At 66.0% G+C, this 56,862-nt stretch carries 51 protein-coding genes (1 of these 51 only partly in view); 11 read left to right on the forward strand and 40 right to left on the reverse strand.

The features are described from left to right. From E4L96_RS22315 to E4L96_RS22330, 4 genes are all read right to left on the reverse strand, one after another. The coding region (locus E4L96_RS22315; RefSeq protein ID WP_220433465.1) for a hypothetical protein at nt 1-646 on the reverse strand (646 nt) is incomplete at its 3' end. A gap of 122 nt (nt 647-768) precedes the next feature. Further along, nucleotides 769-975: a SlyX family protein gene (locus E4L96_RS22320; protein ID WP_181017636.1), complete on the reverse strand. Its 207-nt coding sequence runs from the start codon at nt 973-975 to the stop codon at nt 769-771. A 16-nt stretch (nt 976-991) separates the two neighbouring features. Continuing rightward, the gene (locus E4L96_RS22325; RefSeq protein ID WP_135209428.1) at nt 992-2,611 is read right to left on the reverse strand and encodes a DUF4214 domain-containing protein; all 1,620 of its coding nucleotides are present in this window, start codon (nt 2,609-2,611) and stop codon (nt 992-994) included. Between the two features lie 130 nt (nt 2,612-2,741). Next, complete coding sequence (locus tag E4L96_RS22330) at nt 2,742-4,805, reverse strand: UvrD-helicase domain-containing protein (protein ID WP_135209429.1); 2,064 nt, start codon at nt 4,803-4,805, stop codon at nt 2,742-2,744. Nucleotides 4,806-4,924: 119 nt separating this feature from the next. Here E4L96_RS22330 and modA point away from each other — a divergent pair, with 119 nt between their 5' ends. Genes modA through E4L96_RS22350 form a run of 4 tightly spaced genes read left to right on the forward strand, consistent with a single transcriptional unit; the run spans nt 4,925 to nt 7,813 of the window. Continuing rightward, nucleotides 4,925-5,665 (forward strand): molybdate ABC transporter substrate-binding protein, encoded by a 741-nt coding sequence (gene modA / locus E4L96_RS22335; protein ID WP_135209430.1) that lies wholly within the window; start codon nt 4,925-4,927, stop codon nt 5,663-5,665. A gap of 3 nt (nt 5,666-5,668) precedes the next feature. After that, a complete protein-coding gene (gene modB, locus E4L96_RS22340; protein WP_135209431.1) occupies nt 5,669-6,337 on the forward strand; it encodes a molybdate ABC transporter permease subunit in 669 nt (222 codons plus the stop codon). A gap of 1 nt (nt 6,338) precedes the next feature. Beyond that, nucleotides 6,339-7,010, forward strand: coding sequence for an ABC transporter ATP-binding protein (locus tag E4L96_RS22345; protein ID WP_135209432.1), 672 nt, complete (start codon nt 6,339-6,341; stop codon nt 7,008-7,010). Continuing rightward, nucleotides 7,007-7,813 (forward strand): TOBE domain-containing protein, encoded by an 807-nt coding sequence (locus E4L96_RS22350; protein ID WP_135209433.1) that lies wholly within the window; start codon nt 7,007-7,009, stop codon nt 7,811-7,813. Before E4L96_RS22345 ends, E4L96_RS22350 begins: the two co-directional genes overlap by 4 nt. Before the next feature lie 9 nt (nt 7,814-7,822). Here E4L96_RS22350 and E4L96_RS22355 read toward each other — a convergent pair whose 3' ends face one another. Next, a complete protein-coding gene (locus E4L96_RS22355) occupies nt 7,823-8,860 on the reverse strand; it encodes a zinc-binding alcohol dehydrogenase family protein (RefSeq protein ID WP_135209434.1) in 1,038 nt (345 codons plus the stop codon). Between the two features lie 107 nt (nt 8,861-8,967). Here E4L96_RS22355 and E4L96_RS22360 point away from each other — a divergent pair, with 107 nt between their 5' ends. After that, complete coding sequence (locus E4L96_RS22360; RefSeq protein WP_135209435.1) at nt 8,968-9,894, forward strand: LysR family transcriptional regulator; 927 nt, start codon at nt 8,968-8,970, stop codon at nt 9,892-9,894. On the opposite strand, the gene E4L96_RS22365 is transcribed toward E4L96_RS22360, so the two are convergent. From E4L96_RS22365 to E4L96_RS22375, 3 genes are all read right to left on the reverse strand, one after another. After that, a complete protein-coding gene (locus E4L96_RS22365) occupies nt 9,852-10,685 on the reverse strand; it encodes an alpha/beta hydrolase family protein (RefSeq protein WP_135209436.1) in 834 nt (277 codons plus the stop codon). The two genes, E4L96_RS22360 and E4L96_RS22365, sit on opposite strands and share 43 nt — an antisense overlap. A 63-nt stretch (nt 10,686-10,748) precedes the next feature. Continuing rightward, on the reverse strand, nt 10,749-11,639 hold the full coding sequence (locus E4L96_RS22370) for a hypothetical protein (RefSeq protein WP_135209437.1): 891 nt from the start codon (nt 11,637-11,639) through the stop codon (nt 10,749-10,751). 83 nt (nt 11,640-11,722) lie between these two features. Further along, nucleotides 11,723-12,307 (reverse strand): DUF1003 domain-containing protein, encoded by a 585-nt coding sequence (locus E4L96_RS22375; RefSeq protein ID WP_135209438.1) that lies wholly within the window; start codon nt 12,305-12,307, stop codon nt 11,723-11,725. A gap of 128 nt (nt 12,308-12,435) precedes the next feature. Between E4L96_RS22375 and E4L96_RS22380 the strand changes: the two genes are divergently transcribed. Next, nucleotides 12,436-12,921: an SRPBCC family protein gene (locus E4L96_RS22380; RefSeq protein WP_135209439.1), complete on the forward strand. Its 486-nt coding sequence runs from the start codon at nt 12,436-12,438 to the stop codon at nt 12,919-12,921. 7 nt (nt 12,922-12,928) lie between these two features. Here the strand turns inward: E4L96_RS22380 and E4L96_RS22385 are convergent, their stop codons facing one another. From E4L96_RS22385 to hemE, 3 genes are all read right to left on the reverse strand, one after another. Next, nucleotides 12,929-14,371 carry a dihydrolipoyl dehydrogenase gene (locus E4L96_RS22385; protein ID WP_135209440.1) on the reverse strand — a complete coding sequence of 481 codons (1,443 nt, stop codon included), beginning with the start codon at nt 14,369-14,371 and terminating at the stop codon, nt 12,929-12,931. Nucleotides 14,372-14,445: 74 nt separating this feature from the next. Then, a complete protein-coding gene (locus E4L96_RS22390) occupies nt 14,446-16,455 on the reverse strand; it encodes a primosomal protein N' (RefSeq protein ID WP_135209441.1) in 2,010 nt (669 codons plus the stop codon). Between the two features lie 646 nt (nt 16,456-17,101). Beyond that, nucleotides 17,102-18,184, reverse strand: a complete 1,083-nt coding sequence (gene hemE, locus E4L96_RS22395) for a uroporphyrinogen decarboxylase (RefSeq protein WP_135209442.1) — start codon at nt 18,182-18,184, stop codon at nt 17,102-17,104. A gap of 98 nt (nt 18,185-18,282) precedes the next feature. Here hemE and E4L96_RS22400 point away from each other — a divergent pair, with 98 nt between their 5' ends. The 3 genes from E4L96_RS22400 to E4L96_RS22410 all read left to right on the forward strand — a co-directional run bounded on the left by E4L96_RS22400 (nt 18,283) and on the right by E4L96_RS22410 (nt 26,366). After that, nucleotides 18,283-20,202, forward strand: coding sequence for a dipeptidyl-peptidase 5 (locus tag E4L96_RS22400; RefSeq protein ID WP_135209443.1), 1,920 nt, complete (start codon nt 18,283-18,285; stop codon nt 20,200-20,202). A gap of 7 nt (nt 20,203-20,209) precedes the next feature. Further along, nucleotides 20,210-24,376: a DEAD/DEAH box helicase gene (locus E4L96_RS22405; protein ID WP_135209444.1), complete on the forward strand. Its 4,167-nt coding sequence runs from the start codon at nt 20,210-20,212 to the stop codon at nt 24,374-24,376. Nucleotides 24,377-24,464: 88 nt separating this feature from the next. Further along, entirely contained in the window at nt 24,465-26,366 is a 1,902-nt protein-coding gene (locus tag E4L96_RS22410; protein ID WP_135209445.1) for a DUF885 domain-containing protein, read from the forward strand. A gap of 9 nt (nt 26,367-26,375) precedes the next feature. On the opposite strand, the gene E4L96_RS22415 is transcribed toward E4L96_RS22410, so the two are convergent. The 26 genes from E4L96_RS22415 to E4L96_RS22540 form a co-directional block, all read right to left on the reverse strand. Next, a complete protein-coding gene (locus E4L96_RS22415) occupies nt 26,376-28,265 on the reverse strand; it encodes an AI-2E family transporter (RefSeq protein WP_135209446.1) in 1,890 nt (629 codons plus the stop codon). Nucleotides 28,266-28,357: 92 nt separating this feature from the next. Beyond that, nucleotides 28,358-29,122 (reverse strand): twin-arginine translocase subunit TatC, encoded by a 765-nt coding sequence (gene tatC / locus E4L96_RS22420; RefSeq protein WP_135209447.1) that lies wholly within the window; start codon nt 29,120-29,122, stop codon nt 28,358-28,360. Beyond that, complete coding sequence (gene tatB, locus E4L96_RS22425; protein ID WP_135209448.1) at nt 29,122-29,607, reverse strand: Sec-independent protein translocase protein TatB; 486 nt, start codon at nt 29,605-29,607, stop codon at nt 29,122-29,124. The genes tatC and tatB overlap by 1 nt, the downstream gene beginning before the upstream one ends. A gap of 44 nt (nt 29,608-29,651) precedes the next feature. Then, nucleotides 29,652-29,891: a Sec-independent protein translocase subunit TatA gene (gene tatA / locus E4L96_RS22430; RefSeq protein WP_135209449.1), complete on the reverse strand. Its 240-nt coding sequence runs from the start codon at nt 29,889-29,891 to the stop codon at nt 29,652-29,654. A 76-nt stretch (nt 29,892-29,967) separates the two neighbouring features. Continuing rightward, on the reverse strand, nt 29,968-30,339 hold the full coding sequence (locus tag E4L96_RS22435) for a histidine triad nucleotide-binding protein (protein WP_135209450.1): 372 nt from the start codon (nt 30,337-30,339) through the stop codon (nt 29,968-29,970). 12 nt (nt 30,340-30,351) lie between these two features. Continuing rightward, nucleotides 30,352-30,723: a phosphoribosyl-ATP diphosphatase gene (locus tag E4L96_RS22440; RefSeq protein ID WP_135209451.1), complete on the reverse strand. Its 372-nt coding sequence runs from the start codon at nt 30,721-30,723 to the stop codon at nt 30,352-30,354. Then, a complete protein-coding gene (hisI, locus tag E4L96_RS22445) occupies nt 30,720-31,124 on the reverse strand; it encodes a phosphoribosyl-AMP cyclohydrolase (RefSeq protein ID WP_135209452.1) in 405 nt (134 codons plus the stop codon). Before hisI ends, E4L96_RS22440 begins: the two co-directional genes overlap by 4 nt. Then, the gene (hisF, locus tag E4L96_RS22450; protein WP_135209453.1) at nt 31,121-31,888 is read right to left on the reverse strand and encodes an imidazole glycerol phosphate synthase subunit HisF; all 768 of its coding nucleotides are present in this window, start codon (nt 31,886-31,888) and stop codon (nt 31,121-31,123) included. Before hisF ends, hisI begins: the two co-directional genes overlap by 4 nt. 8 nt (nt 31,889-31,896) lie before the next feature. Beyond that, nucleotides 31,897-32,667 (reverse strand): 1-(5-phosphoribosyl)-5-[(5-phosphoribosylamino)methylideneamino]imidazole-4-carboxamide isomerase, encoded by a 771-nt coding sequence (gene hisA, locus E4L96_RS22455; protein ID WP_135209454.1) that lies wholly within the window; start codon nt 32,665-32,667, stop codon nt 31,897-31,899. Between the two features lie 5 nt (nt 32,668-32,672). Next, a complete protein-coding gene (hisH, locus tag E4L96_RS22460; protein WP_135209455.1) occupies nt 32,673-33,317 on the reverse strand; it encodes an imidazole glycerol phosphate synthase subunit HisH in 645 nt (214 codons plus the stop codon). 22 nt (nt 33,318-33,339) lie between these two features. Further along, nucleotides 33,340-33,930, reverse strand: coding sequence for an imidazoleglycerol-phosphate dehydratase HisB (gene hisB / locus E4L96_RS22465; protein WP_135209456.1), 591 nt, complete (start codon nt 33,928-33,930; stop codon nt 33,340-33,342). Next, nucleotides 33,927-35,021: a histidinol-phosphate transaminase gene (gene hisC / locus E4L96_RS22470; protein ID WP_135209457.1), complete on the reverse strand. Its 1,095-nt coding sequence runs from the start codon at nt 35,019-35,021 to the stop codon at nt 33,927-33,929. Before hisC ends, hisB begins: the two co-directional genes overlap by 4 nt. A gap of 2 nt (nt 35,022-35,023) precedes the next feature. Next, entirely contained in the window at nt 35,024-35,836 is an 813-nt protein-coding gene (locus E4L96_RS22475; protein WP_135209458.1) for a DNA-methyltransferase, read from the reverse strand. 13 nt (nt 35,837-35,849) lie between these two features. After that, nucleotides 35,850-37,157 carry a histidinol dehydrogenase gene (hisD, locus tag E4L96_RS22480; RefSeq protein WP_135209459.1) on the reverse strand — a complete coding sequence of 436 codons (1,308 nt, stop codon included), beginning with the start codon at nt 37,155-37,157 and terminating at the stop codon, nt 35,850-35,852. 36 nt (nt 37,158-37,193) lie between these two features. After that, nucleotides 37,194-37,847 carry an ATP phosphoribosyltransferase gene (gene hisG / locus E4L96_RS22485; RefSeq protein WP_135209460.1) on the reverse strand — a complete coding sequence of 218 codons (654 nt, stop codon included), beginning with the start codon at nt 37,845-37,847 and terminating at the stop codon, nt 37,194-37,196. 10 nt (nt 37,848-37,857) lie between these two features. Next, on the reverse strand, nt 37,858-39,108 hold the full coding sequence (gene murA / locus E4L96_RS22490) for a UDP-N-acetylglucosamine 1-carboxyvinyltransferase (protein ID WP_135209461.1): 1,251 nt from the start codon (nt 39,106-39,108) through the stop codon (nt 37,858-37,860). 3 nt (nt 39,109-39,111) lie between these two features. Next, on the reverse strand, nt 39,112-39,351 hold the full coding sequence (locus tag E4L96_RS22495) for a BolA family protein (RefSeq protein WP_135209462.1): 240 nt from the start codon (nt 39,349-39,351) through the stop codon (nt 39,112-39,114). A 17-nt stretch (nt 39,352-39,368) separates the two neighbouring features. After that, nucleotides 39,369-40,136, reverse strand: coding sequence for an ABC transporter permease (locus E4L96_RS22500; RefSeq protein WP_135209463.1), 768 nt, complete (start codon nt 40,134-40,136; stop codon nt 39,369-39,371). Next, a complete protein-coding gene (locus E4L96_RS22505; protein WP_135209464.1) occupies nt 40,133-41,050 on the reverse strand; it encodes an ABC transporter ATP-binding protein in 918 nt (305 codons plus the stop codon). Before E4L96_RS22505 ends, E4L96_RS22500 begins: the two co-directional genes overlap by 4 nt. 325 nt (nt 41,051-41,375) lie before the next feature. Continuing rightward, nucleotides 41,376-41,708 (reverse strand): low molecular weight protein tyrosine phosphatase family protein, encoded by a 333-nt coding sequence (locus E4L96_RS22510; protein ID WP_135209465.1) that lies wholly within the window; start codon nt 41,706-41,708, stop codon nt 41,376-41,378. A gap of 85 nt (nt 41,709-41,793) precedes the next feature. After that, nucleotides 41,794-42,048, reverse strand: a complete 255-nt coding sequence (locus tag E4L96_RS22515) for an STAS domain-containing protein (RefSeq protein ID WP_135209466.1) — start codon at nt 42,046-42,048, stop codon at nt 41,794-41,796. Then, a complete protein-coding gene (locus tag E4L96_RS22520; RefSeq protein ID WP_135209467.1) occupies nt 42,048-42,689 on the reverse strand; it encodes an MlaC/ttg2D family ABC transporter substrate-binding protein in 642 nt (213 codons plus the stop codon). The genes E4L96_RS22515 and E4L96_RS22520 overlap by 1 nt, the downstream gene beginning before the upstream one ends. A gap of 43 nt (nt 42,690-42,732) precedes the next feature. Further along, nucleotides 42,733-43,743, reverse strand: coding sequence for an MlaA family lipoprotein (locus E4L96_RS22525; protein WP_135209468.1), 1,011 nt, complete (start codon nt 43,741-43,743; stop codon nt 42,733-42,735). Further along, nucleotides 43,740-44,216, reverse strand: a complete 477-nt coding sequence (mlaD, locus tag E4L96_RS22530; RefSeq protein ID WP_135209469.1) for an outer membrane lipid asymmetry maintenance protein MlaD — start codon at nt 44,214-44,216, stop codon at nt 43,740-43,742. The genes E4L96_RS22525 and mlaD overlap by 4 nt, the downstream gene beginning before the upstream one ends. A 22-nt stretch (nt 44,217-44,238) precedes the next feature. Further along, the gene (gene mlaE, locus E4L96_RS22535) at nt 44,239-45,033 is read right to left on the reverse strand and encodes a lipid asymmetry maintenance ABC transporter permease subunit MlaE (RefSeq protein ID WP_135209470.1); all 795 of its coding nucleotides are present in this window, start codon (nt 45,031-45,033) and stop codon (nt 44,239-44,241) included. Next, the gene (locus E4L96_RS22540; protein WP_135209471.1) at nt 45,030-45,833 is read right to left on the reverse strand and encodes an ABC transporter ATP-binding protein; all 804 of its coding nucleotides are present in this window, start codon (nt 45,831-45,833) and stop codon (nt 45,030-45,032) included. Before E4L96_RS22540 ends, mlaE begins: the two co-directional genes overlap by 4 nt. A 320-nt stretch (nt 45,834-46,153) precedes the next feature. Between E4L96_RS22540 and E4L96_RS22545 the strand changes: the two genes are divergently transcribed. Together E4L96_RS22545 and E4L96_RS22550 are read left to right on the forward strand one after the other, a co-directional pair. Then, entirely contained in the window at nt 46,154-46,621 is a 468-nt protein-coding gene (locus tag E4L96_RS22545) for a hypothetical protein (protein ID WP_135209472.1), read from the forward strand. Nucleotides 46,622-46,629: 8 nt separating this feature from the next. After that, nucleotides 46,630-49,116, forward strand: a complete 2,487-nt coding sequence (locus E4L96_RS22550; RefSeq protein WP_135209473.1) for a sensor domain-containing protein — start codon at nt 46,630-46,632, stop codon at nt 49,114-49,116. A 1,258-nt stretch (nt 49,117-50,374) separates the two neighbouring features. Here the strand turns inward: E4L96_RS22550 and E4L96_RS22555 are convergent. The 3 genes from E4L96_RS22555 to E4L96_RS22565 form a co-directional block, all read right to left on the reverse strand. After that, the gene (locus E4L96_RS22555; protein ID WP_135209474.1) at nt 50,375-51,838 is read right to left on the reverse strand and encodes a glutamate synthase subunit beta; all 1,464 of its coding nucleotides are present in this window, start codon (nt 51,836-51,838) and stop codon (nt 50,375-50,377) included. A 30-nt stretch (nt 51,839-51,868) separates the two neighbouring features. Beyond that, nucleotides 51,869-56,578 carry a glutamate synthase-related protein gene (locus tag E4L96_RS22560; protein ID WP_135209475.1) on the reverse strand — a complete coding sequence of 1,570 codons (4,710 nt, stop codon included), beginning with the start codon at nt 56,576-56,578 and terminating at the stop codon, nt 51,869-51,871. 183 nt (nt 56,579-56,761) lie between these two features. Further along, nucleotides 56,762-56,862: the 3' portion of a transposase gene (locus tag E4L96_RS22565; RefSeq protein WP_135209476.1), read on the reverse strand. The gene runs 610 nt beyond the window's last position; only the last 101 of its 711 coding nucleotides appear in the window; its start codon lies beyond the right edge, outside the window; the stop codon is at nt 56,762-56,764.

Genomic DNA, 56,862 nt, shown 5'->3' on the forward strand with positions numbered 1-56,862 from the left:
CCCCGGCACCAGCGGACGGCCCGTTCCGCCCCGCCGGGCGCGGATCGGCCCGCTCGGCGATCACCCGCTTCTCGGCCTCCGACAGCGGCACCGCCGCTGTCGCCGCCGCAGCTGCCTGCGCAATTGCCCGCGCCGACGCAGCATTGGCCGCAGCCGACCCGGCTACCTGCACGATCTGCCCATCCTTCCAGACGTAATCGGCGGTCGCGTTCTGCGATGCCGCCGCGCCCGCCGCGTACGGCTCCTGCAAACGCAGGAACGGCTGCCCCGCGCCATTGAACTCGACCGCCCGCAGCTCGCGGCACTCGCCAAAGTCCTTGGACACCTGCGCCGTCCCGTTGGCAAACACCTCCAGGAACACAAACGCATGCCCGCAGCTGCCCGCGCGCTTGAGCATTTCGACCACGACGTACTCATGTTCCCCGTGCGAGCTGCCCTTGTACAGGGACGCGCCCAGCGCGGAGATGCGGCGCACCACCTGGCCCTTGAACAGGACCTCGGCGCCAGCCGGGTTCTCGCGCACCTCCACGGTGCCATAGCGGGTGTCGACGCGCTGGCGGTCGGCCACCGCGTGGGCGGGAAGAGTCAGGGAGAGAGCGGCGGCGCCCAGCAGCGCGGCCGTGGTGAGAGGACGTAGCGTGGCCATGGAATAACGGGATGTACCAGGAATGAGCAGACAGTCTAGCGCTGCGAATGCGCGCTCAGTCGCTGGAAAAACCGGGTTAACCGCCCGCTACTCCGGGGAAAACTCCCGAAGAGATGGCCGCGTCAGTAGTGCGGCGGCCGCTCGTTGAGGATGGTGCCGGGCCCGCTGTGCGCGTTGTTCTGCACGTGCTCGGCCAGCTTGGCCAGCATGGCCTCCAGCTGGTCGATGCGGCGCGACTGCTCGTACACAGTGCGGTTGAGCGTGTCCAGCAGGTCTTCCTGCATGGCCAGCTTGATTTCGAGGTCGATGAAGCGGTCGTCGGTGTTCACGGGGATGGCCAAAAATTCAACCGAACGGAGTATAGACGATCCCGTCCTGCACCTGCCCCACCACCTGGGCCACCATCTCGTCGCTGGTGGCAAAGTGGGCCAGCACATAGCCGCGCGACATGTGGACGTCGTCGATCACGTGCTTCCAGAACGCCAGCCCTTCCGCGTCCGGCGCCGCGTGGCGCAGGTTGGTGTACATCGCCTTCAGGAAGTCCTCGGTGCCGATGTTGGCACCCCAAGTCCGGGTGAATTCGCTGCCGTCGATGAAGCCCTGGGCCACCGCATCCGCACTCGCGCCACGGTCCAGCACGTCGATCCAGTAGCCGAGGCCGACGGCATCGGGCGCGCGGTCGAATGCGGCCTTGTACATGCGGTAGGCCAGGCCGCTCACGCCCAGCACGTCGAGTGCCACGGCGCTGTGGTCGCTGAAGTAGGCGCGCTCGACGTTGTTCAGCGTGTCGACCCCGCCGTTGCCCACGTTGTCCGTGACGGTGTAGCCGCCGGTGGCCGTGTGCACCACCTTGAAATTGGTGTGCGGCGCCGTGTAGGTGATACGGTCCAGCCCCGCGGACCCGTTGTAGACCGTGTTCCCGGCCTGCGGCGCGAAGTTGTCCGCGGCGGCGGTGCCGTCCACGATCCTGGTGCCGAACTGGCTGGCGGCCACGGTGGTGTCGCTGAACTTCAGGTATTCGATATTGGACAGCAGGTCGGTGCCGTCGAAGGTGCCGGACGTGGTGCGCGTGTCTGCGACGCTGACCGTGCCGTTGTCGTTGGTGGTGATGGTATAGGCCGCCAGCGTCCCCCGGAACACGGCCGTGTCGATGCCGGCGCCGCCATTCAGCACATCCGCCCCGCCGTCGCCTTCCAGCAGGTCGTTGCCGCCATCGGCGGTGATGCTGTCGCCCAGGCTGGTGCCCATGAGGTAGCGGCCGGTGGTGCCGTCGCCCAGGCCGAGCGTGCCGCCGAGGCCGTCGCCGCCATACAGCCAGGCCAGCGCTTCGAGGTCGTACTGCGAGTACGTTGGGTACGGCCCGCCCAGGTGGGTGTAGGACATCAGCGTGTTCGCGGTCGTGTCCTGGCCGTAGGGCAGCGTGTTGCCGTTCTCGGCGCTCACATCGAACGGGTGCTTGAGGCCGAGTGCATGGCCCAGCTCGTGCAGCAGCGTCTCGTAGCCGGATGTGCCGGCCGAGAGGTTCGCGTTTTGCCCGCGCCATTCGCGGTTGTCCAGGTAGACCCAGGCGTTGGCCGAATAATCGACCAGGGCATTGCCGTCCTGTCCGCCTGGCGTGTAGCTGGCGCGCCAGCTGCATTCGCCGGTGGTCTGGGCATCGCTGAGGTCGACGTTACACAGATGGATATCGGCCACCGCGCCATTGGTCGTCAGCACGAAATTGATGCCGGTGACCTTCTGCAGGTAGGCGAAGGCTGCCTGCGCGCCCGCCTGCTGGGCACTGCTGAATGCTTCCTGCCCGCTGCGCCCTGTCTCATTGCCGGTGCTGATGGAGAAGGTGTAATACAGCGTGTTGTTGACCAGGGCCGCGGTGTCGTAATTCCAGTCTGGACCCTTGCTCATGAGGGCGTTGACGGAAGCGAGCGGAGACAGCGGCGCGGAGGTGACGTCGGTAACGAGAGCCATGATATCAATGAGGCAAAACAAGCAGAACAGAGGCCGGGTGCCACGGCATGGCCCCCCAGCCCATCAGTATTTCTTGCCTCCGCGTAGGTGTCAAACGCCCGGTTCTTGAACTGTGCGTTGTCACGCTCTGTTACGCTTTCGGCGTTGACAGCAAATCCTTGAGGCGCGCCAGCCGCTCCTTGGGCGTCAGCACCTCGGATTCCTTGGGCGGCGCGTCGCCCACGTCGAGCTGCATCTCCTTGATGAAGCGCGACGGATCGCAGTGCACCTGCTCGCCGGCGCGCTTGCGCTTCTTGCACCAGGTGATGCGCAGGGTGCGCTGGGCCCGCGTAATGCCGACGTACATCAGGCGCCGTTCCTCTTCCACCCGCGCGGCCACCTGCTCGGCCGGCATGTCCGGGTCGCCCTTGTGCGGGAGGATACCCTCTTCGCAGCCGACCAGGAACACGTGCGGATACTCCAGCCCCTTGGACGCATGCAGGGTCGACATGCGGATCGCATCCGGCTCCTCGTCCTTCCCCTCCAGCATGGACATCAGGGCCACCATCTGGGTCAGTTCGAGCAGGTTCTTCTCTTCGCCCGTGCCGTCGCGCCCGCCGCGGCCGCGTTCCTTCAGCCAGTTGGTGAACTCCAGCACGTTCTGCCACTTGGCCTGCGCCGCGCGCTCTTCGAAGGAGTCGTACAGGTAGTTCTCGTAATTGATCTCCTTCATCATGTCGTCCAGCACGGCGGCGGCATTGTCGCCGCTGCCGGACGGACCGGGCCGCGAGGCGCGCGATTCCAGGTCATTGATGAAGTTGCAGAACTCGCGCAGCGGCCGCAGCTGGCGGTCCGGCAGCAGCGCTTCGATGCCGCCCTTGAACACGGCCGCAAACAGCGAGCACTGCCACTGGCCGGAGAACGCGCCCAGCACCTCCAGCGTGGACTGGCCGACCCCGCGCCGCGGCGTGGTCACGGCGCGGATGAAGGCCGGATCATCGTCCTCGTTCGCGATCAAACGCAGGTAGGCGATGATGTCCTTGATCTCGGCCTTGTCAAAAAAGCTCTGGCCGCCCGAGATCGTGTACGGAATCCGCTCCTGCCGCAGCGCCTGCTCGATCACGCGGGCCTGGTGGTTGGAGCGGTACAGGATGGCGTAGTCGGTCCACTTGTTCTTGCGCTGGAAGTGGTCGGCCGAGATCATGATCGCCACCTGCTGGGCCTCCGCCTCGTCGGTCGGCATCCCGAACACTTCGATCGGTTCGCCCAGCCCGTGTTCGGACCACAGCTTCTTGTCGAACAGCTTCGGGTTATTGCCGATGACCGCGTTGGCCGCCTGCAGGATGCGGGTGGTGGAGCGGTAGTTCTGCTCCAGCTTGATCACGCGGAGATCGGGGAAGTCGGTCTGCAGGGTGCGCAGGTTCTCCACCGACGCGCCGCGCCAGGCGTAGATGGCCTGGTCGTCGTCCCCCACGGCGGTGAACATCGGCTTCTTGCCCAGGCCGGTCACCAGCAGCTTGACCAGCTCGTACTGGCAGGTGTTGGTGTCCTGGTACTCGTCCATGAGCAGGTAGCGCAGGCGGCGCTGCCACTTGTCGCGGATCGGCTCGTTGTTGCGGAACAGCTCCACCGGCAGTCGGATCAGGTCGTCGAAGTCGACCGCCTGGTAGGCCTGCAGGGTGGCCACGTAGCTGCGGTAGATGCGCGCGGCCTGGGCTTCGTCTTCGTCCTTGGCCTGCTTGATGGCGAGTTCGGGATCGACCAGGCCGTTCTTCCACAGTGAGATGGCGGTCTGGATGCCGCGGATGACCTGCTTGTCGGTCGTCAGGGCCAGGTCCTGCACCAGCGAATAGCAGTCGTCGCTGTCCATGATGGAGAAGCGGTCCTTGAGGCCGACGCCGTTGGCTTCCTGGCGCAGGATCTTCACGCCCAGCGAGTGGAAGGTCGAGACGGTCAGCATCTTGGCCTGCTTGGGCTGCTTGAGCAGCTTGCCGATGCGCTCCTGCATCTCGACCGCGGCCTTGTTGGTGAAGGTCAGCGCCGCGATGGTGCGCGGGTCGTAGCCCTTCTCCTCGATCATGTAGGCGATCTTCTGCGTGATCACGCGGGTCTTGCCCGAGCCGGCGCCCGCCAGCACCAGGCAGGGGCCATCGAGATAGCAACAGCCTTCGCTTTGCGGGCCATTGAGGCCGAAACGGGGAGCGGATTGGGACATGAGAGGCGGGCACGGCGGAAGAACAGCCGCCCATTGTACCGTTCTTTCCGGCATTTTCCGCCCCCGGTATGCCCCGCGACGGCGTGATATAGTCCGGTATATAGCGACTTCTGAGCATCATGACAAAACTTCTCACTGGATTGCTGTTGGCCTTGGCTGCGCTGGGGGCGCGGGCGGGGGAGATCACGGTGTCGGCGGCGGCGAGCTTGACGAATGCGTTCAAGGAGCTGGCGCGCGTGTATGAAACGGGCCATCCGGGCACCCACGTGCAGCTGAACTTTGGCGCCTCCGGTGCACTGCTGCAGCAGATCGTCAAGGGCGCCCCGGTGGACGTGTTTGCGTCCGCCGACCAGGAGACCATGAACAACGCCGTGCAGCAGAAGCTCGTGCGCGCCGCCGAGCGCCGCGACTTTGCGCGCAACCGGCTGGTGGTCGTGGTCCCCGCTGATGCCAAAGCCCCGCCCCCATCGTTGGCCGCCCTCGCCCAGCCGCAGGTGAAACGCATCGCCATGGGCCTTCCGGCCAGCGTCCCCGCCGGCCGCTACGCCCGTCGCGCCCTGAACGACGCGGGCCTGTGGCAGGCCGTCGCGCCAAAGATCATCGGCACCCAGAACGTGCGCCAGGCGCTGGACTACGTGGCCCGGGGCGAAGTCGATGCCGGCTTCGTCTACGCCACCGACGCCGCGCTCATGCCGCAGGACGTGCGCACCGCCTTCGAAGTCCCGCTGCATGAGCCGGTGACCTATCCCATCGCCCCGCTGGCCGCCAGCGCCAGCACCGAAGCGCGCGCCTTCGTCGCCTATGTGCTGTCCGCGCCCGCCCAGGCCATCCTCGCCAGATACGGCTTCGCGCAACCCTGACCGATGCAGGACGTCTGGCCCGCCCTCGCCCTGTCGCTCAAGGTGGCACTGTGTGCGACCTTGCTCGATCTCGTGCTCGGCGTGGCGGTCGGCTACGCGCTGGCACGCCTGCGCTTCCGTGGCCGCGACATGCTCGACGCCCTGCTCACGCTCCCCATGGTGATGCCGCCCACGGTGCTCGGCTACTACCTGCTGGTGCTGCTCGGCCGCCGCGGCACCTTCGGCGGGTGGCTGGACCGCGAGTTCGGCATTAATCTGATCTTCACCTGGCAGGGCGCCGTGATCGCCGCCGCGGTGGTGGCCTTCCCCCTGGTGTTCAAGACTGCGCGCGCCGCCTTCGAAGCGGTGGACGCGCAGCTGGAGGACGCGGCCCGCGTGCTGTCCGTGCCCGAAGCCGCGGTGTTCTTCCGCGTGACCTTGCCGCTGGCCTGGCGCGGCATCCTGGCCGGTCTGCTGCTGGCCTTCGCCCGCGCCCTCGGCGAATTCGGCGCCACGCTGATGGTCGCCGGCTCCATTCCCGGCAAGACGCAGACCTTGTCCATCGCAGTGTATGAAGCCGTGCAGGCCGGCCAGGACGACACCGCCCTGCAGCTGGTCCTCATCACCTCCGCCGTGTGTGTCATCGTGCTGCTGGCCGCAGGCCGGATCGCCCCCGTGCGGATTGGGCGCTGACATGCACATCGACCTCGCCATCGACAAGACCCTGCGCGCCGGTCCGCGCCGCTTTCATTTGCAGGCCGCCTTCACCGCGCACAGCGACCGTCTGGTGATCCTCGGTCCCTCGGGCGCGGGCAAAAGCCTGCTGCTCAAGACGATCGCAGGCCTGGAGCGCCCGGACCATGGCCACATCCGCCTGGCCGGGACCACGCTGTTCGACAGCGCCCAGCGCATCTGCGTGCAACCGCAGCTGCGCCAAGTCGCCTACGTGTTCCAGGACTACGCCCTGTTCCCGCACCTGGACGTGCGCCAGAACGTGGGCTTCGGTCTCACGCGCGGCTGGCGCAACCCGCGCCGCGGCGTGCGCGATGAGCGCATCGGCTACTGGCTACAGGCGCTGGGCCTCGAACATGTGGCGCACCAGTACCCGCACGAGCTCTCGGGCGGCCAGCGCCAGCGCACCGCCCTCGCCCGCGCACTCGCCAGCGAACCGCGTGCCCTGCTGCTCGATGAACCTTTCTCCGCGCTGGACGCGGGCCTGCGCGCCGACATGCGCGCGGAGCTGGATGCCTTGCAGCGCCGCCTGCAGGTACCGATGATCCTCATCACCCACGACCCGGAAGACGCGCGCCTGTTCGGCGGCCAGGTGCTCACCTTGCGCGACGGCCTGGTGGAGTCCATCACATGAACGAGAACATCGGGGTCCAAGGCGTCGAGGTGCACGGGGAACTCTGGATGAGCGTCGGCGGCACCGCGCTCGGTGGCGACAAGCGCATCGCACTGCTGGAAGCGATCGCGCGCGAAGGCTCGATCACGAGCGCCGCCCGCGCCGTGGGCATGAGCTACAAGGGCGCGTGGGACGCGGTGGATGCGATGAACAACCTCAGTGGCGAGCCACTGGTGGAGCGCGCCACCGGCGGGAAGGGCGGCGGCGGCACGCGCCTGACCGCGCGCGGCGCCGAACTGGTGCAGAACTTCCGCGCCATCGAACGCGCGCACGCGGAGTTTGTCCAACAGCTGGGCCGCCAGGCCGGCGACCTGCCCCTGTTGAGGAGACTGGCCATGAAGACCACCGCACGGAATCATTTCCTGGGCACCGTGACCGAAGTGCGGCGCGGCAGCGTCAATGACGAGGTGCTGCTCGCGCTGCCCTCGGGCGAACAGCTGGCCGCCATCGTCACGCACGACAGCATCGTGGAACTGGGGCTGGCGGAAGGTGTGCAGGCGGTGGCGCTGGTGAAGGACTCGTCGATCATCGTGCTGGCCGACGAAGACCGCGCGCGCTACTCGGCCCGCAACCGGTTGGCCGGGACCATCGTGCGCCTGCAGCCGGGCGCGGTGAACACGGAGCTGGTGCTGGACCTCGGCCACGGCGCCACCCTGGCCGCCACCATCACCAACGAAAGCGCCGCCACGCTGGGCCTCGCGGAAGGCGGCCGTGCGGCCGGCATCTTCAAGGCTTCCAGCGTGATCCTGTGCGTGCCGGAGTAGCCTGCGGCGTCAGGTGTTGTCCCGCGCGTCCCAGAACGCCGGGTTGTGGTCCCACCCGGACAGCACGATCTTGCCGATCGTGCGTCGGCTCTCCAGCGCCGCATGCGCGCGCGCCAGGTTGTTCGCGTTGATGTGCCCGAAGTTGTCGTTGACCGTCGTACGCAGCACACCCTCGTCGACCAGCCGCGCCACCTCGGCCAGCAGCTTGTGCTGCTCGATCATGTCCGCCGTCTGAAACGACGAGCGCGTGAACATCAGCTCGAACACCAGCGTCCCGCTTTTGCCGAACAGTTTTTCCACAGCCAGCGGCTGCTGGTTGTTCACGATGCTGCATACCTTCCCCTGCGGCGCCAGCGCGGTGGCGATGGCGTCGAAGTGCCGGTCCAGGTCATTGGTACACAGGACGTAGTCGACCGTCTCGAAACCCAGCGCCTTGAGCTGCGCCGGAATGTCCCCGCTGTGGTCCACCACATGGGCCGCTCCCAGCGCCCGGCACCACTCCGCCGACTCCTTGCGCGAGGCCGTCGCAATCACCGTCAGCCCGGCCAGTTTGGCCGCCAGCTGGATCGCAATCGACCCCACGCCGCCCGCGCCGCCGATCACCAGCAGCGTGCGGCCGCGCTGCGCGCCGTGCCGGTCGATGACCAGCCGCTCGAACAGCGCTTCCCACGCGGTGATGGAGGTCAGCGGCAGCGCCGCCGCCGCAGGCGGGTCCAGCGTCTTGGGCGCCTGCGCCACGATGCGCTCATCCACCAGATGCATCTCGCTGTTGGCCCCATCGCGCACGATGGCGCCCGCGTAGAAGACACGCTGGCCCGGCTGGAACAGCGTCACCTGCTCGCCCACCGCTTCCACCACGCCGACCGCGTCCCAGCCGAGGATGCGCGTCTGCCCCTCCGGCGCGCCGCCCTTGCGGTCCTTGGTGTCCACCGGGTTGACCGAGACCGCGCCCACCCGCACCAGCAGGTCATGCCCGCGCGCGACCGGCTGCGCCACCTCGATGTCGCGCAGCGTGCCGTCGCTGCCCACGAATCCGATTGCTTTCATGTTGCGTTTTCCTTTCATTGAGAGAACGGAACCAGTCTAGCCCGCCGCGATTTGTTTGATAATTGGGATAATGCCGAAATCACTCTTCAGCAAAACAAGAGAACGCCATGCTCGACCTGACTGACGTCGCCCTGTTCGTGCGCGCCTGCGCCACCCGCAACCTGTCCGCCGCCGGGCGCGAATTCGGGCTCTCTCCCGCCGCGTCGTCGGCCCGCCTGGCGCAGCTGGAGCAGCAACTGGGCGCGCGCCTGCTGCACCGGACCACCCGCCAGCTCGCGCTCACCCAGGAGGGCGATGCCTTCCTGCCCAAAGCTGTCGCGCTGCTGGACGCCGCCGAACAGGCGTCCGATTCCGTCGGCGATGCGAGCAAGGCGCCGCACGGGCTGCTGCGCGCGGCGGCCTCGGTGTCGTTCGGGCGCCAGCACATCGTGCCCGCGCTGGCCGCGTTCCTCGGCGCCTACCCCGGCATCCGGCTCGACCTGCGGCTGTCCGACAAGATCATCGACATGGCCGCCAACGGCATTGACGTGGCGGTGCGCATCGGCCCCCTGCGCGACTCGTCGGTGGTGGCGCGCAAGCTGGCGCCGAGCCGCATGGTGGTCTGCGCCGCTCCATCGTACCTCGCCACGCACGGCGCACCGCGCACGCCCGCCGACCTCGCGCAGCATGAGTGCCTGGTGCTGGGGTCATGGAATCCGTGGACCTTCCACAATCCCGACGGCAGCACCGCGACCGTGCGCGTGAGCGGCCGCCTGCAGAGCGACAATGGAGAAGCCTGCCGCGACGCGGCGGTGGACGGGCTGGGGATTTCGCTGCAGTCGACGTGGTCGGTCTACCAGCACCTGCGCGCGGGGACGCTGGTGCGGGTGCTGGCGGACTATCCGGTAGAGCTCGATGCGCAGATCAGCGCGGTGTACCTGAACCGCCAGTACCTGCCGCCCAAGACGCAGGCCTTCATCGACTTCTTCGCGGCCCGCTTTGGCCCCGAGCCTTACTGGGACTGGCCGGAGGAACCGCGCAAACCGGCGAAGTAGCGCAGCACCTCGCCCGCCAGCGCTTCATGTCCGCGCCCCGGCACCACGGTCTCGCCGATGGCCTGGAAACCGTGCGCCTGCGCGAGCTGCCGCGCTTCGGCGAACTGCGCGTGCAGCGCGCCGCCGCGCCATGGCGTGTCTTCGGCACCGATGAAGGCTTGCACCGGCAGCGTGGCACGGGCGGGATGAGTGGAGAGGTCCGCATCGTCCACGCAGCGGTGGCGGAAATTGCCCGCGACCGGCGCGGCGGCGGCCAGCGTCTCCGGCTGGCGCAGCGTCAGCGCCCACACGAGGTGGGCGCCTGCTTCCAGCCCGGTGACGTAGACCTTGGGCTCACCGTGATATGTGCCGCGCACCATGTCCAGCATGCGGTTCACGCCCTCCAGTTCGAAAGCGCACGCGCCCTGCTTGCCGATACTGTCCCACGTGGCGGCACTGTACGGGTAGACCGCTGGATCACGCTGCCCCTGCGCGCCGAGGATCACGCTATAGGGCATCACGAGAATGAAGGGCAGCGCACCGCGCGCGTCCACGTAGCGCTGCATGGCGGAGCGGAAGTTCTTCTCGGCGGATTCCTCCACCAGCACCACGGGCCACGTCCGCTGCGGCGTCCAGCCCTGCGGCAGCGCGATCAGATACTGCATCGCATGGCCGGGCACAGCGAGCCGTGCGACAGCGCCGGGCGTGGCCAGAGGCTCGGCGGGGGCCCGATCATCGGCTGGTGCGCTGCGCCAGGCCAGCAGCCCGCCCAGCAGGACAGCCAACGGAAACACAAACGGCGATGCGCGCATGGCAGCTCCTCAACAGATCTGCTGCGGATTATCGATCCGGTTTGCTTAAGGAGAGGTAAAGCCCTACTGCGGCGCCGGGAAGGCCGCGAGGTAGAACGGCATCAGATCGTCCGCATGGGCCTCGCACAGCTTGATCTCGTTCTCGCAGCCGGGCGGCTGCGGTGTCACGGTCCAGATGACGCTGGTACCATCGCCCAGTTTCGCCCCGCCGATCGGCGCATCCTGGCCGAGGCTCGGCACGGCGGCCGCCCACGCAAAGTCGCGCCGGTGCAGCTTGCGAATGGTGCCCAGGCCGAAGTCGAGTACGAAACGCTCGTCGATGACGCAGAACGCATGCCCGTCCACCTGGCCCGGCCGGGCCCCGCCCGCTCCGACCCGGAAGACGGTCTCGCCCGCGCTGTTGAGCAAGGTGACGGTGCCGTAAGCAATGCGTGCCTGGCGGCCGAGCAGGCGCGCCACGCGCTCGACCATGGTCGCCATCATGAAACAGGTGGACCCGTAGTTGTGCAGGTAGAACCAGCCGAGGTCGAAGAAGCGGTCATACAGCATCTCGACGAACGCCCGGTCGCCCGCATCGGCCAGCACGCACAGCAGTTGCTGGGCATGCAGCCGGTCGCGCGGAATGAAGCGGCGGTCGAATTCCGTCTGGTATTCCCGCAGCAGGAAGTCGAAGCGCGCGGTGGGCACCAGCGCGCGCGCCGCGCCCTCGCCAGCCACCTCGATCAGCCCCGCCGCCGCCAGTTCGGCCACATGCGCATCGACCACGGCGGCGTCATAGGCGAGCTGGGCATGCGCCTCCGCCAGCGCCAGCGTCTTGCCTGCCGCGTGCGCGGCGCCGATCAGCAGGAACAGGTCATACCCGACCAGCGAGCCGGTGAGCGGAATGTGGGTGACGACCCAGTTGCGGATCTGTGCGACCGCCTGCAGGACCGTGCTTGCGCTGTTTGTTGCCATCTATCAAGTTTGCCAAACGCTCTAGATTGTTTCAAGGTGCTGAAACGTTCCGTTACAAAGTTCAAGATGGGCAGGGCGATGCGTCAAGACGCGGCGTGGGCCTTGCCGTTGGCAGGTTCGCACTCAGGCACATGCTCGCCGGTCAGCTTGGACAGCAACCGCAGCTGGATGCGCTGCAGCTTCAGCAGCTCCTCCCACTCCTGCAGCTTCAGAGCATCCAGTTTGGCATGAAGTTCCATGATTTCCAGTTCCGCTTTGAGATTCACCTCGTAATCGTGCTGCGCGTTCTGGCGATCCTTGGTGGCCTGGCGGTTCTGCGACATCAGGATCACCGGCGCCTGGAACGAGGCCAGCATCGACAGCATCAGGTTCAGCAGGATGTAGGGATAGGGATCGAAGGGCTTGTCGCCCGCGCGCGCCAGCAGCACCGAATTGATGACCACCCAGCCAATCAGGATGCCGAAGAACAGGCTGATGAACACCCACGAGCCGCCGAAGCGGGCGATGGCGTCGGCCGCGCGCTCGCCCAAGGTGGATTCCGAATCATCCTCCTGTTCGCGCTGGGTGCGCGCAATGGAGCGGCGCTCCTTGAGGTGCAGTTCGACGGATTCATTACTGCGCTCACGATTGGCCTTGCGCTCGGCGCGGTAGCGGTCCCGCAGGGTCATGACGGTCTCCTTGTGATTCAGACAAGGTCAGTGTAGCGCTGAATCATTTGCCGAGCTGCACGATCGGAGATCTTGTCCTATCGGTTACCATCCACATATACAGCGAATCGGCCTTCAGCGAGTCTTCCATGAAATTTGAGCACCTCATCCAGATCAACGATCCCCTGAACCCGCTGGTGGACAGCCTGACCCGCGAGCAGCTGTGGCGCGGTCTGGTGCTGCGCGCCGAATCGCCGCGCATGTTCATGCCGCACCTGGACGAGTGCACGCTGGACGAGCGGGAAGCCGGCAGCTTCCGGCGCCGCCTGCGCTACGGCGAGCTGGTGATCGAGGACCGCGTGACGCTCACGCCGCTGTGCCAGGTCCGCTACGACGTGCCGGTGCAGGACGAGATCGCCGCCTCCACGCTGGTGATGACCATCGAGGCGCCGGACGAGCAGCAGCTGTTCGTGCGCTTCCAGTACGACGACGGCCTGGGCGAGCACAGCGACCCGGCCAACGCCATGTACGACGACTTCAAGCGCTCGGCCTACACGGAAGCCGACATCGACACCATCCGCATCGTCCGCCAGCTCGCGGCCGAGGGCAAGCTGGACGCCAGCCTGCTCAACTGACCCCGGCTCAGATGCCGGGCGTGCGGTCCGGGCCCGGCGGCTCGGGCGGGACGCCTTTGTCGATGTTGGCCTGCAGGTCGCGCAGCGCGGTGCGCACGCCTTCTTCGATCACCGGATGGTAGAACGGCATATCGAGCATCTCCTTCACCGTGAGCCGGCACTGGTAGGCCCAGGCCAGCAGGTGTCCCAGGTTCTCGCCGCGCGGCGCGATCATCTCCGCGCCCAAAAACTTCCCGGTCCGGTACTCGCCGTACACTCGCAGCAGCCCGCGGTTCTGCAGCATCACGCGGCTGCGGCCCTGGTTGTGGAAGGACACCTGCCCCACCGCGAACGCCGGCTTGCCTTCGCCGGACAGCTCGCGGTAGCTGCGCCCTAGCGCCACCACGTTCGGCTCCGTGAACGCGATCGTCAGCGGCGCGCGCCGCAAGCCGGGGCGCACATCCGGGTAGCGCCCCGCATTGTCGCCCGCGATCCGGCCGTGGTCGGACGCCTCCGGCAGTACCGGCCGCTCCGCATTCGCATCTCCCGCAATGAAAATATGCGAGGCCCCACACTGCATGGTGCGTGGATCGAACAGCGGAATTCCGCGCGGGCTGAGTTCCAGCCCTGTGCATTCGAGCCCCAGCATGTCCACATTCGGCAGCCGCCCCGACGCGCACAGCACGTACTGGTAGCGCTCCGTCACCTCGTCGCCAGCGGTGGTGCGCATGGTGAGCTCGATCTCGTCTCCATGCTGCGTGGCGCGCAAGGGCAGGTGCTGGAAGCGGATATCCATTTCTTCCGACAGCACGCGCATCGCCGTCTCGCGCACCACCGGGTCGGTCAGCTGCGCCACGCTGCCGCCGCGCGCATACATCGTCACGCGCACGCCCAGCCGCGACAGCGCCTGCCCCAGTTCCAGCCCGATCACGCCGGTGCCGATGACCGCCACCGATTTTGGCAAGTCCGTCCATTCGAACACGTCGTCATTGACGATCACGTTCGGCCCCACGTTATGCAGCTCGGTCGGCACGAACGGCCGCGAGCCGGTCGCAATCACCGCGGTCTGGAAACGCACGAGGGTATGCTCATCGATCTGCAGCGTATGCGGTGATGTGAAGCGGGCATGCCCGCGCAGCTTGTCCTCCGCGGGAATCGCATCCACGCCTTCCAGCACAAAGCCGACGAAGCGATCGCGCTCGCTGCGCACGCGCGCCATCACGGCCGCGCCGTCGATGCGCGTCGCGCCCGCATGCACGCCGAAACCCGCCGCGTGTTCCAGCATGTGCGCAGCCTCCGCCGCCGCGATCAGCAGCTTGCTCGGCATGCAGCCCACGCGCGCGCAGGTGGTGCCATACGGCCCGCTTTCGATGATGACCGCGCGCTTGCCATGCGTGCGCGCCGCCCGGTATGCGCCCAGGCCGGCCGTTCCGGCTCCGATCACGGCCACGTCGACTTCGAGTTCCTGCATGATCCCCTCCCACGTTGACACTGTCCGTTTTTATACCGGAAAACGGCATCGCGGGTTGCCGGGCAGGGCGTTTTTCAGATGTCGACCGGGTCCACTTCCAGCGACCATTTCACGCGGGACTTCAGCGCGCGCAGGGCGGCCATCCAGGTCTTGAGGAAGGCCTGCAGCGCAGGCCGGGAGTTGGACTCGACGAGCAGCTGCGCGCGCTCCACGTTGTGCACGCGGGTCATCGTCATCGGGATCGGATCGTTGAGGGTGATGCCGTCATGCTCGACGCAGTCGCGCGCCTGCTGCAGGAATTCCAGCGCCAGGGCCAGCTCGCGCGCCTCCGCGCGCAACAGCGCCTGGTACATGAACGGCGGCAGCGCGGCCTGGCGCCGCTCGGTGAGCAGGCTGGCCGCAAAGCGGTCGTAGTCGTGCTTCATCACCGCCGAGTACAGCGGATGCTGCACGTAGCGGGTCTGGATCAGCACTTCGCTGTGATTGCCGCCGGCGCGGCCCGCACGCCCGGCGACCTGCATCAGCTGCGCAAACAGCCGCTCGCTGGCGCGGTAGTCCTGCGAGAACAGGGCCGTATCGGGGTTCAGGATGCCGACCAGCGTGAGACGCTTGAAGTCATGCCCCTTGGCGACCATCTGGGTACCGACCAGGATATCGACCTCGCCCCGGTGCACCGTGTCGAAGGCCGCTTGCGCGCTGCCCTTGCGGCGCGTGGAATCGGCGTCGATGCGCAGGATGCGCGCTTCGGGGAACATCAGTTGCAGGCCCTCTTCCACGCGCTGCGTGCCGCGGCCCAGCGGCTGCAGGTCCACGTTGCCACAGGTCGGGCAGGCGCGCGGGATGCGCAGCTCCAGCGAACAATGGTGGCAGCGCAGCCGGTGTTCCGGCCGGTGCAGCACCATGAAGGAGGTGCAGCGCGTGCACTCGCTCACCCAGCCGCACGCATCGCACGAGATCACGGGCGCATAGCCGCGCCGGTTCAGGAACAGCAGCGACTGTTCGCCCCTTTCCATGCGCGCCTTGAGGGCTGCGACGAGCCCGGACGTGAGGCCGTCCTTGGGCCGGTCCTTCTCCATGTCCAGCAGCCGCACGCGCGGCAGCACCGCATCCTTGACCGCGCGCTCGCGCAGCTCCAGCTTGCGGTAGCGGCCCGACTGCGCGTGGTGCCAGGTCTCCAGCGAGGGCGTGGCCGATCCGAGCACGATCGGGATATCCAGCTGGCGCGCGCGCCACACCGCCAGGTCACGTGCAGAGTAGCGCAGGCCTTCCTGCTGCTTGTAGGAGGGGTCGTGCTCCTCATCGATGACGATCAGCTTCAGATGCGGCAGCGAGGCGAGGATCGCCAGCCGCGTGCCCAGCACGATGCGCGCGCGCCCGGTGTGGGCGGCCAGCCAGTTGTACATCCGCTCGCCCTCGGCCAGGCTGCTGTGCAGGGTGGCCAGCATCACGCCCGGGAAGCGCGCCCGGATGTTCCCCTCCAGCTGCGGCGTGAGGTTGATCTCCGGTACCAGGATCAGGATCTGGCCCTGCGGCGCGCGGGCCAGCACCTGCGCACAGGCCTGCAGATAGACCTCGGTCTTGCCGCTGCCCGTCACGCCATACAGCAGCGTGGGCGCAAAGCCGTGCGCCTGGCCGATCGCATCGGCCGCGGTGTGCTGGGCCGCGTTCAGCAGCGGCACGTTGGCGGGCGCCGCGTCGTGTGCGTCTTCGAGCTTGGCGAGCTTCTTGATGGCGCGGTCCAGGTTGACCGTGCTCTCCAGCCGCAGGTTCTTGGGCAACCCGGGCAGCGCGACTTCGCCCAGCGGCCGCTGGTAGTAGTCCGCCGCAAACCCCGCCAGCGCGATCCACTCGGCGGACAAGGGCTCCAGCTGGCTACGCACCGCCAGCGCATCCTTGAGCTTTTCCACCGGCACATCTGTTTCCTGCCGGATCTCGACTATGAGCCCGACTACTTCGCGCCGCCCGAACGGCACCAGTGCCAGCTGTCCCACCCGCGGCGGCGCCTCAGGCGCGTACTCCCAGCGATAGTCGAACAGGCTATCGAGGGGCGTATCGAGGGCGATGTGGAGAAAGCAGACCGGCATGGCGGGGCGTCAGACTCCGCCTGTGGAAAACTTTGTGGACAAGGAATTTCCCGTGGAACAAATCATTTGCGATCAATCAACAGAATAACGCGTTCCGAAGAATGCAAGGACAACTTCTTCAATGATTACAGGGACTTGGCAAATACTGTTGAGCTGGTGGACCGGTTGGCTTCACTCAGCCGTTTTGTGCATAAGTGCATGCGCATGCCGGGTTTATGTAGTCGATGTTGCCACATTTGGAGGGCAGCCAGACATTCATCCACATGCATGCCTCCGCACTCTGCCGAGGTCTCGAAAATATCATGCACCGCAGCAGTCTCCTCATGTAAAACTTGAAGAAATCGCGTAAACCACCGTCCCGGAAGCGCTTTTCCGTTTTGTCCACATACGCTGTGGACAACTTTGTGGAGAAAAGTCCCGCAACTAGCTTTTCTCTATGAGAGAAGATTTCCGCTTGGAAGTTCTCTCTCGGCGGCGAGAAAATTTTCTACGGCAAATCAACAGCTTAGCGATGGCCCGTAGAACCGGCATTTTTCCACAGCTGTTCCGGCCCGCTTCCCGCCGGATGTGAATAAGTGTGGGAATTCACAACAGGTTGACAACGACGGAGCGGGGGCGGAACAGACGGTTTTTTAGTCAAACTACATCAACCCGCTCGCTGTGCCCGGCTGAAGCTGTGCACGGCCTCGACCATTGCCGCCACCGATTCCGGCGGCGTGAACTGCGAGATGCCGTGGCCCAGGTTGAACACGTGACCCGAGCGTTCGTCCGGCTTGCCGAAGGCGGTCAGGGAGCGCTCGACCTCCGCGCGGATCTGCTCCGGCGCCGCGAACAGGATCGCCGGGTCCAGGTTCCCCTGCAGCGCCACCTTCCGGCCCACGGCGGCGCGCGCGCGGCCCAGGTTCACGGTCCAGTCCAGGCCCAGCGCATCGGCGCCGATCTCCGCCTGCTCTTCGATCCACAGTCCGCCGCCCTTGGTGAAGACGATGGCCGGGATCTTCACGCCATCCTTTTCGCGCTGCAGCTGGCTCACCACCTTGCGCATGTACTCCAGCGAGAACTGCTGGTAGGCCCCATCGGCCAGCGCGCCGCCCCACGAGTCGAAGATCATCACGGCCTGCGCGCCCGCGTCGATCTGCGCGTTGAGGTACTGCGCCACCGCCTGCGCGTTGATGTCGAGGATCCGGTGCATCAGGTCTGGGCGCGCATACAGCATCTTTTTGATGGTGTGGAATTCGCGCGAACCCTGGCCCTCGACCATGTAACAGGCCAGCGTCCACGGACTGCCGGAAAAGCCGATCAGCGGCACGCGGCCATTCAGCTCCGTGCGAATCTGCGTGACGGCGTTGAACACGTAATCGAGCTTCGCCATGTCCGGCACGGCCAGCGCCTGCACTTCCGTCTCCGTGCGCACGGTGTGCTGGAACTTGGGGCCCTCGCCATCGGCAAAATACAGGCCCAGGCCCATCGCATCCGGCACGGTCAGGATGTCCGAGAACAGGATGGCCGCGTCCAGCGGGTAGCGGTCGATCGGCTGCAGCGTCACCTCGGTCGCGTAATCCGGGTTGGTCGCGAGGCCCATGAACGACCCGGCCTTCGCGCGCGTGGCGCGGTACTCCGGCAGGTAGCGGCCTGCCTGGCGCATCAGCCACACGGGCGTGTACTCGGTCGGCTGGCGCAGCAGCGCGCGCAGGAAGGTGTCGTTCTGCAGGGGTGCGAATTGTGGCATGACTGGCAACGCGGACGGAAGGAAAAGTCTATTATCGCATCCCGTCCCGCGATGTTCTATCATCCTTGCTCCGCCCTCTCCTCAGCCGCCTGGAATCCATGAACGACGTCAAAAAGCCCGCAGTCTACGGCACCTGGCCATCCCCCATCACCGCCGCCGTGGTGGCCGAAGGTGCGGTGCCGCTGTCCCAGGTGATGGTGCAGGGCGACGCCATCTACTGGCTGGCCGGCCGCGCTGCGGAGGCGGGCCGCACCACCCTCCTGCGCCGCCGCGGCGGGGAAGTGCGCGAGCTCACTCCCGCCCCGTTCAATGTGCGCACCCGCGTCCATGAATACGGCGGCGGCGCCTGTCACGTGGCTGGGGACACGGTCTGGTTCTCCAATTTTGCCGACAATGTGATCTACATGGTGCGCGGCGATGAGGCGCCAGTGGCCGTGAGCCGCGCCGGCCAGCAGCGCCACGCCGACTTCGTGCTGGACGCGCCGCGCCAGCGCCTGATCACCGTGCGCGAGGACCATTCCGCCGGCGGCTACCCCGTCAACACCCTGTGCGCCGTGGCCTTCGACGGCACCGAGACCGTGCTGGCTGACGGCGCCGACTTCTACTCCTCCCCGCGCCTGTCACCCGATGGCCGCACCCTGGCCTGGCTGACCTGGGACCTGCCGCGCATGCCGTGGCAGGGCACCGAGCTATGGACCGCGCGTGTGCAGGACGATGGCACGCTCGCCGGGATCACCCGCGTCGCGGGCGGCGCCCACGAATCCATCTGCGAGCCCGAATGGTCACCCTCCGGCGTGCTGCACTTCGTCTCCGACCGCAGCGGGTGGTGGAACATCTACCGCGCACAGGGCGGCGCCATCGACACGGTCTGCCGCCACCGCGCCGAATTCGGCCTGCCGCACTGGGTGTTCGGCATGTCCATGTACGGCTTCCAGCCGGATGGCACCATAGTCTGCACCTATATCGAAGAAGGCGTCAGCAAGCTGGCGCGCATCGTCGACGGCGCGCTGCACACCATCGACAATCCCTACCAGGAAATCCGCGAGCTGCGCGTGATGGGCGACGCGGTGGCGCTGCTCGCGGGCGCGCCCACCATCGCGCTGGAACTGGCCCGCATCGACCTGGCCACCGGCGCGCGCACGGTGCTGGAACGCTCGATCGCCAACTTGCCGGACAAGGCCTGGCTCTCCGAGCCCGAGTCGATCAGCTACCCCACCATGGGCGGGGGCGTGGCCTACGCCTTCTACTACCCGCCGCGGAACGCCGAGTACGACGCACCGGACGGCAAGCCGCCGCTCATCGTCATCAGCCACGGCGGCCCCACCGGCATGGCCGCCAGCACGCTCAAACTCGCGACCCAGTACTGGACCAGCCGCGGCTTCGCGGTGCTGGACGTGAACTACCGTGGCAGCACCGGCTTTGGCCGCGCCTACCGCGACGCCCTCAAGGGCCAGTGGGGCGTGGCGGACGTCGAGGACTGCGTCTTCGGCGCGCGCCACCTCGCCGTACGCGGCGACGTCGATCCCGAGCGCCTGATCATCCGCGGCGGCAGCGCGGGCGGCCTCACCACCCTGTGCGCACTCACCTTCCACGACGACTTCAAGATCGGTTGCAGCTACTACGGCGTCTCCGACCTGGCCGGGTTGGATGCGGACTCGCACAAGTTCGAATCGCGCTACAACGAATACCTGATCGCACCCCAGCCGGAGGCGCAGGCCCTGTACCGCGAGCGCTCGCCCATCAACCACACGGATAAGCTCAACAAGCCGATGATCTTCTTCCAGGGCCTGGACGACAAGGTGGTGCCGCCGCCGCAGTCCGAGGTCATGGTCCAGGCCCTGCGCGAGCGCGGCGTGCCGGTCGCCTACATGACGCTGGAAGGCGAAGGCCACGGCTTCCGCAAGGCCGCCAGCATCGTCGCCACGCTGGAGGCGGAGCTGTACTTCTACCAGCGCATGTTCGGCCTCGCCGCCGGGCCCGAGCTGGTCGCCATCGACAACCTCCCGCAAGCCGAATGACCGCTGCATGACCGACCAGGCCCGCGTGGCCACCATCGCCTTACTGGCACTCGCCGGCGAGCCGATGGGCCGCACCCGCATCCTCGAACACCTCACCCACGCCGGCCTCGCGCTGGACGAGGCCACGCTCGCCGCCGAGCTGGCCGCGCTGCGCGAGGAAGGCGCGGTGAGCGAACTGCCACAGCGCGGCTTCGTCACGACTTCCGAGAGCACCTGGCCCGCCATCCGCGCGACGCTGGACTCCGGCCTGTTCCCGCGCCTGTGCGAGGCCTACGAACAGGTCACGCCGCTGCGCAAGAACTGGGAAGGCTTCGTGGTCCTGCGCAGCTACCGTCAGGGCGTGGCACTGCTGCGCATGGCCCTCATCGGTGGCGCCGAACCGGCGCGCGTGGTGTCGCTGCTTTCGGCCTGCATGAGCTGCCACGAGGCGGCCTACCTGCATCCGCTGGTCGATGCGGTGGCGCGTCCCTTCGTGCCCGAGATGTTCGCCCGCATCCACCCGCTGCTGCAGGATGAAGTGCTCACCGTGCTGCTCTCCAACGTGCAGCGCGAGCCGGCCAACGCCCCGACCCTGCGCGCCTTCGCCGAGGACTACCTCAGGCGCAGCGCCACCTCTGTCAACCTGCGCCTCGCCATGGCCGAACACCTGGTCCTTTGCGGGCGGCTGGACGACATGCTGGAGATCCTCGACGGCATCGACGACGCCCACGCCCACATGCTGCGCCACGTCGCCACCCTGCTGCGCGGCGACCGCGAGGCCGCCATCGCGGGCTTCGACGCCGCCCTCAAGGCGCTGCGCCGCGAGACCGGCAAGCGCAAGGCCATCTTCAGCGGCATCGGCGGCCACCTGTACGTGCTGGCTATGCTGCAGGACCCGAAACACGCCAAGGCTGCCGACGCCTACCTGGACATCGCCACCCGCGCGGTGCAAAACCATGACACGGCCGTGTACCAGCAGCTCTCCATGCTGCGCCACATCCGCGGGGGCACCGTGGACGCCGCCGTGCTGCCGACGCGCGCCTGGGAGACCGGCCTGCAGCCCGCGATGTTCCGCGCCCTGCTGCATTACTGGCTCGCGCTCCCGCAGTTGCAGGACAAGCGCGGCACGCTGGAACAGCTGCTGGCGCAGTCCGAGCAGGCCGGCTTCGACTTCATCACCTCGCAGCTGGCCTCTGTGCTGGGCCGACTCGGCGCGGCCGGTGCGGTCACCTTCGAGCAGCGCGCCATCGCGCTACGCCGCGCCCACCGCTATACCGACCTCGCCGACTGGTTCCAGCGCGAGGAGCCGTGGGAGCGCCAGCTCAATGCCCTCATCAACCTGCAGCCGCCAGTGGCGGTTGAGGTGGTGCGCGAGACCCGCCTCGCGTGGATGATCAAGTACGACCCGCACTACGGCATCCGCGAGATCGAGCCGCGCGAGCAGAAACGCGACGCGCAGGGCGGCTGGAGCAAGGGCCGCGCACTCTCGCTCAAGCGCCTGGCCGACGACGCGCCGGACCTGGACTGGCTTACCGCCCAGGACCTCAACGTGGTCGCCACCATCCGCGCCTTCAAATTCTACGGCTCGCCCGGCGCGCGCTTCGACCTGGAACTGGAGAAGGCTATCTCCGCCCTGATCGGCCACCCGCTGCTGTTCTTGATGGACAGCCCCGGCACCCGTGTCGAGCTGCTGCCCGGCGAGCCGGAACTGCACGTAAAGGCGCGCCAGGGCACAGTCACCATCTCCCTGCGCCCACCGGTGCTGGACGACACCGAGGAAGTGGTGGTCACGCGCGAGACGCCGACCCGCCTGCGCGTGGTACGCATCACGGACGAGCACCGCCGCATCGGCGCCATCCTCGGTGAAGGGCTGGAAGTGCCGCTGCACGCCGAGCAGCAGGTGCTGCGCGCGATCAGCGCCATCTCGTCCATCGTCACGGTGCAGTCGGACATCGGCGGCAGCGGCGTGGACATCGAGCAGGTGCCGGCGGACGGGCGCATGCATGTGCACCTGCTGCCCTACCAGCAGGGCCTCAAGATGCAGATCCTGGTACGGCCGCTTCCCGGCGCCGGTGCCTTCTACCCACCCGGCAGCGGCGCCGAAAGCGTGATCGCGGGTGTCAACGGCATCCGCACCGAAGCAAAGCGCGACCTGAACGCCGAGCGCGATGCCGAGCGCACCCTGGTTGGCCGCTGCCTGGTGCTGGAACAGGCCGAGTTCGACCACGGCGAATGGCTGCTCGGCCAGCCCGCCCTGTGCCTGGAGCTCGTGGAAGAGCTGCAGGCGCTGGACCCGCAGCAGACCGTGATTGCCTGGCCGGAGGGCGAGTCCTTCCGCGTCACCAAAAAGGCCGGCAGCAAGTCGGTGCGCATCAAGATCAAGCGGGACAAGGACTGGTTCGCGGTCGACGGCGAACTGGTGATCGACGAAGAGAAAGTGATGGACCTGCGTTCGCTGATCGATGCCGTGCAGGCTGGCCAGAGCCGCTTCATCGAACTGGGGAACAACCAGTTCCTTGCACTGACCAATGAACTGCACCGCCGCTTGCAGGAATTCGCCTCTTTTGGCGAGGTCCACCAGGACACCATGCGCGTGCACGGCCTGGCCTCGTTCGCGCTGGAAGAACTGGCGCAGGAAGCCCAGGTCACGTCGGACAAGGCGTGGAAGGACCACCTCAAGCGCATGCGCGAGGCCACGGTCTACGAGCCGGAGCTTCCCTCCACGCTGCAGGCGGAGCTGCGCGACTATCAGCTGGAAGGCTTTCACTGGCTGGCCCGCCTCGCGCACTGGGGCGTGGGCGCCTGCCTGGCCGACGACATGGGACTCGGCAAAACGCTACAGGCGCTGGCCCTGCTGCTGCTGCGCGCGCCCCAAGGTCCGCAGCTGGTGGTCGCCCCTACCTCGGTGTGCCTGAACTGGATGTCCGAGACCGCGCGCTTCGCACCCACGCTCAAGGTCAAGCTGTTCGGCCCCGGCGACCGCTTCAAGACCATCGAGGAGGCCGAGCCCTTCGATCTCGTGATCGTCAGCTATGGCTTGCTGCAGCTGGAAGCGTCCGCGTTCGCCTCGCGCCGCTGGACCAGCATCGTGCTCGATGAGGCGCAGGCCATCAAGAACACCGCCACCAAGCGCTCGCAGGCCGTGATGGCGCTGCAGGGCGACTTCCGCATGGTGGCCACCGGCACGCCGCTGGAGAACCACCTTGGCGAATTGTGGAACCTGTTCCGCTTTATCAATCCGGGCCTGCTGGGCACTTTGGACCAGTTCCAGATGCGCTTCGCGGGACCGATCGAACGCGCGCAGGACAAGCGCGCCGAAGCCGGTGCCCGCACGCGCCTGCGCCGCATCGTGGCGCCCTTTATCCTGCGCCGGACCAAGGCCCAGGTGCTCCAGGAGCTCCCGCCGCGCACCGAGATCGTGCTGCCGGTCGAACTCACGCAGGAAGAGACGGCGCTCTACGAAGCCCTGCGCCGCGATGCGCTGGACCGCATGGCGGCCTTGCAGGCCCCCGAGCAGCAGAAGGCCATCGCCATCCTCGCCGAGATGATGCGGCTGCGGCGCGCCTGCTGCAATCCGGAGCTGGTGGCGCCAGGCAGTGGCATCGCGAGCAGCAAGCTGCTGGTGTTCGCACGCCTGCTCGGCGAGCTGCTGGAGAACCGCCACAAGGTGCTGGTGTTCAGCCAGTTCGTCGACCACCTCACGCTGATCCGCGCCTATCTCGACAAGCAGGGCATCCGCTACCAGTACCTCGACGGCGCCACGCCAATGGCAGAGCGCAAGCGCCGCGTGGATGCGTTCCAGGCCGGCGAGGGCGACGTCTTCCTCATCAGCCTCAAGGCCGGTGGCGTGGGCATCAACCTCACCGCCGCCGACTACGTGATCCACATGGACCCGTGGTGGAACCCGGCGGTGGAAGACCAGGCCTCCGACCGCGCGCACCGCATGGGCCAGCAGCGGCCCGTGACCATCTACCGGCTGGTGGCACGCGGCACCATCGAGGACGGCATCGTCGAGCTGCACCAGCACAAGCGCGACCTGGCCGACAGCCTGCTCGAGGGCAGCGACGTGTCGGTTCGCATGGCGCCGGACGACATGCTGCGCATGCTGCAGGAAGGCCTCACCGGCCAATGGTCGCCGGAGGCCAAGCCGCTCACCGGCATGGAGTTCTGGCGCCTCAAGAATCCACGTGGCTGACCGCGCGGGGGCTGTCCTACTGACTGTTTAGTGCTAACCTGACGCCCCTCGCTTTGTGCTTCAGAAGTAAAGACATAGGAACATCAAGATGATGAAAACGAAAGCCGCGCTGGCCCTGGTGCTGTCGGCATTTGCGCTCTCCTCGCTGGCGCCGGTGGATGCCAAGCCGCAGAAGTCCGGCAAGGCGAAGACGTCCAAGTCCGCGCCGGCCCGCAAACCAGCGCCGAAAAACGTACCGAAGAACGCACCGAAGGCCGCCGCCAAACCGGTCGCCCGCGCCGCCGCTCCCGCCGCGCCAGCGGTGTCCGAGCGCCGCCAGGACAAGGCCTTCGACACCCTCACCGTGCAGTTCCTGAACGCCCTGTGGCGCATCGCGCCCGAAGACGCGGTCCTCGCGGGCAAGTTCGACACCGCCGCCCTGATGACGGTCCCCGACAAGGCCCACCGCGACGCCATGCTGGCCTTCATCGGCGAATGGCGCGGCAAGTTCGGCGCCGTGAAAGCCTCCGACCTGTCGGTCCGCCAGCGCACGGACCTCGGCCTGCTGCTCAACAAGCTCGATGCCGACCAGTGGTACCTCACCACTTTCAAGGAATACGAGTGGAACCCGGCCAGCTACAGCATCGCCGCGCCGCTCGACTTCATCCTCAACACCAAGTACGCAGGCCGCCCGCAGCGCCTGCGCACCCTCCTCAAGCGACTGGACAAGGTCCCTGCGTACTACCAGGCCGCGCAGGCAGCGATCGTCAACCCGACCCACGAACACACCCAGCTCGCGATCCGCCAGGCGCCGGGCAACCAGTCGGTCCTGAACGACATCGAAAAGAACGTCAACGAGTCGACCCAGCTGACGCCCGCTGAACGCACCCTGTTCAAGCAGCGCCTGGCCGCCGCGCGCGCTGCCATCGATGGCTACGTGAGCTTCCTCACCGCACTGGATCAGCAGCAGATGGCTGCCGGTACCGCGCGTCCGTTCCGCATCGGCCGCGACGTCTACGAGCAGAAATTCAAGTACGACATCCAGTCCGCCAGCAGCGCCGAGCAGACCTACCAGAAAGCCCTCGCCGCGCGCGACGAGCTGCTGACGCGCATGGACGCGCTGTCCGACCAGCTGTGGGACAAGACCATGGGCGCGCAGCCCAAGCCCGCCGACCGCCTGCAGAAGATCGGCATGGTGATCGACAAGCTCTCAGTGAACCACGTCAAGCGCGAGGACTTCTTCGCCGAGATCCGGCGCCAGATCCCGCAGCTGCAGGAGTACGTCAACGCGCACAACCTGCTCACGCTCGACGCGAGCAAGCCGCTGGTGGTGCGCGAGACGCCCGTGTACGAGCGCGGCGTGGCCGGTGCCTCCATCGAGGCCCCGGGCCCGTACCGCCCGCAGGACCGCACCTGGTACAACGTGACGCCGCTGGACGGCCTCACGCCCGAGCAGGCCGAGAGCACCCTGCGCGAGTACAACACCTGGATCCTGCAGGTGCTCAACATGCACGAGGCCATCCCCGGCCACTACGCGCAGCTGGTGTATGCGAACAAATCGCCCTCCATCGTCAAGGCGCTGTTCGGAAATGGCGCGATGGTTGAGGGCTGGGCCGTGTACGGCGAGCGCATGATGATGGAGAGCGGCTACGGCGACGCCGCGCCGGAGATGTGGCTCATGTACTGCAAGTGGAACCTGCGCACCGTCACCAATGTGATCCTCGACTACAACGTCCACGTGCTGGGCATGACCGAGCCGCAGGCCGTGGACCTGCTGACGCGCCAGGCATTCCAGACCCAGGCCGAGGCGGTCGAGAAATGGCACCGCGTGCAGGTCACGTCGGTGCAGCTGACCAGCTACTTCAGCGGCTACAGCGACATCATGGACTTGCGCGAGCAGCGCAAGCAGGCCCTCGGCGGGCGCTTCAACCTGAAGGACTTCAACGAACAGTTCCTCAGCTACGGCAACGCCCCGGTGCGCGTGATCCGGGAGCTGATGACGGCGCAATAAACTACGGCGTCACGCCGCGCGCCCGATCTGCTCGGGCAGCGGCTGGCCGCGCGGGCTGCGCTCGGGGGTGACGAAGGCCAGGGCCTCCTCGTATGAGCGCAGGATCATGTCCATCTGCTTTTCGACGGACGACAGCTTGACCGCGTTCTCGTCGAACGGCAGGCGGACCGTCACCAGCAGCGCATGCGCCAGGTTGGCGCGCAGGTCGCGCACGTGGCCCAGCCACTGCTCGTAGTGCTCTTCCAGCGGATAGACCAGGAACACGGTGGACACCAGGTCCTCCTTTCCATCCGGCGTTTCCTGGTCGCCGCCGCCCATCGACAGGCTGCGCGCGTCGATGCGGGCGGCGCGCAGGGAGCGCACCAGCAGCTCGGCCAGCACGTCGTCCCGCTCATTGGCCAGGCCCGCGCACAGCACCACGGAATGGGCCGGCACGTCCAGCGAGCCTTGCCAGCGGCCCAGGCGTTCCTCGCGCATCTTGCGCAGGTGCGCGCCCACGTTCGCATCGAGCAGCGACACCTGGCGGCGCCGGTTGCGCGGCCCGCTGTCGCAGACCGGCGCCAGCGTTTCCGCCAGCGCCACGATGGCGCCGCGCAGGCGGGCCTGCTGGATTTCTTCGATCCGGCCGCTGCGCCGTTCGGCCGTCGCCAGCGCGAGGCCCGGCAACAGGATCTGGTCGCAGTAGCGCGCGAAGCTGCACTTGCGCAGGAACTGGCGCGCATCGTGAATGATGGAATCCAGATCCGCCGCCAGCACGCGCTGGTAGAAGCGCTGCGAGCCGCTCACACTGGGCGCATCGCCGAACAGGATCGTGATCGGCTCCAGCGCCGGCAGGTGGCGCCCGGCCACCACGAGACACAGCGTGAGGGGCGTGGACAGCAGCAGGCCAACCGGACCCCACAGCGCGCCCCAGAAAATCGCGGAGACGATCACGCCCAGCGGCGATAGCCCGGAGCTGTGCCCGTACACCTTGGGCTCGATGATGTTGGCCACCGCCAGCTCCAGCGCCACGAATACCGCCATGCACACCAGCGGCAGCGTCCAGCCCGGATCGATGGCGGCCACGAACAGCGCGATGAACGCGCCTGCCGCCATCACGCCCAAATAGGGCACGAAGCGCAGCATGCCGGAGAGCGCGCCCCACAGCGCCGCATGCGGCACGCCAAGCCCCCACAGCACCACCGCCACCACGGTGCCGAAGGTGAGGTTGACGATGAACTGCGAGAAGAAGAAGCGGGACACGCCCTGCGCCGCATCGCCCAGGGTCTTGAGCGTGCGGCTGACCTCCGTCTGCCCCGCCAGCTGCACCACGCGGTCGCGCAGCGATTCATGCTCCAGCAGGATAAACACGAGCAGCACCAGCACCAGGCCCGCCTCGCCCAGCGGCCCCCACGCCACCGCGAACATCCAGGCCACGGCCTGGCGCGTGGAGAGGCCCGGCTGGCGGATCTCGACCGGAATCGGCTGGGTGCGGGCCGCAGCGGCGGACAGGCCCTGACGGGACTTGGCATCCGCCGACGGCGGCGTGAGCGCGGTCAGCTCGGCTTCCAGCCGCGCGAACGGCTTCTCGGTGATCTCGCGGACCTTCTCGACCTTGCTCTTGATGGCCGCGCGGTACTGGGGCAGGTCGCGCGTGACGGACACCAGCTGGGTCGCCAGGATCACGCTCACCGCCACCAGGCAGCTGCCCACCAGCAGCACCGACAGCAGGGTGGCCGGCAAGGCCTTGAGCCCGACCCGGTTGAAGCTGCGGATCAGCGGTGCGATGACCAGGCTGAGGATGGCCGCCAGCACCAGCGGCTGGAGCACGCCGCGCCCGTAGTAGAGCAGCGCCAGCACGCAGGTGGCGCTGACGATGAAGCTCGACGTGATGCGCTGCAGGGTACGGCGGTCGGACATGGACGGTAGGCGGGGACGCAAAATCTCGCTGGACAAAACGTCAATCTATCCGAAAGCGCGGCCGTGGGCAAACGCACGGGCCGCGGCGCGCGTCAGCTGGCTTCTTCCGGCGCCCGGGTGGCGCGCACGAAGATCGGCGCCATGATGATGCCCAGTTCGAAAAGGGCGCACATCGGCAGCGCCAGCGACAGCTGGCTGACCACGTCCGGCGGGGTGACGATGGCCGCGATCACGAAGGCGCCCACGATGGCGTAGGGCCGGATTTCCTTGAGCTTGGCCACGCTGACGATCCCCATGCGTACCAGGATCACGACCACCACCGGCACCTCGAAGGTGGCGCCGAAGGCCAGGCACATGGAGAGCACGAAGTCGAGATAGTTCTCGATGTCCGGCATAACGGCGATGGACGTCGGCGCAAAGTCCCCGATAAAGTGGAAGACCCGCCCGAACACGAAGAAATAGCAGAACGCCACCCCGCCGATGAACAGCAGCGAAGAGGACAGAACCAGCGGCAGCACCAGCCGCTTCTCGTGCGCGTACAGGCCGGGCGCCACGAAGGCCCAGATCTGGTAGAACACCCACGGCAGCGACAGCACGAAGGCGATCGCCAGCGTCACCTTCATCGGCACCAGGAAGGGCGCGATCACGCCGGTGGCGATCATCTTGGAGCCCGCGGGCAGCGCGGCCAGCATCGGCGCGGCCAGGATGTCGTAGATTTTCGCGGGGCCGGGGTAGACCAGCAGGGCCACGCACACCACCAGGATGCCGAGGCAGGCGCGCACCAGCCGGTCGCGCAGCTCGATCAGGTGGGAGATGAAGGTTTCTTCGCCGCCGCTGGAATTCTGTTGGTCGGCCATCAGAAGAATGAAACTTTCGAGGAGGAGCCCGGCCGGAATTTCTTGACGCGTGCCGCACCGGACATGACATGCGCCTTGCCGCCGTGGCGGCTCTTGTACCAGGCCGGAATGGCCGAGCTGCGCACCAGCTTCTTGCGCCGGAACTCCTTGGCCTTGCGCTCAACGCTTTCCACCGTGGCCGGGCCGCGCGCTTCGCTGCTGTGGCCATGCCAGGCGGCATTGACGTCGTCCAGGTTCTGCTGGATGGTGTTTTCCACATCCGACTTGAACTGCTGGGCCGTTTCGCTGACTTCCTTCTGCAGGTTGCGCAGCTCTTCCAGCTCCATCTCGCGCGAGACTTCGGACTTTACGTCATGCAGGTAGCGCTGGGCGCGGCCGTACAGCGTCCCGGCCATGCGCGCCACCTTGGGCAGGCGCTCGGGGCCGATGACGACAAGGGCAACCACGCCGATGATGGCGAGTTTCGAAAGGCCAAGATCGATCATTGCGGGTCAGGCATCACCGCCGTAAGCCTGGAAGCGAGCACGGCTCAGAGCTTCGATTTGTCGCGTGCTTCCACGTCGATGGTGGTCTTGTCCACGCTCACTTGCGAGGGGGGAATCGGCTGGGCCGGTGCGTTCGGATTCTCTTCATCGCCCTTCACGCCGTCCTTGAAGCCCTTGACGGCCTTGCCGAGGTCGGAACCGATGTTGCCGAGCTTTTTGGTGCCGAAAATCAGCATCACCACAACCAGCACGATCAGCCAGTGCCAAATACTCATCGAACCCATCATTATCTCCTTGCGCAGCGGGAAGGCCGCCGAATAACCGTCAGTATACCCTTGGTGGGGTCGCTCACTGCAATATTCAATGCTGGCCACGCCATGGGCGCGGGCCACCGTAGAGGTGCAGATGCAGGTGGTAAACCTCCTGTCCGCCATCGGGCCCGCTATTGATGAGCGTCTTGAAGCCGCCGGTCGGGTTGCCCTGGGCGTCGTACTTCACCTCGATGCCATGGTCGTGCGCCAGCCTGGGCACCAGCGCCAGCATCTTGCCCAGCACGTCGTGGTGCGCCGGTTCGGCCTCGGACAGGGTGGCGATGTGCATCTTCGGAATGATCAGCAGGTGCACCGGGGCCGCCGGGTTGATGTCCTTGAAGGCCAACAGGTCGTCGTCTTCGTACACGATGGACGACGGAATCTTGCGGGAGGCGATCTTGCAGAACAGGCAGTTATCCATTTGGCTGGTTCCTTAGCGCTTGTCCGATTCGTGGGCGTCGCGCAGCACGTCCTTGCGGGCGGCCTTTTCCTCGATGCCCGAGGTGCCCGCCCGGCGGTCCAGCTCGTCCATCACCTGCTGCGGCGTGATGCCGAACTGCGCCAGCATGATGAGCGAATGGAACCACAGGTCGGCGGTCTCGTAGATCACGCCGGAGACGTCGCCGGACACGCGTGCATCCTTGGCGGCCATCACGGTCTCGGTGGCTTCTTCGCCGATCTTCTTGAGGATGGCGTCGTCGCCCTTGGCGAACAGGCGCGAGACGTAGGAGGTATCGGGATTGCCGCCGCTGTCCAGCTTGCGCGTCTCGATGGTCGCGGCCAGGCGGTTGAAGGTGTCGCTCATGAGGGTTTCGATTTCGAATAGATGGTGTCCGGGTCCTGCAGTACCGGCTCGACGGTCTGCCAGTCCCCGTTTTCGTATTTCTGGAAGAAGCAGGAATGGCGCCCGGTGTGGCAGGCGATGCCGCCCTTCTGCTCGATCTTGAGCAGCACCACGTCCTCGTCGCAGTCCAGCCGGATCTCGCGCACGGTCTGCACGTGGCCGGACTCCTCGCCCTTGTGCCACAGCTTCTTGCGCGAGCGGCTCCAGTACACCGCCTCACCGGTGGCCACGGTGCGCTCCAGCGCCTCGCGGTTCATCCAGGCGAACATCAGGATGTCGCCGGTGGCCGCTTCCTGCGCGATCACCGGCACGAGGCCATGCTCGTCCCACTTGATCTTCTTGAGCCAGGCGGAGGTGGTCATGCGCCCTCCATCCGCATCGGGATGCCCTGCGCGGCCATGAAGCGCTTGGCTTCCTGCACCGTGTGCTTCCCGAAGTGGAAGATGCTGGCCGCGAGCACCGCGTCCGCGTGGCCTATCTTGACACCGTCGGCCAGGTCCTGCAGGCCGCCCACGCCGCCGGAGGCGATCACGGGGATGTTCACCGCATCCGACACGGCGCGCGTCAGGCCCAGGTCGAAGCCCGAACGGGTGCCGTCCTTGTCCATACTGGTGAGGAGTATCTCGCCCGCCCCCAGCGATTCGATCTTGCGTGCCCACTCGACCGCATCCAGGCCCGTGTTGTTGCGGCCACCGTGGGTGAAGACTTCCCACTTGCCGGGCGCCGTCTGCTTGGCGTCGATGGCGACCACGATGCACTGCGAGCCATGCTTCTGCGAGGCGTCGAACACCAGTTGCGGGTTGGTGACGGCGCTGGTGTTCATGGAGACCTTGTCCGCGCCCGCGTTCAGCAGGCGGCGCACATCTTCCACCTTGCGCACGCCGCCGCCCACGGTCAGCGGGATGAAGACCTTGGACGCCACCGCCTCGATGATGTGCAGGATCAGGTCCCGGCCATCTGAGGACGCGGTGATGTCGAGGAAGGTGATTTCGTCCGCACCCTGCTCGTCATAGCGGGCCGCGATTTCGACCGGATCGCCGGCGTCGCGCAGCTCGGTGAAGTTGACGCCCTTGACCACGCGGCCATCGGTCACGTCCAGGCAGGGGATGATGCGTTTGGCGAGCATTCTCTGTCTTACGCTTCCGCGGTCAGTTCGTCCGCACGGTCCTGCGCCTGCGCGAGATTGAGCGTGCCTTCGTAGATCGAGCGGCCGCAGATCACGCCTTCGATGCCTTCGTCTTCCACCGCGCACAGGGCTTCCACGTCCTTGATGGTGTGGACGCCGCCGGAGGCGATGATCGGCACGCGCACCGAGCGCGCCAGCTTGACCGTGGCGTCGATGTTCACGCCGCCCATCATGCCGTCGCGGCCGATGTCGGTGTAGACGATGGACTCCACGCCGTACTGCTCGAACTTCTGCGCCAGGTCGATCACCTCGTGGCCGGACATCTTGGACCAGCCATCGGTGGCGACCTTGCCGTCCTTGGCATCCAGGCCGACGATGATGGAGCCCGGGAAAGCGCCGCAGGCGTCGTGCAGGAAGCCGGGATTTTTCACCGCCGCGGTGCCGACGATGATGTAGGTGATGCCGTCATCGAGATAGCGCTCGATGGTGTCCAGGTCGCGGATGCCGCCGCCCAGCTGCACGGGGATCTCCTCGATGTCGTTCTCTTCGGCGTACGACTGCACCACCTGCAGGATGGACTTCACGGCCGCCTCGTTCTTCGGCTTGCCCGCGAACGCGCCGTTCAGGTCCACCAGGTGCAGGCGGCGGGCGCCCTGCTTGAGCCAATGCAGCGCCATTTCGGCGGGGTCTTCGGAGAAGACGGTGGCATTTTCCATGTCGCCCTGTTTCAGGCGAACGCAATGACCGTCCTTGAGGTCGATGGCAGGAATGAGCAGCATGATGGTCAGGGGTTCCAGTGAACGAAGTTTTTGTACAACGTGAGGCCGGCCTTGGCACTCTTCTCGGGGTGGAATTGGGTGGCGACGATGTTCCCGTGCGCGACCGCGCAGCAGAACATGCCGCCGTAATCGGTCTCGCCGATCACGTCATTCGGATCGGCGGGCTGCGCATAGTAGCTGTGCACGAAGTAGAAGTAGGCGTCGTCCTGCAGGCCTTCCCACAGCGGATGCGCACGGCTCTGGTGCACGCGGTTCCAGCCCATCTGCGGGACCTTGAAACGCGAGCCGTCCGGCTGCGTGCGGCCTTCGAGCTGGAAGCGCACCACGCGGCCGGGCAAGAGGCCCAGGCCGCGCGTACCGCCGCCTTCTTCGCTTTCGTCGAACAGCATCTGCTCGCCGACGCACACGCCCATCATGGGCTTTTGTTTTGCGGCCTTGAGCAGCGCATCTTCGACGCCGGAGGCGCGCAGGGAGGCCATGCAGTCGCGCATGGCGCCCTGGCCCGGCAGGACGATGCGGTCCGCGCTGTCGATATCGGCAACTATGCCGGAGATCAGCACGTCCGCCTCGGGTGCGACTGCGCGCAGGGCTTGCGCCACCGAGCGCAAATTCCCCATGCCGTAGTCGACTACTACTATCTTGTTGGTCATCGCAGTGGGCGTGAGATCAGAGTTACAGGGCGCCCTTGGTCGACGGGATGGTGCCGGCGGCGCGCGCGTCGAGCTCGGACGCCATGCGCAGCGCGCGGCCGAAGGCCTTGAACACCGTCTCGCACTGGTGGTGCGCGTTGGTGCCGCGCAGATTATCGATGTGCAGTGTGACACCCGCGTGATTGACGAAGCCGCGGAAGAATTCCAGCGTCAGGTCCACGTCGAAGGTGCCGATCATGGCGCGGGTCCAGGGCACGTGCATCTCGATGCCCGGGCGGCCGGAAAAGTCGATCACTACGCGCGAAAGCGCCTCGTCCAGCGGCACGTAGGCATGGCCATAGCGGCGGATGCCCTTCTTGTCGCCGATCGCCTTGGCCACCGCCATGCCGAGTGTGATGCCGGTGTCTTCGACGGTGTGGTGCGCGTCGATGTGCAGGTCGCCGTTGGCTTCCACTTCCAGGTCGATCAGCCCGTGGCGGGCGATCTGGTCCAGCATGTGGTCCAGGAAGGGCACGCCGGTATTGAGCTTCTGCTGGCCGGTGCCGTCCAGGTTGAGGGCGACGCGGATCTGCGTCTCGGAGGTATTGCGCGTGATGTCGGCGGTGCGGTTCATGATTGGTCCGGGGCTTGGAGGGCGGAGAGGAAGGCCGCGTTCTCCTCGGGAGTGCTGACAGTCACGCGGATGCAGTTGGTCAGCAACGGATGCATTTTACTTAAATTTTTCGCGAGTATCCGATTTGCCAGCAACTTCGCGGTGGCCCGCTCGGCGTCCGGCACGCGGAACAGGATGAAGTTGCCAGCGGCGGGGAACACGGTGGCCCCCGGCAGCTCCGCCAGCGCGGCGGCCAGTTTCGGGCGCTCGGCGTTGATGGCGCGGGCTTGGGCGTTCAACTCTTCCAGGTGGTCCAGGGCGAAGGCGGCGGCCGTCTGGGTCAGGATGTTGACGTTGTAGGGCGGGCGCACCTTGTCGAATTCGGCCAGCAGCTGCGGCGCGGCGCTCATGTAGCCGAGGCGGATGCCGGCGAGGCCCAGCTTGGACAGCGTGCGCATCACGATCAGGTTCGGGTAGCGCGGCAGGCGGCCCATGTAGCTCGTTTGCGCGAAGGGCTCGTAGGCTTCGTCCACCACGCACAGACCGGTGTCGCCCAGCGCCTCGATGACGGCGTTGACGTCGGCCTTGTCGAACAGGTTGCCGGTCGGGTTGTTGGGGTAGGCCAGGAAGACCACGGCGGGCTTGTGCTCTTCGATCGCCTTGAGCATCGCATCGCGATCGAGGCTGAAGTCTTCCTTCAGCGGCACGCCCACGAAGTCCGCACCCGCGTACTGGGCGGAGCGCTGGTACATCACAAAGGAGGGCACCGGCGCCATGACCACGGTGCGCTGGCCGGGCTTGGTGACGGCGGTGATGACGATGGAGATCAGTTCGTCCGACCCGTTGCCGAGCATGACGTCGTAGCCCGCCGGGATGCCCAGCTTGGCGCACACCTTGGCGCGCAGCTCATTCGGCGAGGGCACCGGGTAGCGGTTCAGCATCGCGTTGGCCAGGCGGTGCGCCAGTTCGTCGCGCAGGAGGCCGGACAGCTCGTAAGGGTTCTCCATCTGGTCCAGCCGGATGAAGCCCACATTGTCCGCCACATGGTAGCTGCTCAAGGCGCGGACATCGGGACGGATGGTGTTGGCGATCAGTTGGTCGAAGTTCGACATCGTTATTCCTGGAGTGCAGGGGCCTTGCGGCCCGGTTTGCGTTTGGGTGCCTTGGCGTCTGCCGCGGGTTCGGCCAGGCGCGCCTCGATGATCTCGCAGTACGCCGGATTCAGCTCGAAGCCGACGAAATTGCGCCCGCAGCGCTGGGCCGCCACGGCCGTGGTGCCGCTGCCCATGAACAGGTCCAGCACCGTGCCGCCAGGTGGGCAGCTGGCCTTGACCATGCGCTCGATGATCTCCAGCGGCTTCTGGGTCGGATGGTCGACGCGCTCCGAATGCTCACGGTGCAGACGCGAGACGCTCCACAGGTCCTTGGGGTTGTAGCCCACTTCCAGCCACTTGGCGCCGACGAAGATGGAGCGCGAGCGCGCCTTCTTGGTCTCGGCGTCGTAGGGGATGCGGACGGCATCCAGGTCGAAGTAATAGTCCTTGCGGTTGACGAAAAAGCCGACCGTGTCATGCACGCTGGTGAAGCTGCGCGTGCTGCCGCCCATCGAGGGCACGCGGCGGTCCCAGATGATCTCGTTCATCATCGTCATGCGCTGCTTGAGCATCACGAAGATCTCCGGCGAGAAGCGCCAGGTGAGGAAGATATACAGGCTGCCGTTGGGCTTCAGCTTGGGCAGCGCGGCATCCACCCACTGCTCGGTCCAGGCCAGGTAGTCGGCCACGGTCTGCTGGTCCGAGGCGTTGCCGTAGTCCTTGCCCAGGTTGTAGGGCGGGTCGGTCAGGATCAAGTCGATCGAGCCGTCTGGAATGCGGGCGATGCCTTCCAGCGCGTCCTCGCAGAAGACCCGGTTCAGCCAGGTGGTCATGGGCGCGCGTCCCTTACTTGAGACGCAGTTCGGCGCTGCGGGCGTGGGCCTGCAGGCCCTCGCCGTAGGCCAGTTCGGCGGCCACCTTGCCCAGCGTCTGCGCGCCTGCTTCGGACACGTGCAGAATCGAGGAACGCTTCTGGAAGTCGTACACGCCCAGCGGCGACGAGAAGCGCGCCGTGCGCGACGTGGGCAGCACGTGATTCGGGCCGCAGCAGTAGTCGCCCAGCGACTCGGACGAGAAGCGGCCGAGGAACAGCGCGCCCGCGTGGCGGATCTGGTCGGCCCAGTGCTGCGGATTCTCGGACGAGATTTCCAAGTGCTCGGCGGCGATGTCGCTGGCGATGGCGCAGGCCTCCTGCATGTCGCGCACCTTGATCAAGGCACCGCGGTCGGTCAGGGACTTGGTGATCACGTCCTTGCGCGGCATATCCGGCAGCAGCTTGTGGATGCTCTCTTCCACTTTCGCGATGTATTCGGCATCGGGGCACAGCAGGATGGCCTGGGCCAGCTCGTCGTGCTCGGCCTGAGAGAACAGGTCCATGGCCACCCAGTCCGGATCCGTGGTGCCGTCGCACAGCACGAGGATTTCGGAGGGACCGGCGATCATGTCGATGCCGACCACGCCGAACACGCGGCGCTTGGCGGCGGCCACGTAGGCGTTGCCGGGGCCGACGATCTTGTCCACTGGCGGAATCGTTTCGGTGCCGTAGGCCAGAGCGGCCACGGCCTGTGCGCCGCCGATGGTGAGCACGCGCGTGACGCCCGCGATGGCGGCGGCGGCAAGCACCATCTGGTTCTTCACGCCGTCCGGCGTCGGCACCACCATCACGATGTCCTGTACGCCCGCGACCTGCGCCGGAATGGCGTTCATCAGCACTGAGGACGGGTAGGCCGCTTTGCCACCAGGGACGTAGATGCCGACGCGGTCCAGTGGCGTCACGCGCTGGCCCAGCACCGTGCCATCCGGCTCGGTGTAGGTGAAGCCGTTCAGTTCCTGCTTCTGGCGCTCGTGGAACACGCGAATACGCTGCGCCGCGGTCTCCAGGGCCTGGCGCTGCGCTTCCGGGATCGCTTGCAGGGCAGCCTTCAGCTCGGACTGCGGCAGGTCCAGCGCCTGCATTGACGTGGCGTTCACGCGGTCGAAGCGGTTGGTGTATTCGAGTACGGCTGCGTCGCCGCGCGCTTTCACATCGTGCAGGATCGTCGTCACCGCATGCTCGATCGCTTCGTCGGTGGAGGCTTCGAAAGCGAGCAGGTGATGCAGGTCGCGCTGGAAATCGGCCTGCGTGGAATCGAGCTTGCGGATGGTGATGGTCATGATTCGAATGTCCCCGATGCGCGGGGACGGCGCATTTTAAGAGCGGTTGGCCGCGCGGGCGAAAGCTTCAAGGATGGGCTGCAGGCGTTCGCGCTTGAGCTTCAGCGCGGCCTGGTTGACGACGAGGCGGGACGAAATCTCCATGATCTCCTCCACTTCCACGAGGTTGTTGGCGCGCAGGGTGGAGCCAGTGGAGACCACGTCGACAATCGCGTCCGACAGGCCGACCAGCGGCGCCAGCTCCATCGAGCCATACAGCTTGATGAGGTCCACGTGCACACCTTTGGAAGCGAAGTGCTGGCGCGCGGTTTCAATGAACTTGGTGGCCACCCGCAGGCGCGCGCCTGGGTGCACGGCGTTCGCATAATCGAAGCCTGCCTTCACCGCGACCGACATGCGGCACTTGGCGATCTCCAGGTCGATCGGCTGGTACAGGCCTTCGCCGCCGTGCTCCAGCAGCACGTCCTTGCCGGCCACGCCGAAATCCGCGGCGCCATGCTGCACATAAGTCGGCACGTCGGTCGCGCGCACGATGATCACGCGCACGTTAGGGTCATTGGTGGGGAGGATCAGCTTGCGCGACGTCTCCGGGTTCTCGGTCACGGTGATGCCCGCTTCGGCGAGCAGCGGCACGGTGTCCTCGAAAATCCGGCCCTTGGACAGGGCCAGGATCAACTGGTTGGTTTCCATTGATGCGGCTTTATTTCAAACGAACGATGTTGGCGCCCACGTTGGACAGCTTCACTTCCATGCGGTCGTAGCCGCGGTCCAGGTGGTAGATGCGGTCCACCAGCGTTTCGCCATGCGCCGCCATGCCCGCGATGACCAGGCACGCGGAGGCGCGCAGGTCGGTCGCCATCACGGGCGCGCCCACCAGGCGGTCCACGCCGCGGATGTAGGCGGTCTTGCCCTCGATCTGGATGCGCGCGCCGAGGCGGTTCAGCTCCTGCACGTGCATGAAGCGGTTCTCGAAGATGGTCTCGGTGACGTTGCTGGGGCCAGCTGCGATGGTGTTCACCGCCATGAACTGGGCCTGCATGTCGGTCGGGAAGCCGGGGTATTCGGTGGTGCGGAAGTTCACCGGGCCGGGGCGGCCGTCCATCTGGGCGCGGATGGTGTTCTGGCCCAGGGTCAGGATCACGCCCATCTCGCGCAGCTTGTCCAGCGCCGCGTCGAAGATGTCGGTGCGGGTGTTGGTGAGCGTGATGTCGCCGCCGGTGGCCGCGACCGCGCACAGGAAGGTGCCGGCCTCGATGCGGTCCGAGATCACGGCGTGCTTGGCGCCGTGCAGCTCGGGCACGCCCTGGATCACCAGGCGGTCGGTCCCGATGCCGCTGATCTTGGCGCCCATGGCCACCAGCAGGTTGGCCAGGTCGGTCACTTCCGGCTCGCGCGCGGCGTTCTCCAGGATGGTTTCGCCTTCGGCCAGCGTGGCCGCCATCAGCAGGTTCTCGGTGCCGGTCACGGTGATCATGTCCGTCACCACGCGCGCGCCCTTCAGCTTCTTGCACTTGGCGTAGATGTAGCCACCTTCGACGGTGATCTCGGCGCCCAGCTGCTGCAGGCCCTTGATGTGCTGGTCCACCGGGCGCGAACCGATCGCGCAGCCGCCGGGCAGCGACACCTTGGCTTCGCCGAAGCGCGCCAGCAGGGGGCCGAGCACCAGGATCGAGGCGCGCATGGTCTTCACCAGCTCATACGGCGCCTCGTAGCTGTTGATGCCGGAGCCGTTGAGGGTGACCTTGTCGCCGTCCTGCTGCACCGTGAGGCCGGTCTGCTGCAAGAGCTTGAGGATGGTGCGCACGTCGTGCAGGTGCGGTACGTTGGACAGTTCGACGTCGCCCGCCGTGAGCAGGCCCGCGCACAGGATCGGCAGGGCGGCATTTTTCGCACCGCTGATGGGGATCTCGCCGTTCAGGCGATTGCCGCCAACGATCTTCAGTTTGTCCATGTCTTACTGTCCTTCGAATTCTTCAGGGGTGAACGTCTTCATCGACAGCGCGTGGATTTCCTCACGCATGCGGTCGCCAAGCACAGCGTACACCATCTGGTGCCGCTGGATCGAGCGTTTGCCTGCGAAAGCCGGGGACACGATCACCGCCTGGAAATGCTGGCCGTCGCCCTCCACCTCCAGGTGGGTGCATTGCATGCCGGCGCTGATGTAGCCGTGAATGAGTTCAGGAGTCGTTGCCATGTTAAGTATCCGAATAGTCAGTGGCGCAGCTTGTAGCCCTTGCGCAGCAGGTTGATCGCCATCGTCGCCAGGATCACGAAGAAGGTGCAGACGATGCCGAAGCTGATCCACGGGTTGACGTCCGACTGGCCGAAGAAGCCGTAGCGGAAGCCGTCGATCATGTAGAAGAACGGGTTGACGTGCGAGACCGCGAGCCAGAACGGAGGCAGCGAATGGATCGAGTAGAACACCCCCGCGAGGAAGGTCAGCGGCACGATCAGGAAGTTCTGGAAGGCGGCCAGCTGGTCGAACTTGTCGGCCCAGATGCCCGCGATGACGCCGACGGTGCCGAGGATGGCCGCGCCCAGCAGCGCGAAGGCCAAAATCCACAGCGGCGCCACAAAGCTCAGGTTCGCGAACCACGCGGTGATGACGAACACGCCGAATCCGACACACAGGCCGCGGATGATCGACGCGGTCACGTAGGCCGAGATGATCTCCCAGTGCGACAGTGGCGGGAGCAGGATGAACACCAGGTTTCCCGTGATCTTCGACTGGATCAGCGAGGAGGAGGAGTTGGCGAAGGCATTCTGCAGGACGCTCATCATCACCAGGCCCGGGATCAGGAAGCTGGTGTAGGTCACGCCCGGGTAGACTTCGACCCGGCCCGAGAGCACGTGGCCGAAGATCAGCAGGTACAGCATGGCCGTGAGAATCGGCGCAGCGATGGTCTGGGTGGCGACCTTCCAGAAGCGCAGGGTCTCCTTGTAGAGCAGGGTCTGGAACCCGACGGAGAAGAAGTTCATACGGCGCGGCCTTCCATGATCTGGATGAAGATGTCTTCGAGGTCGGCCTGCTGCAGCTGCATCTCGTCGATGACGGCGCCGGATTCGCGCAGGCGGGCCAGGATCGGCTCGACCTCGGCGTAGTCGTTGACGCGCAGGGCGAACTTGCTGGCGCTGCCGTTTTCGGGTTCGTCGTGGGCGATCAGCGGTTTCAGGTCGTCCGGAAGGGTGCCGCTGGCGAGGTGGATGTTCAGCTGCGAGCCGCTGATGCGGCGGATCAGCTTCGACATCGTGTCCAGCGCCACCACCTTGCCCGTCTTGAGCATGGCAACGCGCTGGCACATGGCCTGCGCTTCTTCCAGATAGTGGGTGGTCAGCACGACGGTGTGGCCTTCGCGGTTCAGGCGCGAGATGAACTTCCACAGCGTCTGGCGCAGTTCCACGTCGACGCCGGCGGTGGGTTCATCCAGCACGATCACGGGCGGCTTGTGGACCAGGGCCTGGGCCACCAGCACGCGGCGCTTCATGCCGCCGGAGAGGGCGCGCATGTTGGTATCGGCCTTGTTGGTGAGGTCCAGGTTCTCCATCACCTCGTCGATCCACTTGTCGTTGTTCTTCAGCCCGAAGTAGCCGGACTGCAGGCGCAGGGTTTCGCGCACCGTGAAGAAGGGGTCGAACACCAGTTCCTGCGGCACCACGCCGAGGTTCTTGCGGGCGTTCCGGAAATCCTTGGTGACGTCGTGGCCGTGGATGCTGATGCTGCCGGCGTCCGGGCGGATCAGGCCGGCGATGCAGGAAATCAGGGTGGTCTTGCCGGCGCCGTTCGGGCCGAGCAGGCCAAAGAACTCGCCTTCTTCGATCGTCAGCGAGACGCCGCCGAGGGCCTTGAGCGACTTGTAGCTCTTTTCGACTTGGTTGATCTGGATTGCCGCCATGCGCGGAGGCCTTTATGCCGGGGGAAACCTCTGATTATAGAAGAATCCGCCCGGGTGCGTCGGCGGCTGGCGCCTGCGACTGTTGCCCGGTGATCCAAGGCCGAAATCGGACTGGGCGCTCATCGAAATTTTGGAGTTTCATGAAGAGGGTTTTGCAACGGCGTTGGCGCTCGCTGCCTGTGCCATGTCCGCTTGGGCGCAGGACTCACTTTCCGAGGCCACCCGTGGCGCGTTCTCGAAGAAATCAGCCTGCTGCTGAAGCGAATCGTGCCGTCGCCATCACGCTAACAGGCATCCCGGGGTGCAAGCGGCGCAGTAGCGCGGATCAGTGAGGCTGCCTCAGGAAGCGCCCGGCCTTCGCCTCCAGCAGCTTGATGAGCTCAGGCTGCATGAACTCATATTCATCGGGAATATCGAGGCAGATGACGCGCTTGCCGTTGAGGTGCGCGCGGAACTTGACCGAGAGCCGGTTGCGGTGTGCCTTCTCCATCACGAAGATGATGTCCGCCCAAGCAATCTGCTCGGACGAAAGAGGTACGGTGGCGTCCGCGCCCAGCCCGGCCGAATCGGTATCGACGCCAGGCCAGGTCGAGAAGATCTGCTCCGCAGTCGGGCTGCGGAGCCGGTTCTGGGTGCAGATAAAGAGCGCCCGCGTCATGTTGGCGTGTATCCCGTCACATGTGCGCGTGGCGCTCAGTCCCTTGCCAGCGTCTGGTCCTGCGCGCGAATGTCGATGCAGGCGGTCAGGCCGCCAGCAACACGTCCACGCCGTAGACGTGGGCGAGGCTGTGCAAGCCGGCGGGGATGTTGCGGTAGCTGAGCGTGCCGCCCACCTTGCGGGCAGTGCGCTGCCAGGCCAAGAGCACGGCCACGGCCGAGGAATCGGCCGTGTGCACCGCGCGCAGGTCGATCTCGCGCTCACCGCCGCGAATCGCGGCGCAGCCCTGCTCAAGGACCGCGCGCGCGTTCTGGAAGGTGATGGACTCGACAGCCAGCATTACTTCACGGCCTTCAGCGGCTTGGAGGCCAGCTGGGCGTTACGGTCATGCAGCTTCTTGATCAGGCCGTCGATGCCGCCCTTGCTGATTTCCGAGGCAAAGTTGCTCTTGTAGGTCTCGATCAGCCACGCGCCGAGCACGTTCAGATCGTAGATCTTCCAGCCGCTGGCTTCCTTGGTCAGGCGATAGTCGAGCTGGATCGGCTCGCCGCGCGCCTGGTTGACCTGCGAACGCACCACCACGTCAGTGTCCGAATCGGACGCGCGCATCGGCTTGAACTCGACGGTCTGGTCCTTGATCTGCGAGAGCGCACCGGCATAGGTGTAGATCAGCAGGGTGCGGAACTCGGCGGTCAGCTGCTTCTGCTGCTCCGGGGTCGCCTGGCGCCAGAAGCGGCCGGCGGCGATCGAGGTCATCTTGTCCGAATCGACGTACGGCAGGATCTTCGATTCCACCAGGTCCATCACCTTGCGGGTGTCGCCCGATTGGATCGCCTTGTCGTTCTTGGCGGTCTCGATGACTTCCTGGCTGATGCGCTTGACCAGCACGTCCGGTTTTTCCTGGGCAGCGGCCGGGGCGGCCACGCCGGCGGCCATGAAGGCGACCGTGGCGATCGCGAGCAGTTGTTTGATCAGTTTCATTCTTACCTCGTCAGTGGTGTCCGTTGGTGGACATTATCTATGGTCACTTCTGGGTGGATGGCGCCGAATTTGTATCAGGCTGTTTCGGTGCCGGGTCCTGTTGGGCCGGGCCGGTCGGGGGCGCCTGCGGCTGGGCGGCCGGAGCAGGCACCGGGGCGGGGACCGCCGGTGCGTCCGCCGCCGGTTTTGCCTCCGCTGCTGGCTTGGCGTCGGCGGCTGGAGCCGGAGCCGCTGCCGGAGCCGCTGCATCTTTCGCAGCAGCATCGGCCGGCGCGGCGGCCTTGTCCTCTTCCTCGTAGTTCGGCGGCGGCGCATCCTCGTCGGGTGCCGGCTTGTCCTTGCGGCGGGCGCGCAGCTTGTCCGTATCGTAGATCTTGCTGTCGCGGCGCTGCAGGAAGCCGTCGCGGATGAACTCGTAGCGGTCCAGCGCAGCCTCTTCCATCAGGTTGCTCGCGTCCAGGATCGATGCGCGCTCATCCACTGCGCGCAGCACGATGCCGGTGTTACGCCAGCGGATCGGCTCCTTGTGGTTCCACGGATCGGCCTCCAGGTCGATCGGCAGTACCACCGTATCGCGCACGGTCGACGGGCCGAAGATCGGCAGCATCACGTACGGGCCGGCCGGCACGCCCCAGGCGCCCAGGGTCTGGCCAAAGTCCTCGTTGTGCTTCTGCAGGCCGGCGCCCGAGGCCACGTCGACAAAGCCCAGCAGGCCCACGGTCGAGTTCAGCGCCACGCGCGCCAGGTCGGAGGTGCCGTCCTTGCCCTTGCCCTGCAGCAGGTTGTTGGCCCCGGTCCAGATGTCGGCCAGGTTGCCGAAGAAATTGTTCACGCCGGTCTGCACGAACTGCGGCAGCACGTTCTTGTAGGCGGTCGCGGCCGGCTTCAGGGCGGCGCGGTCGACCGCGTCGTTGAAGCTGAACATGGCCCGATTGAACTTCTCGAACGGGTCACGCGGATTGGCCGCGGGCGTCGATGCGCAGCCCGACAGCGCGGCGGCCAGCGCCAGCGCATAGGCAGAGCGACGCCAGCCGGATGGCTGGGAAAACGTCATTTGGATTCGTCCTTTCCGTCCGCGGCCTTGCTGTAGATGAACTGGTTGATCAGGTCTTCCAGCACGGCGGCGGACTGGGTGCGGGCGACCTTGTCGCCCTGGCCCAGGTTGTTCATGTCTCCGCCCGGCTCAAGGCCGATGTACTGCTCGCCGAGCAGGCCGGCGGTCAGGATCTTGGCGGAACTGTCTTTCGGAAACTTGAAGCGGGCGTCCATATCAATGGTCACCAGCGCCTGGTAGCTTTTGTCGTCGAAGCTGATGGTGCGGACGCGGCCGACGACGACGCCCGCGCTCTTCACCGCAGCCTGCGGCTTGAGGCCGCCGATGTTATCAAACTTGGCGGTGATCGTGTAAATCGTCTTGAACGAGGACAGCGAGCTGACATTGCCGACCTTGAGCGCCAGGAACATCAGGGCTGCGGCGCCCAGCAGGACGAACAGGCCGACCCAGACATCAATGGTTTTACGGTGCATTTTTGTGGTCCGTTTTCGGTAATTACTTATTGAACATGAGCGCGGTGAGGACGAAGTCCAGGCCCCACACCAGCAGCGAGGCGAACACCACGGTCCGGGTGGTCGCGCGCGACACGTCTTCCGGAGTCGGCTGGGCCTCGTAGCCCTGGTAGAGGGCGGTAAAAGTCACCACCACGCCAAACACGAAACTCTTCAGGACGCCGTTGGCGATGTCGCCCCAGATATCGACGCCCGACTGCATCTGCGACCAAAACGCGCCCGAGTCCACGCCGATCAGCTTCACGCCGATCAGGTAGCCGCCGACCACGCCCACGCCGTTGAAGATGGTGGCCAGGATCGGCATCGCGACCACGCCGGCCAGGAAGCGCGGGGCCAACACGCGCTGCACCGGGTTAATCGCCATCATTTCCATGGCGGTCAGCTGCTCGCCGGCCTTCATCAGGCCGATCTGGGCGGTCAGCGAGGTGCCCGCTCGGCCCGCGAACAGCAGGGCGGTCACGACCGGGCCCAGTTCGCGCAGCAGCGACAGCGCCACCACCTTGCCCAGCTGTTCCTCGGCGCCGTAGGCATTCAAAGTGATATAGCCCTGCAGGCCCAGCACCATGCCGACGAACAGGCCGGACACCACGATGATCAGCATCGAGTAGTTGCCGATGAAGTGGATCTGCTCCGAGATCAGGGTCGGGCGGCGCAGCGCGCCAAAGCACTCACCCAGCAGCACGACGAACCAGCGCGCCGCGTAGCCGATCTGGGCGACGGTCTCGCGGGTGTACTGGCCGATGCGGCCGAGCAGGTTGGGAACGAAGGCGGTGCTCATGCGCCACCTCCCAGTCCCAAGTCGTCCGCCAGCGCGCGGCCGGGGTAATGGAAGGGCACCGGGCCATCCGGCGCGGCATGCACGAATTGCTTCACGTAGGGGTCTTCGGATTTCAGCAGGTCGGCGGGCGTGCCCTCGGCGACAATGGCGCCAGCCGACATGAAGTACACGTAATCGGCGATCTCGAAGCACTCGTGCACATCGTGCGAGACCAGGATCGAAGTCGAGCCGAGCGCTTCGTTCAGGCTGCGGATCAGGTTGGCGGTCACGCCCATCGAGATGGGGTCCAGGCCGGCGAACGGCTCGTCGTACATGATCAGCTGCGGGTCGAGCGCGATGGCACGGGCCACGGCCACGCGGCGCGCCATGCCGCCCGAGATCTCGGCCGGCTTCAGCTTGTGCGCGTTGCGCAGGCCGACTGCATTCAGCTTCATCAGCACCAGGTCGCGGATCAGCTCTTCCGGCAGGTCGGTGTGCTCGCGCAGCGGGAAGGCCACGTTCTCGAACACGGACAGATCGGTGAACAGGGCGCCGAACTGGAACAGCATGCCCATCTTGCGGCGCAGGCGGTACAGGCCTTCGGTATCGAGCTGGTGCACGTTCTCGCCATCGACGGTGACCGAGCCGCGCTGCGGGCGGATCTGGCCGCCGATCAGGCGCAGCACCGTGGTCTTGCCGCACCCGGACCCGCCCATCACGGCGATGACCTTACCGCGTGGGAAGTCCATCCGCAGGCCCTTCAAAATGGGGCGCGAATTGTACGCAAAATGCAGGTCACGAATTTCGACGAGATTCGACACAGAGGGCTTATTCGATTTGGGGAAGATCGTATTGTAGTGCAGAAACGGCAAGCTCTGCTGGCGACGCCCCGTTTTTGGACCGCGCGGGGACGTGATAATACAACACTACTGAACTTGGAGTCAGATATTCCTGTGGGTAAGTTGTTGAATTCGCGGAACATTTTGACGCCGCAAGTTTGCTTGACAGGTCAACTTGTTGCCGTGAGAGAATTGGTGCAGTGCGCCAGAGGTACCCCGGCACCGGCGCCGGGAAAGCCCTTCCGTGCCGCGCGCGCGCAGCGTACACTCGGCGGCAGGATGCCAAAAGATGGAGTTGTCGCATGCATTTTTCTCAAAAGTCCTGCCTGGCGGTCTGCCTGGTACTGTTGGTTAATACCGCCTGGGCGAACCCGGCCGTGAAAAAGGCGGCCGACCAGTTCGTCGGCGGCGTGGCCTGGCAGGCGCAGTCGGTGCTGACGGCGGACTTTTCCTGCGCGGGCAAGACCGAGCACGCCATCCTTGGCACCTCGGACAAGGAGATCGTGGTCGCCATCTTCACGCCGGATCTCAAGCGCGCACCCGAAGTGCTGCGTTTCGAGGCGGGCGGACGCAAGCCGGACGCGGCCAAGATCCGGCTCGAAGACAGCTCGCTGACGCCCGCCGAGATCACCTCGTTGGCGGGCAGCGCACCCACCGGCTACAAGCCCTCGAAAACCTGCAAGGGCGTGCGCCTGTCCGATGACGCCAGCGACGCTGCGCATATCTATTGGGACCACGACTCGAAGAAGTTCGACTCGTGGGCCCAGTAAGGCGCGCCGTGCCGCGCCAGACACGTCCCGTGGCCCGCCGCCAGCTGGCGCGCCGGCGGCACTCGCCGGAAGTCGACGACGGTCTGCCCGGGCTGTTCCGCGATCATCCGCAGCCGATGTGGATCTACGACCTGCGCACGCTGCGCTTCATGGCCGTGAACGAGGCGGCCCGCCGCGAGTATGGCTACAGCGAGAGCGAATTCCTGCGCATGACCATCCGCGACATCCGCCCCCCGGCGGAGCAGGAGCGCCTGAGCGCGAACCTGAGCGTGGCGGCTCCGCGCGCCTTCGAGAACGCGGGCGTGTGGACCCACCGGCGCAAGGACGGCAGCCTGCTGGACGTGCAGGTCACCTCGCAGGGCCTGCGCTACCGCGGGCGCGCCTGCCGCTTCGTCCTGGTGCACAACGTCAGCGGCTATTTGTCCGTGCAGCGCGCACTGCACCAGTCGGAGCAGCTCTACCGCAGCCTGATCGACGCCCTGCCGCAGCAGGTGTTCTGGAAGGGGCTGGACCAGCGCTACCAGGGCGGCAACAAGGAGTTCGCGCGCGTCGCGGGGCTGGCCTCGACCGGGGACCTGGTCGGCAAGACCGATGCCGACTTCCCGTGGCACTACAGCGCGGCGCGCATCGCCGAGGAAGATGCCTACATCATGCGCACCGGCCAGGCCAGGCTGGCGTATGAGGACCGCCTGCTCGAGCCGGACGGCAGCCAGCGCGACTACGTCATCAACAAGCTGCCGCTGCACGACGCGGACGGGCAGATCGTCGGCCTGCTCGGCACCATCCAGGACATCACGGAGCGCAAGCAGGCGGCCCAGTCGCTGCAGCTGCAAAGCAGCGCGGTGGAGGCCAGCGTCAATGCCATCATCATCACGCGCGTGGGCGTCAAGGACGACGTGGTCGAATACGTGAACCCGGCCTTCACCCAGATGACCGGCTTCGCAGCCGACGAGGTCATGGGGCGGGACTGCCGCTTCCTGCAGGCGGGGGACACCGAACAGCCGGCGCTGGCCGACTTGCGCCGCGCCCTGCATGAAGAACGCGCGATCACGGTCGTGCTGCGCAACTACCGCAAGGATGGCTCGCTGTTCTGGAACGAGCTGCGGGTGGCGCCGGTGCGCGACGCGCAGGGCGCGGTCACGCACTGGGTCGGCATCCTGAACGACATCACGGCCACGCGCCGCTACCAGGCGGAGCTCGAACACCAGGCCAGCCACGATGCGCTGACCAGCCTCCCCAACCGGGCGCTCTTCAACGACCGGCTGGAGCACGCGATCGCCCACGCGAGCCGCTATGGGCACAAGGTGTGGGTGGTGTTCATCGACCTCGATAACTTCAAGCTCGTGAACGACACGCTGGGCCACGGCGTCGGCGATTCGCTGCTGCAGACGGTGGCGCAGCGCTTGTCGCGGCGCCTGCGCTCCAGCGACACGGTGGCCCGCTTGGGCGGCGATGAATTCATGCTCCTGCTGCTGGACGACGGCGAGCAGCACCCGACCGGGGACACCATCGCCGCGCTGCTCAATGCGGTGGCGGCGCCGGTGCGCCTGTCGGACCGCGAATTCTCGCTGACCTGCTCCATCGGCGTGGCCATCTTTCCGGGCGACGGATCGGCCCCGCAGGAGCTGCTCAAGCATGCGGACATGGCCATGTACCAGGCCAAGGACGCGGGCCGCAACCAGATCAAGTTCTTCTCGGCCGAGATGAACGAGCAGGTAAAGGAGCGCACACTGATCGAACACTCGCTGCGTGCGGCCGTGGTGCGCTCGCAGTTCGTGCTGCACTACCAGCCCAGCGTGTGCCTTACGTCCGGCACGGTCAAGGGAGTGGAGGCGCTGGTACGCTGGAACCATCCGGAGCTGGGCATGGTGCCGCCGGCCCGCTTCATTCCGGTGGCGGAGGACACGGGGCTGATCGTCGATATCGGCAGCTGGGTGCTGCGCGAGGCCTGTGCGCAGGGGCGGCGCTGGATCGACTCCGGCGTGGGGCGCTTCAGCGTGGCGGTGAATGTCTCGGCACGCCAGTTCCGGCGCCCGTCGTTTGCGGCGGAGGTGCGCGAGGCGTTGCGCGAGACCGGGCTGCCGGCCGACCTGCTGGACCTGGAAATCACCGAGAGCGTGGTGATGGCGGACGTGCAGCAGGCGGTGGAGGTGATGGCGGAGCTCAAGGAGATCGGCGTACGCATGTCGATCGACGATTTCGGGACCGGCTATTCCAGCCTGTCCTATCTGCGCCTGTTCCCGCTGGACTACCTGAAGATCGACCAGTCCTTCATCGCCGAGATGGGCACGCCGAGTGGCGATGCGATGGTGCGCTCGATCGTGATGCTGGGGCACTCCCTGGATTTCGGCCTGATCGCGGAGGGCGTCGAAACCGCCGCCCAGCGCGACCACCTGCGAGACCTGGGCTGCGACCAGATGCAGGGCTACCTCTTCAGCCGCCCCCAGCCCGCGGACGCCCTCGAAGCCCTTCTTGCTGCCTCTGCCGGACGCTGATCACGGTGTCGAAACCATCACTCGTCTTGCCTGCGAAGTAAACGTTGACTACTCCTGGTCCATCTAATGGCGACCAAATGATCACGCCGAACTTGCGCTCACATCAATGAGCATCCTGGGGAACACTCCAGGGCTTAACTTTGTCAACGTTTTTGCGACCACGAACGGAGTTCATGATACGCACTCTGACCATTACAGCGGGAACGCAATCGACATCAACGCCATCAATGGCATCAGGGTCGCTGAGGATCCGACCAAAGCTGCAGCTCTGCAGCTGGAAGCCCAAGCGTTGGCGGATCCTAACACCCGGTATGTGGAAGGGGCAGGTGGCAACGGGGTGCGCGACAGCCCGGGCGGCCAGTGGCGAGAGTCGCGACCCCTGCCTGGTATGGATAACCATGTGCACTAGAGTATTTTCCGCCGTTGGGTAACTCACGTTCAATCACAATAGCGCCCCGCGTGGGCGCTCCCAACTATGAGACATTTACTATTGATTTGTGCGCTCTTCCTGATGGCTCCAGGGCCAGGGAAGGCCAGCGAAACCGCCTCGGCATTGACTGCGAATGGGCTTGACCGCGTGCGCATCGGGATGACCCCGCAAGAGGTCAATCGCCATCTAAAACGGCGACTGGTTCCAACACCTATCGCAAATCGCGCAACGGCCGAGTGTGACTACTTGCCAAACCCTGACCACAGGGGAGTGCACCTGCTGTTTTGGTACAACCGTTTGGTGCGCATCGACGTCGAAACAGCGGACATTTCGTATGCAAATGGCATTCGAATCGGCGCGCGGCTATCGTCGATAAGGCAGCAATTTCCCCATGCTGTAGAGGAACCACTTGCTTATGTCGAAGGAGTCTCCCTCGTGCTCGAGAGTAGCTCCGAGCCGAACGGTGTTAGTCTCCAGTTCGCTGACGGCGTACTCAGGCACATCCTAGTCGGAGAAAAGAAAATACTGAGATATGACGAGGCCTGCTTGTAATCTGAACGGGCCGCTAGTGAAGTACGCTAACGACCAGCACCCCGACGCATAGTCCTGCAACTATCGCCCACTGGGTCGATCGCAGATCCTCGCGCAGCTCGCGAACCTCTTCGCGCGAACGCGCCAGTTCATCGAGTACGCGTTCAAGCAGACGCTCAACGTCGACAGCATGGCCTTCACTTACCGCACATAGCCTGTGCATTTGCTCCTCCCGCTGGCTACGTTCACTGTAGCGCAGCGCGGGAGAGCGTCAAGCGCACGCGGCGCGCCGTGCGATCAGCGCGGCAGGACCGAGGCGCCCATGAGGAACAGATCGACTTCGCGCGCACACTGGCGGCCTTCGCGGATGGCCCAGACCACCAGCGACTGGCCGCGCCGCATGTCGCCGGCGGCGAACACCTTCGGCACCGAAGTGCGGTAGCAGCCTTCGCCATCGGTGGTGGCGCGCGCGTTGCCGCGCTGGTCCTTGTCCACGTTGAAGGCATCCAGCACCTGCTGCACCGGCGAGACGAAGCCCATCGCCAGCAGCACCAGGTCCGCCTTCAGCTCGAACTCGGAGTTCGGGACTTCGGTCATTTTCCCGTCCTTCCATTCGACGCGGCAGGCGATCAGCTTTTCGACCTTGCCGCCCTTGCCCTCCAGGCGCTTGGTGGCCACTGCCCAATCGCGCTCGCATCCTTCCTCGTGCGAGGACGAGGTGCGCAGCTTGGTCGGCCAGTACGGCCACACCAGCGGCTTGTTCTCGTGCTCCGGCGGCATCGGCATCAGTTCGAACTGCGTCACCGAGGCGGCGCCCTGGCGGTTGGAGGTCCCCACGCAGTCGGACCCAGTGTCGCCACCGCCGATCACCACCACATGCTTGCCGGTGGCCTTGATCTGGTCCTTCAGCTTGTCCCCGGCGTTAACCTTGTTCTGCTGCGGCAGGAAGTCCATCGCAAAGTGCACGCCCTTGAGCTCACGCCCCGGCACCGGCAGGTCACGCGGCTGCTCGGCGCCACCGGCCATGATCACCGCGTCGAATTCCGCGTCCAGGTCCTCAGGGAAGATGGTCTCTTTCGCGAAGTTGTTCACCGTGGCCGGGAAGTCCTTGCCGATCAAGACGCTGGTGCGGAATTCCACGCCCTCGGCCTTCATCTGCTCCACGCGGCGGTCGATCAGGGACTTGTCGAGCTTGAAGTCGGGAATGCCGTAGCGGAGCAGGCCACCGAGGCGGTCCGATTTCTCGAACACGGTCACCGAGTGCCCCACGCGCGCCAGCTGCTGCGCGGCCGCCAGGCCCGCCGGACCGGAACCGATCACGGCAATCTTCTTCCCGGTCTTGACAGCGGCCGGCTGCGGCACCACCCAGCCATGCTCCCAGCCCGTGTCCGCGATCTTGTGCTCGATCGACTTGATGCCCACCGGGTCGTTGTTGATGCCCAGCGTGCAGCCGGTCTCGCACGGCGCCGGGCAGATGCGGCCCGTGAACTCGGGGAAGTTGTTGGTCGAGTGGAGCGTGTCCAGCGCCTCGTGATAGCGGCCGTGGTACACCAGGTCGTTCCAGTCCGGGATGATGTTGTTGACCGGGCAGGCCGAATTGCAGAACGGGATGCCGCAGTCCATGCAGCGGGCGCCCTGCACCTTGGCCTGTTCGTCGGTCAGGACGATGCTGAATTCCTTGTAGTGCTTCAGGCGCGCCGCAGGTTCCTGGTGCCCTTCTTCCTGCCGCTGGAATTCCATGAAGCCGGTGATCTTACCCATGAGTGTTCCTCTGTCTGATTCTGCCGTGGCTTACGCCGCGATCTTTTCGTTGGCTTCTTCCATGCTGGAGTTGTGCATCTCCTCCAGCGCACGCTTGTATTCGGTCGGGAACACCTTCACGAACTTGCCGCGGCCCGTGGCCCAGTCGTCCAGCAGGTTGCGCGCGCGGGTCGAGCCGGTGTGCTTGAAGTGGCGTTCGATCAGGCGCTTGAGGATCACTTCGTCCGCCTCGCGCACGCCGCCCCGCGTCTCCGCGTGCCAGGTCGCCTTGTCGCTCTGCTCTTTCGACGCATGCACGCGCTCCAGGTCCACCATGGACAGGTTGCAGCGCGACTCGAACTCGCCGTCCGGGTCATACACGTAAGCCACGCCGCCGGACATGCCCGCCGCGAAGTTGCGGCCCGTGGCGCCCAGCACCACCACCGTCCCGCCGGTCATGTATTCGCAACCGTGGTCGCCGCAGCCTTCCACCACCGTCACCGCGCCCGAATTGCGGACCGCGAAACGCTCGCCGGCCACGCCGTTGATGAAGGCTTCACCGGCGATGGCGCCATACAGCACCGTGTTCCCGACGATGATGTTGTCCACCGCCCAGCCACGGAACTCCGTGTTGGGGCGCACGATGATGCGGCCACCCGACAGGCCCTTGCCCACGTAGTCGTTGCCCTCGCCCACCAGGTCGATGGTGATGCCCGCCGCCAGGAAGGCCGCTGCCGACTGGCCTGCGGTGCCCTGCAGCTGGATGTGGATGGTGTCGTCCGGCAGGCCCGCGTGGCCGTAGCGGCGCGCCACTTCGCCCGACAGCATGGTGCCCACGGTGCGGTTGACGTTGCGGACCGGCGAGATGAACGAGACGCGCTCGCCCTTCTCCAGCGCGGCCTTGGCCTGGGTGATCAGCTTGTGGTCCAGCGCCTTCACCAGGCCGTGATCCTGTTCTTCCGTGTGGTAGATCTTCAGGCCCTGGTCGGTCTGCGGACGGTAGAAGATGTTGGAAAAGTCCAGGCCCTTGGCCTTCCAGTGCTCGATGGCTTTCGACTTGTCCAGCAGGTCCGAGCGGCCGATCAGTTCATCGAAGGTACGGATGCCCAGCTGCGCCATCAGCTGGCGCGCTTCTTCGGCGACGAAGAAGAAGTAGTTCACCACGTGTTCCGGCTTGCCCTGGAACTTGGCCCGCAGGACCGGGTCTTGCGTGGCCACGCCCACCGGGCAGGTGTTCAGGTGGCACTTGCGCATCATGATGCAGCCCTCCACCACCAGCGGCGCGGTGGCGAAGCCCATTTCATCCGCGCCCAGCATGGCGGCGATGACGACGTCGCGGCCGGTTTTCATCTGGCCGTCGGCCTGCACGCGGATGCGCGAGCGCAGACCGTTCAGGACGAGGGTCTGCTGCGTTTCGGCCAGGCCCAGCTCCCACGGCGTGCCGGCGTGCTTGACGGAGGACAGCGGCGAAGCGCCGGTGCCGCCATCATGGCCGGCGACCACCACGTGATCGGCTTTCGCTTTCGTCACGCCCGCGGCCACGGTGCCGATGCCGACTTCCGACACCAGCTTCACCGAGATCGAGGCGCGCGGATTCGCGTTCTTCAGGTCGTGGATCAGCTGCGCCAGGTCTTCGATCGAATAGATGTCGTGGTGCGGGGGCGGCGAGATCAAGCCCACGCCCGGCACCGAGAAGCGCAGCGAGGCGATGTACTCGGACACCTTGTGGCCCGGCAGCTGGCCGCCTTCGCCCGGCTTGGCACCCTGCGCCATCTTGATCTGGATCTGATCCGCGGAGTTCAGGTATTCGGCGGTGACACCGAAGCGGCCCGACGCCACCTGCTTGATCTTGGAGCGCAGCGAATCGCCTTCGGCCAGCGGAATGTCCGCGACCACGCGGTCCGGGCCCAGGATCGAGGCCATGGTCTCGCCCTTCTTGATCTTGATGCCCTTGAACTCATTGGCGTAGCGGACTGGATCCTCGCCACCTTCGCCGGTGTTCGACTTGCCGCCGATCCGGTTCATCGCAATGGCCAGCGTGGCGTGGGCTTCGGTCGAGATGGAGCCCAGCGACATGGCGCCGGTGGCGAAGCGCTTGACGATCTCCCTGGCCGGTTCCACTTCGTCCAGCGGAATCGCTTTCGACGGGTCGATCTTGAATTCGAACAGGCCGCGCAGCGTCAGATGGCGGCGGGTCTGGTCGTTGATCAGCTGCGCGTACTCCTTGTAGGTCGAGTAGTTGTTCGAACGGGTCGAGTGCTGCAGCTTGGCGATGGCGTCCGGGGACCACAGGTGGTCCTCGCCGCGCGTGCGGTAGGCGTACTCGCCGCCTGCATCCAGCGCGTTGGCCAGCACCGGGTCGTTGCCGAAGGCCAGGGCGTGCAGGCGCAGCGCTTCCTCCGCCACTTCGAACACGCCGATGCCTTCCACGCCGGAGGCGGTGCCCTTGAAGTACTTGTCCACCATGGCTTTCGACAGGCCCACGGCTTCGAAGATCTGCGCGCCGCAGTAGGACATGTAGGTCGAGATGCCCATCTTGGACATCACCTTCATCAGGCCCTTGCCGACGGCCTTGGTGTAGTTGTAGATCGCCTTGTCGCCCGAGACGTCGGCGTGCATGCCCTGCGCCAGTTCGACCAGGGTCTCCATCGCCAGGTAGGGGTGGACGGCTTCCGCGCCGTAGCCGGCCAGCAGGGCGAAGTGATGGGTTTCGCGGGCCGAACCGGTTTCCACCACCAGGCCGGTGGAGGCGCGCAGGCCGCGCTGCACCAGGTGCTGGTGGACCGAGGACGTGGCCAGCAGCGCGGGAATCGCGACCTGGGTGCCGTCCATGCCGCGGTCGGTCAGGATCAGGATGTTGTGGCCGGACTTGACCGCGTCCACCGCTTCCGCGCAGAGCGAGGCGATGGACGCTTCGATGCCTTCCTTGCCCCAGGCGATCGGGTAGCAGATGTTCAGCTCATACGACTTGAACTTGCCGCCGGTGTGGGCCGAGATGGCGCGCAGGCGGGCCATGTCGTCGAACGACAGGACCGGCTGCGTCACCTCGAGGCGCATCGGCGGATTGACGTTGTTGGTATCCAGCGGATTCGGCTTCGGGCCGATGAAGGACACCAGCGACATCACCATCGCTTCGCGGATCGGGTCGATCGGCGGGTTGGTCACCTGCGCGAACAGCTGCTTGAAGTAGTTGTACAGCGGCTTGAGTTTGTTGGACATCACCGCCAGCGGCGAATCGTTGCCCATCGAGCCGGTGGCTTCCTCGCCCAGCAGCGCCATGGGCGCCATCAGGAATTTCAGGTCCTCCTGGGTGTAGCCGAAGGCCTGCTGGCGGTCCAGCAGGGAGGCCTGCTGCTTCTCGCCCTGCGCGTCCTTGGCGCGGTTGTGCGCGAGCTGGGATTCGGAGAGCTTGAGCTCACCGAGCTTGATGCGCACGGAATTGATCCACGACTTGTAGGGGCGCGCGTTGGCGTAGGTGTCCTTCAGCTCCTTGTCGTCGATGATGCGGCCCGCTTCCAGGTCGATGAGGAACATCTTGCCCGGCTGGAGGCGCCACTTCTTCACGATGCGCGACTCGGGGATCGGCAGCACGCCGGACTCGGAGGCCATCACCACCAGATCGTCGTCGGTGACGATGTAGCGCGCCGGGCGCAGGCCGTTGCGGTCGAGGGTACCGCCGATATGGCGGCCGTCGGTGAAAGCCATGGCGGCCGGGCCGTCCCACGGCTCCATCATCGAGGCGTAGTACTCGTAGAAGGCCTTGCGGTTGGCGTCCATCAGCGGGTGGTTCTCCCACGCTTCCGGAATCATCATCATCATCGCCTGGGCGATCGGGTAGCCGGACATGACCAGCAATTCGAGCGCGTTGTCGAAGCAGGCGGTGTCGGACTGGCCGTCGTAGATCAGCGGGAAGAGCTTCTGCAGGTCGTCGCCCAGCACGGCGGACTTCATCATCCCTTCGCGGGCGCGCATCCAGTTGAAGTTGCCCTTGACGGTGTTGATCTCGCCGTTGTGCGCGATCAGGCGGTAGGGGTGGGCCAGAGGCCACTCGGGGAAGGTGTTGGTCGAGAAGCGCTGGTGCACCAGCGCCAGCGCGGAGATGCAGCGCGGGTCTTGCAGGTCGCGATAGTACTGGCCTACCTGGTCGGCCAGCAGCAGGCCTTTGTAGACGATGGTCCGCGCCGACATCGAGGGCACGAAGAACTCCTTGCCGTGCACGAGCTTCAGCGCCTGGATCGCGTGGCCGGACGACTTGCGGATCACGTACAGCTTCCGCTCCAGTGCATCGGTCACCATGATGTCCGGCCCGCGGCCGATAAAGATCTGGCGGATCACCGGCTCCTTGGCGCGCACGGTGGGCGACATCGGCATGGTCTCGTCGACCGGCACATTGCGCCAGCCCAGCACCACCTGGCCTTCGATGCGCACGGCGCGCTCGATTTCCTGTTCGCAGGCGATGCGGGAGGCGTTCTCCTTGGGCAGGAACACCATGCCGACGCCGTATTCGCCGGGCGGAGGCAGCTCCACGCCCTGCTTGGCCATCTCGTCGCGGTAGTACTGGTCCGGGATCTGGATCAGGATGCCGGCGCCATCGCCCATCAGGTGGTCGGCACCGACCGCACCCCGGTGGTCCAGGTTCTTGAGGATCAGCAGGCCCTGCTCGATGATCGAGTGGCTCTTCTGGCCCTTGATGTGCGCGACGAAGCCGACACCGCAGGCGTCATGCTCGTTCGACGGGTGGTACAAGCCTTGCGCTTCCATGCTGTTCTCCACTGCTTTGACGGGGTTGAGGGACAACCTTAGTGCAATGCAGCAGAAAACTCAACAAGATTAAATAGGGTCGGAGTCGAATTAAATGCTCAGATGTCGCTCGTAAAATTAAATGGGGACAGAGTCATGCTAAGCGATGCCAACTAAGGGCGGCTGGGGATAAGCCATTGATTCTTATCGGTCCGGCTGGGTTGCCACGGTCATTTTGCGGGGCCGGCCGCGCTTGGCCGGCAGTACCTGCCGCTTGGCGCGCTGCTCCAGGGTACGTTTGAAAG

It is taken from the genome of Zemynaea arenosa, from assembly GCF_004614185.1.
GTDB classification, from domain to species: Bacteria; Pseudomonadota; Gammaproteobacteria; order Burkholderiales; family Burkholderiaceae_D; genus Telluria; species Telluria arenosa.

Coding starts and splice junctions, on each gene's coding strand:
- E4L96_RS22355 (WP_135209434.1), bottom strand. CDS start 8,860: ATGAAAGCAATCGGATTCGTGGGCAGCGACGGCACGCTGCGCGACATC.
- E4L96_RS22500 (WP_135209463.1), bottom strand. CDS start 40,136: ATGAACTTCTTCTCCGTCGGGTTCCAGACCCTGCTCTACAAGGAGACC.
- modB (WP_135209431.1), top strand. CDS start 5,669: ATGCAGGACGTCTGGCCCGCCCTCGCCCTGTCGCTCAAGGTGGCACTG.
- E4L96_RS22390 (WP_135209441.1), bottom strand. CDS start 16,455: ATGCCGGTCTGCTTTCTCCACATCGCCCTCGATACGCCCCTCGATAGC.
- E4L96_RS22520 (WP_135209467.1), bottom strand. CDS start 42,689: ATGAAACTGATCAAACAACTGCTCGCGATCGCCACGGTCGCCTTCATG.
- hisI (WP_135209452.1), bottom strand. CDS start 31,124: ATGACCACCTCCGCCTGGCTCAAGAAGATCAAGTGGGACGAGCATGGC.
- mlaE (WP_135209470.1), bottom strand. CDS start 45,033: ATGAGCACCGCCTTCGTTCCCAACCTGCTCGGCCGCATCGGCCAGTAC.
- tatC (WP_135209447.1), bottom strand. CDS start 29,122: ATGGCCGACCAACAGAATTCCAGCGGCGGCGAAGAAACCTTCATCTCC.
- E4L96_RS22405 (WP_135209444.1), top strand. CDS start 20,210: ATGACCGACCAGGCCCGCGTGGCCACCATCGCCTTACTGGCACTCGCC.
- E4L96_RS22325 (WP_135209428.1), bottom strand. CDS start 2,611: ATGGCTCTCGTTACCGACGTCACCTCCGCGCCGCTGTCTCCGCTCGCT.
- E4L96_RS22495 (WP_135209462.1), bottom strand. CDS start 39,351: ATGGCAACGACTCCTGAACTCATTCACGGCTACATCAGCGCCGGCATG.
- E4L96_RS22555 (WP_135209474.1), bottom strand. CDS start 51,838: ATGGGTAAGATCACCGGCTTCATGGAATTCCAGCGGCAGGAAGAAGGG.
- hisD (WP_135209459.1), bottom strand. CDS start 37,157: ATGACCATCACCATCCGCAAGCTCGATTCCACGCAGGCCGATTTCCAG.
- E4L96_RS22350 (WP_135209433.1), top strand. CDS start 7,007: ATGAACGAGAACATCGGGGTCCAAGGCGTCGAGGTGCACGGGGAACTC.
- E4L96_RS22375 (WP_135209438.1), bottom strand. CDS start 12,307: ATGACCCTGCGGGACCGCTACCGCGCCGAGCGCAAGGCCAATCGTGAG.
- E4L96_RS22370 (WP_135209437.1), bottom strand. CDS start 11,639: ATGGCAACAAACAGCGCAAGCACGGTCCTGCAGGCGGTCGCACAGATC.
- hisH (WP_135209455.1), bottom strand. CDS start 33,317: ATGACCAACAAGATAGTAGTAGTCGACTACGGCATGGGGAATTTGCGC.
- E4L96_RS22365 (WP_135209436.1), bottom strand. CDS start 10,685: ATGCGCGCATCGCCGTTTGTGTTTCCGTTGGCTGTCCTGCTGGGCGGG.
- tatB (WP_135209448.1), bottom strand. CDS start 29,607: ATGATCGATCTTGGCCTTTCGAAACTCGCCATCATCGGCGTGGTTGCC.
- mlaD (WP_135209469.1), bottom strand. CDS start 44,216: ATGCACCGTAAAACCATTGATGTCTGGGTCGGCCTGTTCGTCCTGCTG.
- tatA (WP_135209449.1), bottom strand. CDS start 29,891: ATGGGTTCGATGAGTATTTGGCACTGGCTGATCGTGCTGGTTGTGGTG.
- E4L96_RS22440 (WP_135209451.1), bottom strand. CDS start 30,723: ATGAGCGACACCTTCAACCGCCTGGCCGCGACCATCGAGACGCGCAAG.
- E4L96_RS22360 (WP_135209435.1), top strand. CDS start 8,968: ATGCTCGACCTGACTGACGTCGCCCTGTTCGTGCGCGCCTGCGCCACC.
- hisB (WP_135209456.1), bottom strand. CDS start 33,930: ATGAACCGCACCGCCGACATCACGCGCAATACCTCCGAGACGCAGATC.
- E4L96_RS22525 (WP_135209468.1), bottom strand. CDS start 43,743: ATGACGTTTTCCCAGCCATCCGGCTGGCGTCGCTCTGCCTATGCGCTG.
- hisF (WP_135209453.1), bottom strand. CDS start 31,888: ATGCTCGCCAAACGCATCATCCCCTGCCTGGACGTGACCGATGGCCGC.
- E4L96_RS22515 (WP_135209466.1), bottom strand. CDS start 42,048: ATGCTGGCTGTCGAGTCCATCACCTTCCAGAACGCGCGCGCGGTCCTT.
- E4L96_RS22435 (WP_135209450.1), bottom strand. CDS start 30,339: ATGGATAACTGCCTGTTCTGCAAGATCGCCTCCCGCAAGATTCCGTCG.
- E4L96_RS22385 (WP_135209440.1), bottom strand. CDS start 14,371: ATGCAGGAACTCGAAGTCGACGTGGCCGTGATCGGAGCCGGAACGGCC.
- E4L96_RS22545 (WP_135209472.1), top strand. CDS start 46,154: ATGCATTTTTCTCAAAAGTCCTGCCTGGCGGTCTGCCTGGTACTGTTG.
- E4L96_RS22345 (WP_135209432.1), top strand. CDS start 6,339: ATGCACATCGACCTCGCCATCGACAAGACCCTGCGCGCCGGTCCGCGC.
- E4L96_RS22400 (WP_135209443.1), top strand. CDS start 18,283: ATGAACGACGTCAAAAAGCCCGCAGTCTACGGCACCTGGCCATCCCCC.
- hisG (WP_135209460.1), bottom strand. CDS start 37,847: ATGGAAACCAACCAGTTGATCCTGGCCCTGTCCAAGGGCCGGATTTTC.
- murA (WP_135209461.1), bottom strand. CDS start 39,108: ATGGACAAACTGAAGATCGTTGGCGGCAATCGCCTGAACGGCGAGATC.
- E4L96_RS22380 (WP_135209439.1), top strand. CDS start 12,436: ATGAAATTTGAGCACCTCATCCAGATCAACGATCCCCTGAACCCGCTG.
- modA (WP_135209430.1), top strand. CDS start 4,925: ATGACAAAACTTCTCACTGGATTGCTGTTGGCCTTGGCTGCGCTGGGG.
- hisA (WP_135209454.1), bottom strand. CDS start 32,667: ATGCTGCTCATTCCTGCCATCGACCTCAAGGACGGTCATTGCGTTCGC.
- hemE (WP_135209442.1), bottom strand. CDS start 18,184: ATGCCACAATTCGCACCCCTGCAGAACGACACCTTCCTGCGCGCGCTG.
- E4L96_RS22330 (WP_135209429.1), bottom strand. CDS start 4,805: ATGTCCCAATCCGCTCCCCGTTTCGGCCTCAATGGCCCGCAAAGCGAA.
- E4L96_RS22510 (WP_135209465.1), bottom strand. CDS start 41,708: ATGACGCGGGCGCTCTTTATCTGCACCCAGAACCGGCTCCGCAGCCCG.
- hisC (WP_135209457.1), bottom strand. CDS start 35,021: ATGTCGAACTTCGACCAACTGATCGCCAACACCATCCGTCCCGATGTC.
- E4L96_RS22505 (WP_135209464.1), bottom strand. CDS start 41,050: ATGGCGGCAATCCAGATCAACCAAGTCGAAAAGAGCTACAAGTCGCTC.
- E4L96_RS22560 (WP_135209475.1), bottom strand. CDS start 56,578: ATGGAAGCGCAAGGCTTGTACCACCCGTCGAACGAGCATGACGCCTGC.
- E4L96_RS22415 (WP_135209446.1), bottom strand. CDS start 28,265: ATGTCCGACCGCCGTACCCTGCAGCGCATCACGTCGAGCTTCATCGTC.
- E4L96_RS22475 (WP_135209458.1), bottom strand. CDS start 35,836: ATGACCACCTGGCTGAACCGGGTCTTCTGCGAGGACGCGCTGGAAGGC.
- E4L96_RS22410 (WP_135209445.1), top strand. CDS start 24,465: ATGATGAAAACGAAAGCCGCGCTGGCCCTGGTGCTGTCGGCATTTGCG.